Below are 56,361 nucleotides of genomic sequence, written 5' to 3' on the forward strand. Positions count from 1 at the left end.
GCCGGTTTGACCCGAGCGGGGGTTTTGTCTGACTGGCGCCGGTCGAAACCGGCGCTTGCCGTGCAGCGTTTTAGCCGAATCAGGCGACAGCGCGCAGACCGGCGTCGGCCAGCAGGGCGTCGGCACGATCCGTGGCTTCCCACGAGAATTCCGGCTCTTCGCGGCCGAAGTGGCCGTAAGCGGCGGTCTTCTCGTAGATCGGGCGCAGCAGGTCGAGCATCTGGATGATGCCCTTCGGACGCAGGTCGAAGTGCTTCTCGACCAGCTCGGCGATGCGCTGATCGCTGATCTTGCCCGTGCCGAAGGTGTTGACCATGACCGACGTCGGACGCGCCACACCGATGGCGTACGAGACCTGAATCACGCACTTCGAGGCCAGACCGGCGGCCACGATGTTCTTCGCGACGTAGCGGCCAGCATAAGCTGCCGAACGGTCGACCTTCGACGGATCCTTGCCCGAGAACGCGCCGCCACCGTGCGGTGCAGCACCGCCGTACGTGTCGACGATGATCTTGCGGCCCGTGAGGCCGGCGTCGCCTTGCGGGCCACCGATCACGAAACGGCCGGTCGGGTTCACCAGGAACTTGATGTCGCCCTTGATCAGGTCGGCCGGCAGCACCGGCTTGATGACTTCTTCGATGACGGCTTCGCGCAGCGCTTCCAGCGCGATGTCCGGCGCGTGTTGCGTCGAAAGCACCACGGTGTCGATGCTGTGCGGACGGCCGTTTTCGTACTTGATGGTGACCTGGGACTTGGCGTCCGGACGCAGCCAGGGCAGACGACCGTCACGGCGCACTTGCGACTGGCGCTCGACCAGACGGTGCGACAGGTAGATCGGCAGCGGCATGAGTTCCGGCGTTTCGTCGCAGGCGTAGCCGAACATCAGGCCCTGGTCGCCTGCACCCTGATCGAGGTTGTCGTCGTGTGCGCGGTCCACGCCCTGAGCGATGTCCGGCGACTGGCGGTCGTAGGCGACCAGCACGGCGCAGCCCTTGTAGTCGATGCCGTAGTCGGTGTTGTCGTAACCGATGCGACGGATCGTTTCGCGTGCGACTTGCTGATAGTCGACCGTAGCGGTCGTGGTGATTTCACCGGCGAGCACGACGAGACCCGTGTTGCAAAGCGTTTCCGCAGCAACGCGCGCGTACTTGTCTTGCGTCAGGATGGCATCGAGAACGGCATCCGAGATCTGGTCTGCGACCTTGTCCGGGTGACCTTCGGAGACGGATTCGGAGGTAAAGAGATAATCGTTCGCCACTTGTGGCTCCTCTAACGTATTTGGCGACTCACGTTGCCGTCATCGGAGGAGAAGCGGCGACGCTTTAGCGGAAAGTTGGTCGAATGGGCTGCCTATGTATGGTGGCTCATTCGAATCGCCCCGCAAGTTGTCAGTTAACTCGGCGATGTCGCTTATTATACGCCCCTGAAGAAATCCTGCTTGCGACATGGCTACCACTCCCAAGAAATCCCTCGGGTACTACCTCAGCGTGGGTCTGCTGCGCGGACTCAACCTGCTGCCCTATAGCTGGGTCGCGCGTTTCGGCGCGGGCATCGGGCACCTGTTGTACCTGATTCCGAGCTCCCGAAAGCGGGTTGTGCACACCAATCTTCGCCTGTGCTTTCCGCATTGGGACGACGCCACCCGCGAGCGCGTGGCCCGCGCATCGTTCGTCCACGCGATCCGCAGCTACGCGGAGCGCAGCGTTCAGTGGTTCGGCAGCGGCAAGAAGCTGGAGCGCCTCATCGAACTCGATTCGGCCGTCGATTTGCGCGCTCCGGACATGCCCCCCACGATCCTGCTCGGCTTCCACTTCGTGGGCATCGAGGCGGCGTCCGTGTTCATCAATTACTCGCTGCACCGGCCCTGCGCCTCGCTTTACACGCCAATGTCGAACCCGGCGTTCGACGCCATGGCCCGCGAGCAGCGCGGCCGTTTCGACGCCGAGATGATCCCGCGCGGCGACAGCGCCCGCGACGTGTTGCGCATGTTCCGCAAGAAGAAGCCGGTCATGCTGGCGGCGGATATGGACTACGGCGCGCGAAATTCCACGTTCGTGCCCTTTTTCGGGGTCGAGACTTGCACCCTGACATCGGTGTCGCGACTGGCAGAAGTCGGCCGGGCGCAGATTCTGCCGTTCATCGGCGAAGTGCTGCCTAACTTCAAGGGCTACCGTCTGAAGGTGTTCCCGATCTGGGAAAACTACCCCAGTGGCGACCCGGACGCCGACGCGCGCCGCATGAACGCCTTCCTCGAAGAGCAGATTCTCAAGATGCCGGAGCAGTACTACTGGGTCCACAAACGTTTCAAGACGCGCCCCGAGGGGCAGCCCGGCGTCTATTGACCGGCACCGGATGCGCGTCGACCTTCTCCACTACAATAGCGGCATGAAGCTCAAATTCACCAAGATGCAAGGCGCCGGGAACGACTTCGTCGTGATCGACGGCATCTCGCAGACCATCGATTTCACGCCCGAACAGTGGCGTGCGCTCGCCGACCGCCACTTTGGCGTCGGCGCGGACCAGTTGCTGCTCGTCGAACGCTCCGCCATGCCGGGCGTGGACTTCCGCTATCGCATCTTCAACGCCGACGGCGGCGAGGTCGAGCATTGCGGCAACGGCGCGCGCTGCTTCGTCAAGTTCGTGCGCGACACCGGCCTGACCGACAAGCAGACGGTGCGGGTCGAGGTGCAGCAGGGCGTGATTACGCTCACGATGCGTGAAGACGGTCAGGTCAGTGTGGATATGGGCGCACCGATTCTCACGCCATCCGACGTGCCGTTCGACGCTGCCGGTCTGGAAGGCCGTCGCGAGGGCGACGACACGCTCTGGCCGCTCGATGTCGCAGGCAAGACGACCTGGATTTCCGTGGTCTCGATGGGCAATCCGCACGCCGTGCAGGTGGTGGATAACGTCGACACCGCGCCGGTCGAGACGGACGGCCCGCTGGTCGAGCGTCACCCGCGCTTCCCGCGCCGGGTGAACGCCGGTTTCCTGCAAGTGGTGAGTCAGCACGAAGCGCGGCTGCGCGTGTACGAGCGCGGCGCGGGCGAAACGCTCGCCTGCGGCACGGGCGCGTGTGCGGCGGCGGTGGCGGGCATCCGTCGCGGTCTGCTCAAGGCACCGGTCGCCATCGAGACGCACGGCGGCACGCTCACTATCGACTGGGACGGCGCAAGCGGTCCGGTCATCATGACGGGACCGGCTGCCACGGTCTTCGAAGGTACGATCGAAGTCTGACGTCTTCGGCGTCAGGGCAGGCAGCATGGCATTGGTTTCAGACGGATTCTGATTTAGCGACCCAGGCGGCCGCCCGTCACCCTTGTGTTCGAAGCAGAGAAGGCACGGGACGACAGGCGGCAGTTGACGAACAGCAGACGGACATTCATGAACGACCGAGATATTGCGGAATACCTGATTGCGCATCCCGACTTCTTCGAGCGCCATGCCGAATTGCTGGCTGGCGTGCGGCTCACCAGCCCGCACGGCCAGCGGGCGGTGTCGTTGCAGGAGCGTCAGATCGAGATGCAGCGCGAGAAGACCAAGCAGATCGAGCGACGCCTCGCCGAACTGATGCGCTACGGCCACGAAAACGACGATATCTCGGGCAAGCTGCACCGTTGGACTCTTGGTCTGCTGGGCGAGCGCGACCCGCATGCGCTGCCCGAGGCGATTGCCCGCGGACTGCGCGACGTCTTCAATGTGCCGTTCGCGGCCGTACGTCTGTGGAACGTGGCCGCGCCGTATCAACCGGCCGAGTTCGCCCGCAGCGTCAGCGAAGAAGTGAAGATTTTCGCGACGAGCCTGGTCACGCCGTACTGCGGCGCGAACACTGGCTTCGAAGCAGTGACGTGGCTGAGTGCGCCGAGCGATCCCGCCTCGGTCGCCCTGCTCGCGCTGCGCGACCCGCAAGTGACTGACGGTCCGGTCTTCGGCCTGCTCGTGATGGGCTCGGAAGACGCGCGCCGCTTCCACGAAGGCATGGCGACCGATTTCCTCACGCAGATCGGCGAACTGGCCGGTGCTGCCCTCGGCAAGCTGCGCGCCGACGATTGAGATGCGCTCCGGATCTCCGGCTGGCAAGGGAAAGGCGACGAGCGGGGCGGCAGGGGTGACGCACGACACGTCGCCTCAGTCGTCGATTGACGCATCGCTTGAATCGCCTCCTGAACCACCGCTTGAGCCGGTCATCCGCACCTATCTGACGTCGTTGGCCAGCGAGCGCAAGCTCGCGGCGCTCACCCTGGAAAACTACACGCGCGACCTGCGTCAGTTGCAGCGTCTCGCGAACGGCCGTGCGCTCGAATCGCTGCAACACGGCGACATCCGCCGCTTCGTGATGAAGCTGCATAGCGAAGGGCTGGTCGGCCGCTCGATCGCCCGGAAGCTCTCCGCCTGGCGTGGCTACTTCGCTTGGCTCGCTCAGCGCACCGCGCTCGCCGCGAATCCCGTCGAAGGCGTGCGCGCACCCAAACAACCCAAACCATTGCCCAAAGCGCTGTCGCCCGATCAGGCGTCGGCGCTCGTCGAGTTCGCGACAGGCACGTCTGCCGAGGCCGTGCGCAACCGGGCGATGTTCGAACTGCTTTACTCGTCAGGCCTGCGTCTGTCGGAACTGACGGGGCTCGACCATCGTTACGTCGAGGCTGACGGCTACCGCTCCGCCAGTTGGCTGGATCTGGCCGAGCGCGAGGTCGTCGTGACGGGGAAGGGCAACAAGCGGCGCCGCGTGCCGGTGGGCGAGAAGGCGGCGCAGGCACTGGCGCAATGGCTGGAGATGCGCGCGCCACTGGCGACGGCCGAGCCGCACGCCCTGTTCCTGTCTGCGCGCGGCAAGCGCATCGGGGCGCGTGCGGTGCAGCAGGGGCTGGAGCGTCATGCGCTGGCTGCCGGACTGCCGACGCACGTGCATCCGCATATGTTGCGCCATTCGTTCGCGACGCACGTGCTGCAATCGTCCGGCGATCTTCGGGCCGTGCAGGAAATGCTTGGTCACAGCAATATTTCGACGACGCAGATCTACACGAAGCTCGATTTCCAGCACCTCGCCAAGGTCTACGATCAGGCGCATCCGCGCTCACGCAAGAAGCCCTGATTCTGGCCATCGCGCCGACGGTGATGTCGCGCCGGGCTGACAATTCGCTTTGCAGCGTGCGCGCCGAGTCGGTGTAGAATCGCGTCCTTCCCCAGCAAGTCCCGCACGTTGTGCGTTGTGCCGTCCGTGCGCCGGAGGCCTCCCGCGTGTGGCCGAGCCCGATCCCGATCCCGCCCGCCCGCCGTGCCGCGAGACTTGCCCGTCACCCGAATGCAACCGTTGGTCCGTCCCGCATGAATACCTTGACCCTCAAGCCCGGCAAAGAAAAGTCCTTGCTGCGCCGTCACCCCTGGATTTACGCCACCGCCGTGGCGCGTGTTGACGGCAACCCGGCATCTGGCGCCACGGTCGTGGTGCGGGCCGCCGACGGCCGTTTCCTCGCGCGCGCCGCGTTCAGCCCGGTGTCGGCCATCCGCGCCCGCGTGTGGACGTTCAACGAAAACGAGCCGGTCGATCACGCGTTCTTCAAGCGTCGCGTGTCGGCGGCGCTGGCGTACCGCGAAGAGATGGTGCGCGACACGGGCGCAACGCGTCTGCTCTTCGGCGAGGCCGACGGCCTGCCGGGCCTGATCGTCGACCGTTATCAGTCCGCACCGGGCCAGCCGGAAACCGACCAGCTCGTCTGCCAGTTCATGGCGGCGGGTGTCGAAGCCTGGAAGGACGCCATTACCAAGGCGCTCGTGGGGGCGACCGGCTGCCCGAACGTCTATGAGCGTTCCGACGCGGCGGTGCGCGAGCGTGAAGGCCTGCCGAGCATCACCGGCGTGCTCGCCGGGGCCGAGCCGCCCGAAGCCCCTGAGTTGCTCACGACGCATGAAAACGGCGTGAAGTATTACGTCGACGTGCGCAACGGACACAAGACCGGCTTCTACGTCGACCAGCGCGACAACCGTCGTCTCGTTCAGCAGCAGGCCAAAGACCGCGACGTGCTGAACTGCTTCTGCTACACCGGTGGCTTCTCGCTGGCGGCGCTGGCCGGCGGTGCGCAGAGCGTGCTGTCGATCGATTCGTCGGGTGAGGCGCTGGCGATTGGCGCGCGCAACGTCGAACTGAACGGTTTCGACGCCGCCCGCGCCGAGTGGCGCGATGCCGACGTCTTCAAGACCCTGCGCGCCCTGCGCGAAGAAGGCCGTACGTTCGACATGATCGTGCTCGACCCGCCGAAGTTCGCGCCGTCGGCCCATCACGTGGACCGCGCCGCGCGGGCTTACAAGGACATCAACATGGCGGGCTTCCGTCTGCTGCGTCCGGGCGGTCAGTTGCTCACCTACTCGTGCTCGGGCGCGATCGATGCCGATCTGTTCCAGAAGATCGTGGCCGGCGCGGCCGTCGATGCCGGTGTCGACGCACGTATTCTGCGCCGCCTGTCGGCTGGCATGGATCACCCGATGCTCACGCAATTCCCCGAAGGCGAATACCTGAAGGGACTTTGGTTGCAGCGTATGTGAGTGCTTGCTTTCTTGGGGCGGTCGGTCCGCCGGACATCAGCCCAGCGTGAGACCGACCACACCCAAGGCGATCAGCACGGCACCGCCCACGCGGCGGTGCATCTCGCCTTCTCCCAGCACCCGCACGCCGAGCAGCGCAGCGACCATCATCGACATTTCCCGCGCCGGGGCGACGTGCGAGACGGGCGCGTATTTGAGCGCCGTCAGGATCAGGAAATAGGACATCGGCGAAATCGTGGAAATGATCAGGATCTTGCGCCAGTTGGCCTGCCACAGCACGGCGATGCGGGCCGGGCGGGAGAATGCAGTCGGTGCGGACAACACGACCCGCAGTACGTTTTCCAGGTAGTAATAGACGAGCGGCGCGAGCATCAGGGTGCGGATGGCGTAAGCATCCGCCAGCGTATATGCCGCGATGAACCCACCCGTCAGCACGCCCCAGCCCGCACCCGCGTGCATGCTGCCGCGCCGGAACAGGCGTTCGCCACCGGCAATCACGAGCACACCACACACGACCAGCGCAATGCCCACCAGCGCCAGCCAGCCCGGGCGTTCGCCCAGCAGCACGATGGCGCCGATGGACGACAGCAACGGGCCGGTGCCGCGTGCGAGCGGGTAGACGACCGAGAGATCGCCCACGCGGTAGCCGCGCTGCAACACCAGCGTGTAGCCGTAATGCAACAGAGCGCTGACGGTGATGACACCCCAGCCGAGCGCCGACGGCCAGCTGGCTTGTCCCGCGAGGAAATACAACGCCAGCGGCGTGTAGATCACGACAGTCAGTAGGGCGTAGAGGAAGACCAGCTGCGGGCCACCGCCTTCGCGCGTATCAATGCGCTTGGCGACGAAATTCCAGGTGGCATGCAGAAACGCGGCGGTGACGACGAGGGCGAGGGCGGTGAGCGACATGACGAAGGGGGTTTTTTGTGTCAATTGTATGACGCATTGCCCATTCACTTCCCGTCACGTCGGCCGAATCGCATCCTATTCGTCGGCTAATATTCCCCCATTCCGGGCCTAAATGAGGCAACCGCAGGGGCATCAGCGGGGCCGTTCGGACCAATTTGCAACTCGGTTGCAGCGCCGACGGCGCTGTGCTTAAATCGATTCATGAGCCTTACTCAATTACAACCGTATCTGGAAGCTGCCCGCGCGAGCTTGCAGGAGCAATCGGGCCGCGTGACGTCGGGGCGTGTTCGCGTGCTGGCCTTGCTGCTCAAGGCAGGCCGCCCGCTCACTCATCAGGAAGTGCTGGCCGATCTGGCCACCGACGCCGATCCGCTCGACCGCGTGACTGCCTACCGCGTGCTCGACTGGCTGGTCGCACAGGGCTGGGCGATCAAGCAGGCGGGCGACGACCGTATCTTTCGTTTCGTCATGGCCGAGCACGTCGATCCCGAGCGTGCGAGCGCGCCGCGTCCGCATACGCAGCACGGTCATTTCCGCTGTGTACGCTGCCATCGAACTTTTTGTCTTGACGATTGGCCCCAGCATCCCCAATTGAGTGAGCGCGAACTCAAGCGCCTGCCCAAGGGTTTCGTGGGCGAACAGGTCGAGCTGCTGATTCATGGCACCTGCGCCCAATGCGCGGGCGCCACCAACTGACACGGCACACGCCGCCGCCGGCGCATTTCGATGCGCCGCATCACCACAGGACATTGCATTCATGACTCCCGTCACCATCCTGACCGGCTTTCTCGGCAGCGGTAAAACCACGCTGCTCAAGCGCATCCTGACCGAAGCGCACGGCATGAAGATCGCCGTCATCGAAAACGAATTCGGTGAAGAGAACATCGACAACGACATCCTCGTGCAGGACAACGCCGAGCAGATCGTGCAGATGAGCAACGGCTGCATCTGCTGCACGATCCGTGGCGATCTGGTGCAGGCGCTGTCCGATCTGAATAGCCAGCGCGACGCCGGTTCGATCCAGTTCGACCGCGTGGTCATCGAGACGACCGGCCTGGCGAACCCCGGCCCGGTGGCGCAGACCTTCTTCATCGACGACGAAGTGGCCGACACCTACCGTCTGGACGCCATCATCACGCTGGTCGATGCCAAGCACGGCCAGCAGCAGCTCGATCAGCACGAAGTGGTGCAGCGTCAGGTGGGGTTTGCCGACCGTCTGTTCATTACGAAGGCCGATCTGGTGACGCCGGACGCCCTCGACGACCTCAAGCACCGTCTCGCGCACATGAATCCGCGTGCGCCGCAGCAGGTAGTGGACTTCGGTCAGGCCGATCTGAAGGAGATCTTCGACATCCACGGCTTCAACCTGAACGACAAGCTCGACATCGATCCGGACTTCCTGGCCGCCGACGACCACGCGCACGACCACGACCACGGCCATGACCACGATCATTCGCACTGCGACCATGACCATGGGAAGTGCGACCACGAAGGTCACGACCACGGGCACGCTCACCACCATCACGCGCATCACGATGACGCCATCAAGTCGTTCGTCTTCCGCAGCGAAAAACAATTCGATCCGGCCAAGCTGGAGGATTTCCTCGGGAGCATCCTACAGGTGTACGGCGAACGCTTATTGCGTTATAAAGGCGTATTAAACATGCGCGGTATCGACCGCCGGGTCGTGTTCCAGGGCGTTCACCAGATGATGGGTAGCGACGTGGGCACGAAGTGGCAACCTGGCGAGACGCCGAACACCAAGATGGTGTTCATTGGCGCGGAACTGCCGAAAGACATCATCCTGCAAGGGCTGGAGCGCTGTCTGGTCTGAGCGGAATCGCCGAATTCGGTGACGGGAAAGCCCTAAATCGGGACTGTCGAACGATTCGGTTACAATACCTGCCCACTGGGACCGCCGCCAGCGAATCGACGCGGCATTTCCGGGGGGTAGGCAGGGGAGCACCGTCATGGCCACCGCCTCTCGCAAGACTGCCACCGCACGCCCCACGCGCCGGTCTGAACCGGCACTGGGCGCGGGCGCCAAGCGTGCTCCAGCAGGCAAATCGAAGACGGGCGACGAGGCCGCCGCCAAGAAGAAGGCGCCGCCCAAATCGCCCGGCAGGAAAGTAACCCAAGAAGCCGCCCGCGGCATTGCCGGTAAGCAAGACGTGCCACCCGCTACAGGGGCATCGCCGGATCATCCGAAAGAGACGCCACAGAAACCCATGAGCAAGCAACGACTTTTGACCGAGGCCGAAATTCTGAAGATGTCCGACAAGGACTACATGAATGCGGCTCAACTCGAATTCTTCAAGAATCGTCTGGAAGAGCTGCAAGCCGAAATTCTGCGTAACGCCGGGCAGACGACCGAGAACCTGCGGGAAACCGTGGTGGTTCCGGATCCGGCCGACCGCGCGACCATCGAAGAGGAACACGCGCTCGAGCTGCGTACTCGCGATCGCGAACGCAAGCTGCTGAAGAAGGTTCAGCAGTCGCTCGCCCGCATCGATTCCGGCGATTATGGCTGGTGCGAAGAAACCGGCGAGCCGATTGGCGTGCCGCGTCTGCTCGCCCGCCCGACGGCGACGCTGTCGCTCGAAGCGCAAGAGCGTCGCGAACTGCGTCAAAAGCTGTTCGGCGACTGATCGTCGGTCAACTGGCCCCGGCAACCGCGCGGTGGCGGTGCCCGGTGGCCTCAGCCGATCAAAGGCATGTCTTCGCGACATGCCTTTTTTCTTTCGCGGTCGTCATCCCTGCGCTGTCGTTCCTCATAACGCTCGCGGGTGACGTCACTTTATGGCAGAATTGCAACTCAGTTGCAATTCATGTCACTCATGGCTTCCATCGACTCTGCTTCTCGCCTGTGGCGTGTGCGTTCGCGCACGCGCGTTGGCCGTGGCCGCAGCGGATGGATCGTCTGGCTCATCACGGCACTGCTCTGTGTGCAGATGTGGGGCCTGCAACATGAAATTGCACACGCCCGCGAGTTGTCCGGCATCGGGCAACACACGTCGGGGCGCAGCGGCGCGCCTGCGGAAACGAACGCCGCCGAGGCCACCGCTGCGAATATGGCGGACGATGGCGACACCGCAGACGACGCCATCGCTGCCGACTGGTCCGTGCAATCGTCGCGCACGACACACGCCGGTTTCGGCACTCACCACCATCATTGCCATCTCTTCGAAGGGGCGACGCTCGCGGCAGCGATGGCTGTGGCGGTCCTCCAATGGGCAGGCGACGCCAGCACGGCGCACGCGCCGTTGCCGGTCAACGGACGAAGCCATGCGAGCGCCGTCGTCCTGCCGTTCGATTCCCGCGCTCCGCCGGTCACGGTCTGAATCCCCGCGCATTGCCTTGTGAATCGTCCCGTCGTCTGAGACGTAGGGTCGAGGCATTCGCATTGCCCTCGTGCACCTGACGAATTTGCGCCAGCACGCTCGCCGACGCGCATCAGCGCTGCTTGCGCCGCGCCGCCGGGCGGTTGCCGTGCGCCCATTCGTCCGGCTGCTGCGCCGACATACGGGGCCCCGGCCCCATCAGACCGAATACAAACACAAGACCGACATGGCCATCTCTACCCTTCGCGTCGCGCGTCAACGCGCGACGTCCTCGCTCGCCCCGACTTCAGACGTGGTATCCGTCGCACATCGCCGCACGTCGCCCAGACTCGCACCGCTGCCGCTGGCGGCGGCGCTCACCTTCAGCGCTTTCGCCATCACCAGCCTGTCCGTTCAGGCGGCGGAAGTGTCGACGCAAGCTCCGGCAGTCGCCGTAGCACCGGCCGCGCCGGAAGCTGCGCTGCCCGTTACGTTCGTCACGGGCAACCCGCTCGGACGCGCCGCCGCCGATCTCGCCGCCCCGCTCACGGAACTCGACGGTCGCGCGCTGGCGCTGCGTCGCGCCACCACGCTGGGCGAGACGCTGGACGGCCTGCCCGGCGTGTCGGCCACGTCGTACGGCCCGAACGTCAGCCGCCCGATCATTCGCGGACTCGACGGCGATCGCATTCGCGTGTTGCAAAACGGCACGGCCTCGCTCGACGCCTCATCGCTCTCCTACGACCACGCCGTGGCGCAGGACCCGCTCTCCATCGAGCGCGTGGAAATCGTGCGCGGCCCGGCAGCGCTGCTCTATGGCGGTAACGCCGTCGGTGGTGTGGTCAACACCATCGACAACCGCATTCCCCGCGAGGCGCTTAACGGTATTTCCGGTGCGACGGACTTCAACTACGGCGGTGCGAACCGCGAGCGCGCCGGTGCGGCGCAGCTCGAATTCGGCAACGGCCAGTTCGCGTTTCACGTCGATGGTTTTGCGCGCAAGAGCGCCGACCTGCGCATTCCCGGTTTCGCCCGTTCGGCGCAGCAACGCGCACGCGACGACGAAGACACGAAGCAACCGTCGGGCACCCTGCCCAATAGCGATGGCCAGACCAGCGGTGCGGCCGCAGGTGCTTCGTGGACGTGGGCCAACGGCTATGCCGGACTGTCGTACTCTGGTTACGACGCCGACTACGGCACCGTCGCCGAGGAGAACACGCGCATTCGTCTGCGTCAGCAACGTCTCGCGCTGGCGAGCGAAGTGCGTAATCTGAGCGGCCCGTTCACGGCGTTCAAGTTCGACTTCGGCTACACCGACTACGAACACAAGGAAATCGAGAGCGGCGTGACGGGCACGACGTTCAAGAACCACGGCTACGAGGGGCGCATCGAAGCGCGTCATGCGAAGATCGGGCCGCTCGAAGGCGCGGTCGGTGTGCAGTTCTCGCAGAACACGTTCTCTGCGCTCGGCGAAGAAGCGTTCGTGCCGAAGAGCGACACCACCAACGTGGCGCTGTTCGCGCTCGAGGAGTGGGCCGTCAATCAGGCCGTGAAGCTCTCGTTCGGCGCACGCATCGAGCATTCCAGCGTGAAGCCGAGTTCCGGAGGCAACGAGCGCTTCGAGAACCTGCCGTCGCGTAACTTCACGCCGGGGAGCGTTTCGGCAGGCGCGGTGTTCGCGCTGGCACCGGCATGGTCGTTGGCGGTGAACACCTCATACACCGAGCGCGCGCCGACGTTCTACGAGTTGTACGCAAACGGCCCGCACCTCGCGACCGGCGTGTACGAAATCGGCAATGCGCAGGCGAAGATGGAAAAGGCTTTCTCCACCGACCTGGCACTGCGTTACGAGAGCGGTCCCAACAAGGGCAGCGTGGGCGTGTTCTACAGCCGCTTCTCGAACTTCATCGCGCTGAACAATACGGGGCAGACGGTGGAGGGCGAAGAGAAGCCGCTGCCGGTGTATCAGTACGCAGGGGTGCCCGCCGACCTCTACGGCTTCGAAGCACAGGGCCGTGCGCGCGTGTGGCAGGGCTACGGCGATGTCGACGTCGAGCTGCGCGCCGACTACACCATCGGCCGCAATCGCAACACCGGCGAACCGCTGCCGCGTATCGCGCCGTTGCGTCTGACGGCGGCGGTGATCTACGGACTGGGGCACTGGGGCGCACGTCTGGAAATGGTGCACGCGAGCAATCAGGGGCGGGTCCCGTCCAACGATCTGACGACGAACGGTTACACCACGCTGGGCGCTGCGCTCACGTATCAGTTCAAGGCGGGTGGTGCGCAGTGGCTGGCCTATCTGAAGGGCGAGAACCTGACCAATCAGGAAGTGCGTCTCGCGAGTTCGGTGCTGCGCGACATTGCGCCGCAGGGCGGCCGTGCCGTTCGCGTGGGGTTGCGCACAACGTTCTAAGCGGCGTGGCGCGCTGAGCATCCCGCAAAATCGGGGCAATTTCCGAGAAATTGCTTCGTGGCTTCCAATTCGTGCGGTGCAATGCCGCGCGAATGTCACGATCCATGCCGCTTTGTGCGGCATCGGCCTGTCGTCGACGGCGCGTCTTGCACGATGCCGTCGACGCCTCTTGATATTCTTTCGATTGCCCTAAACTACACTCACGTCTCGCCCGGCAGGGCGCGTTGTCACCGATCCAACCGCTGTTCAACGGTGGTTCGGCGGTGATGGACGCGACGTCCGGGCCAATCGTTACGGGGCGCATGTCGCCCCCCGAAAAGGAACAGGCATGGAGCAATATCACGGCACCACCATCGTCTCCGTTCGGCGCGGCGATCAGGTCGCGCTTGGCGGTGACGGACAGGTCACGCTCGGCAACATCGTGATGAAGGGGACGGCGCGCAAGGTCCGCACCATCTATGACGGCAAGGTCATGGTCGGTTTTGCGGGCGCTACCGCAGACGCCTTCTCGCTGCTTGATCGCTTCGAGGCGAAGCTCCAGAAGCATCAGGGGCACCTCACGCGCTCGGCCGTCGAACTCGCGAAGGACTGGCGTACCGATCGTATGCTGCGCCGCCTCGAAGCGATGATGATCGTCGCCGACGCGGAAACCACGCTGGTCATCACCGGTAACGGCGACGTGCTCGATCCGGAAGGCGGCGTGGCGGCCATCGGCTCGGGTGGTTCGTACGCACAGGCGGCAGCACGCGCGCTGGTCGAGAATACCGATCTGACGCCGGCCGAGATCGTCAAGAAGGCGCTGACGATCGCGGGCGAAATGTGCATCTACACCAACGACAATCACATCATCGAATCGCTGCCGCCCAAGGCAGCGAAGTAACGACGGACGACGCACGTGCCGCAGCAGGTGGACTCCTGCGGCACGCTCTGCCGGCCGGTGGCTGATCGTCGTATCGACAGCCGTCCGGCCGGGCGTCGCCCTCTTTGCGAACCCCTAATCTGGCGAAAGTCATGACCCATATGACCCCCTCCGAGATCGTTTCCGAACTCGACAAACACATCATCGGCCAGCACAAGGCCAAGAAGGCTGTTGCGGTGGCGTTGCGCAACCGCTGGCGTCGTCAGCAGGTGGCCGATCCCCTGCGTCAGGAAATCACGCCGAAGAACATTCTGATGATCGGACCGACGGGCGTCGGCAAGACCGAAATTGCCCGCCGTCTGGCCAAACTCGCCGACGCGCCGTTCATCAAGGTCGAAGCCACCAAGTTCACGGAAGTCGGCTATGTAGGCCGCGACGTGGACAGCATCGTGCGCGACCTCGCGGAAATCGCGATCAAGCAAACACGCGAAGCCGAAATGAAGAAGGTGCGCACCAAGGCCGAAGATCGTGCCGAGGACCGCATTCTCGATCTGCTGTTGCCGACGGGCCGCGAATCGTCGCGCGATATCCGTTTTGGTTCGGCGTCGGTGGAAGCCGAGCCGGGCGGCGAAGATAACGCCACGCGTCAGACTTTCCGCAAGCGTCTGCGCGAAGGCGCGCTCGACGACAAGGAAATCGAACTCGAAGTCGAGATCCCGGTGCAGGGCATGGAAATCATGGGCCCGCCGGGCATGGAAGAAATGACCGAGCAGATCAAGGGCATGTTCGCGAATCTGGGCAACCAGAAGAAGAAGCGTCAGAAGCTCAAGATCAAGGACGCGCTCAAGATCCTGACCGACGAAGAAGCGTCGAAGATGCTCAACGACGAAGAGGTCAAGCAACTGGCGCTGCGCAACGTCGAGCAGAACGGCATTGTGTTCCTCGATGAGATCGACAAGATCGCCACGCGCAGCGAAGTGGGCGGCGGTGACGTCTCGCGTCAGGGCGTGCAGCGCGATCTGCTGCCGCTGGTCGAAGGCACGACGGTGAGCACGAAGTTCGGCATGATCAAGACGGACCACATTCTGTTCATTGCGAGCGGTGCGTTCCATCTGGCCAAGCCGAGCGATCTGATTCCGGAACTGCAAGGCCGCTTCCCGATTCGCGTCGAACTCGAGTCGCTGTCGGTCGAAGACTTCGAAGCGATTCTCACGCAAACGGACGCGAGCCTCGTGAAGCAGTATCAGGCGTTGCTGGCCACCGAAGACGTGACGCTCGAATTCGCACCGGACGGCATCAAGCGTCTCGCGGAGATTGCGTTCTCGGTCAACGAGAAGACGGAGAACATCGGCGCACGCCGTCTGTACACCGTCATCGAAAAACTGCTTGAAGACATTTCGTACAGCGCAGGCAAGCAGTCCAACGAAGTGGTCACGATCAACACCGAGTACGTGAACCGGTTCCTGGAAGAAGTGGCGCAGAACGAAGATCTGTCGCGTTACGTGCTGTAAGTGCTGGAATGGCGTAACGTCTGCTCGTTTGCGCGTTCGCAGCACCATGAAAAAAGGCCCCTTGGGGCCTTTTTTCTTTTCTGCGTCCGACTTACTGCTTGACCGGTCGCTTGAGCAACTTGCGTTGCAGCGTGCGTCGGTGCATGTTCAGCGCTCGGGCCGTGGCCGAGATGTTGCCGTTGTGCTCGGCGAGCACGCGCTGAATGTGTTCCCACTCCAGTCGCGCGACCGACAGCGGCGACGGGTTTTCGATGGCTTCGTCTGCCTGCGTTTCGCTCGCATCGCTACGCAGCGATGCAAGGATCGTATCGGCATTAGCTGGCTTGGCCAGATAGTTGTCTGCACCGTCCTTCACAGCCTGCACGGCGGTGGCGATGCTCGCGTAACCGGTGAGCACCAGCATGCGGGCTTTCGGTTGCAGCGCGCGCAGCGGCGCGATGAGCGGCAGGCCGGAGTCATGGCCGAGATGCAGGTCGACCGAAATGAGATCGAACTGACGCGTGCGGGCCGCGAGCAAGGCGGCGGCGCCGTCGGCGGCGATCTGCACGTCGTAGCCGCGACGCGTCAGGGCCCGGGCGAGCGTTTCGGCAAAGACGACGTCGTCGTCGATAAGAAGGAAGTGGGAGGCGTTCATGTCTGACTCCGCGAACCGAAGAAGAAAGTGGCCATCGGCAGGCGCAATTCGGCGCGCGTGCCTTGCGGCATGTTGGGGGTGAGGGTGATGTCGCCGCCGAGACGTTGTGCGCTGGCAAAGGCGAGATACAGCCCCATGCCGTGTCCGCCATGCGTGCTCATGACAGGAGAGTTACCCAGCCGGGTGCGCAGCTCGGCGGACATGCCCGGGCCTTCGTCGCAGACGGTGAAGCGCACGTCGTCCGGCGTGGCGGCCACGTCGAGCGTGACGGACGACGGACTGAAGTACGCCGCGTTATCGAGCAGGATCGTCAGGATTTGTCCGACCTGCACGGTGTCTTCGATGCGCGTGGTCAGCTCCGGCGGCACGTGCAACTGGAATTGCACCTGCGGATGACGTAAGCGCCACTGCGTGGTGAACGCAGGCAACCATTCCGCCATCGCCTGACGCACGGGTGCTGCCGCACGCATCTGCACATGACCTATCGCGCTCTTGCACAGCGCAATCTGTTGCTCCAGCGTCTGCAGATCGGGCTCGAAGGACTTCAGTGCGTCGTTGCCGAGACTTTCACTGCGTAGCTCGCCCACGACCACGGCCATCGTCGAGAGCGGTGTGCCGAGTTCGTGTGCGACGCTCGCAGCCTGCGCGCCGAGCGCGGCCATCCGTTCGTCGCGCAACAGACGCTGCTCGGCGCGGGCGAGTTGCGCGTCGCGGGCACGCAGGGCGCGCGACATGCGCGATACGAACCACGCAATCACCAGCACGCTGACCACGAAGTTCACCCACATCCCCGCAAGATGCAGACGCAGCAGATTTCCCGGATCGGCCAGATCGAGCGGCACGTACTGGAAATTCAGCGCGCCGTAGGCGACCAGCGAGAGCAGCGCGAGCTGCGACGCGTTGCGCCACGGCAGCACGGCAGCGGCAATGGCCAGGCCGGGCAGGAACAGCGAGACGAACGGATTGGTCGCGCCGCCGGAGAAGAACAGCAGCGCCGTGAGGGCGGCCAGATCAACCAGCAACTGGCTCATCAGATCGAGATCGGTGCGACGCTTGGCCCGTTCGACACCGCGCCGGGCACGTATCCACGTGAGCACGTTGAACAGCACTTCGAGCGCGACGATGGTGAGCATCGGCTCCAGCGGAAGCCGCACGCCTAACCAGAGTTGCGCGACGCCGATGGTCGCCAACTGGCCGACGATAGCCAGACAGCGCAGCCAGAAAAGCTGGACGACGTTCGTCCGCTCGATGGGAAAATGAGTCATACGACAAGTGTACCAAGTCCGGGTGACGCGCCATCTGGCGTTGCGAGGCGCTGCGACACTCTGCCGCATCGGTCTGAGGCCGAGTATTACGTGGGCGGCACACGCTTTTATCGGCGCACGACTACAATGGACCTTCACGTTTTGCGCGACATCTCGCCGCGCAATGTCTTCATCCGAAAGGCAGACATGGATTGGGACGGGGCGGCGTCGGACAATGTTCGTCGACGCCTGTCATTCGTCAGCCCGTCGACAACAAAAAAAGGAGTTTGCATGAAGCACAAGCTTTTAGTGGCGGCCGCATTCAGTCTTGGCATGGCATCGGCTTCGGTCTTCGCGCAGTCGGCGCAAGTTGACGTGTCCGGTGCATGGGCGCGCAGCACCGTCCCGGGTCAGACGTCGTCGGCCGTCTACATGACGCTCCAGGCGCATCAGGCGACCACGCTGCTCAGCGTGAGCACCCCCGCCGCCGCGAACGCGGAAGTGCATGAGATGAAGCTCGAAGGCACGGTGATGAAGATGCGCGCGCTGCCCAAGGGGCTGCCGCTGGAGGCCAACAAGCCGGTGGAACTCAAGCCGGGCAGCTATCACATCATGCTCACGGATCTGAAGGGGCCGCTCAAGAAGGACGACACTGTGCCGGTGACGTTGAAGTTCGAGACGGCCGATCACAAGACGTCCGAACAGTTGGTGAAGGCCACCGTGCGTGACCTGACGGCGGCGGCGCCGGCCGGTGGCGGCATGGCTGGCATGGCGCACGGCGCACATAGTCAGTAAGCGTCGAGTCGCTAAATAGAGGTGTCCGGATCGGCGGCGGTGGCGTCGACCGGCACGCCAGCGGCGACGAGCGCTGCGCGCAGGCACGCCGGACAGAGGCAAGCGCCCATGCCCAGCCGTGCCGACGCGGGCAGACGTGGCCAGTCGAGGCACCAGCATTGCACCTCGTCCGCGGCGCCGTCGCTTCCCGTCTTTCCGCTTCCCTGCGCCACCGCCCCACACGCCACGACTGCGCCGCACTGCGGGCAGCGCGACGGATCGACCGGCTCAATACATATGTCGACGGTCATCGGCTCCCCCGGTCGGCGCGATCCCAATCCCCTGCGTCGCCCAGCGATTTCCGTCCTGTGAGAGACGCGTCGCCACTCATGGCCGCCTGCCAGTTGTACAACTGCAACAGCACAGACGCTGTCATCGACCGGCCACACGCGCCCGGGTACGGCGCGCGAAGCGGGTGGCTAGCGGGGCAGAGAAGGAACACGGTAAAAATCGGCCACTGACGGGCGTCCTTTAATAAGTGAAAGGGGTGATACGCACGAACGGCACTGTGCCGCTGACGGGGCGAAAATCGCCGCTTTTGCGTTTGCGGACCGACCTGTGGGGAAGGGTAGCCATGGGCTTTTGCCGATGCAAGGGGCAGACCCTTCCGAAACCCGTCAAGCCCCCGCACGCCAAGGCTTCTTGGCTGTACAATTCGCCGTGTTTCCTGGTCCACCTGCTCCATTTGTGAGAAGAACCTTCCTGCCATGTCCGATCTGCAACTGAATTCCATCGACGACATCGCACCCGCTCTCAAGGCCGAAATTCTGGCTGAGGCGATGCCGTATATCCGCAAGTATCACGGGAAGACCGTGGTCATTAAATACGGCGGCAACGCCATGACCGAAGAGCGATTGAAGCGCGGTTTCGCGCGCGACGTCATTTTGCTCAAGCTCGTCGGCATCAATCCGGTGGTGGTGCACGGTGGTGGCCCGCAGATCGATCAGGCGCTCAAGAAGATCGGTAAGCAGGGCACGTTCATCCAGGGCATGCGCGTGACCGACGAAGAGACGATGGAAGTCGTCGAGTGGGTGCTTGGCGGCGAAGTCCAGCAGGATATCGTCATGCTGATCAACGAGTACGGCGGTCAGGCGGTGGGTCTCACGGGCAAGGACGGCGGTCTGATCAACGCGCGCAAGATGATGCTGCCGGATCGTGAGAACGCCGGTCAGTTCCTGGACATCGGCTACGTCGGTGAAGTGGACTCGATCAACCCGGCGGTCGTGCGCGCCCTTCAGGACGACGCCTTCATCCCGGTGATCTCGCCGATCGGTGTGGGCGAAGACGGTCAGGCGTACAACATCAACGCCGACCTCGTCGCGGGCAAGCTGGCGACGGTGCTGGGCGCCGAGAAGCTGGTTATGATGACCAACATCCCGGGCGTGATGGACAAGGACGGCAATCTGCTGACCGACCTGTCGGCCCGCGAGATCGACGAACTGTTCGCAGACGGCACGATCTCGGGCGGCATGCTGCCGAAGATCTCGTCGGCACTCGACGCGGCGAAGAGCGGCGTGAAGTCGGTGCACATCGTCGACGGCCGCATCGAACACTCGGTGCTGCTGGAGATTCTGACCGAGCAGCCGTTCGGCACGATGATCCGTTCGCACTGAGCCGGACGTCGTGACGACAATCTCGCAGGCGACACCGACATCGTGTGCTGGCCCGCGAGGTGCGATGGTAGCGTCAGACTGATTCAAGCGGCGGACCCTTCGGGGTCCGCTTTGCATTTGTGCGCGATGCGACGAGCGTGCAACTTCACTCTCAACCCAACAAGACACCATGTCGACACCAGCCTTCTTTTCCTGGAGTGGCGGCAAGGATTCCTGCCTTGCCTTGCATCACGCGATGTCGAGCGATACCCGCGGCGAACCGCATTACGATGTGCGGCGTCTGCTGGCGATGTTCGACGAGACGGGCGACAGCTCACGCTCACACGGTTTGCCGCGCGAGTTGATGCAGGCGCAGGCCGACGCGCTCGGCATCGCCCTCGACGTCGGTCTGGCGGGCTGGCGCGAGTATGAAGCGGCGTTCGTCGCGAGGTTGCAGGCGATGCGCGCGGAGGGCATCACGCACGGGCTGTTCGGCGACATCGATCTTCAGCCGCATCGCGACTGGGAGGAAAAAGTGTGCGCGGCGGCGGGGATGACGGCGGTGTTGCCGCTCTGGCAGCGCGAACGTCTTACGCTTGCGCACGAGTTCATCTCGCTGGGGTATCGCGCGGTGATCGTGTGTGTGGACGGGCGGCACCTCGGGCCGGAATTCGTCGGCCGCGAGTACGACGCATCGCTGCTGGCCGATTTGCCTGAAGGTGTCGACGCCTGCGGCGAGAACGGCGAGTTCCACACCTTCGCCTACGATGGCCCGCGCTTCGCGCAGCCGGTGCCATGGCGCATCGAGCGCATTGAGACGATTCATGGTCCCAAGGAGTACGGCGGCACGCCGTACCACCGAGCACATATCGTTGGCGCTTGAGGGTGTTTCGGTCCCGCCCGGAACGTCGATCATCCCGAGCGCCGACGCTCCCTCAGTCCGGTGCAGTCAGCTTCCGTAATTCGTCGAGCAGCTTGGCGGCGGGGCTCGGCAGAATGCCCTGACGACGTCGGAAGGCGGTGAGCGTGCGCGTGGCGCGCACGGTCTCAATCGGCAGTGTGTCCATCACGCGCGCCTGTGCTTCGACGTCGTACATCGGCTCGGGCATCCACGTCAGAAACCCGCATCGCGCGACCATGCTCTTGAGCACCGGCACGGAGCGCGTCTCCACAACGATGTTCGGCAACCCCAGCCCGTGCGCAGCGAACACGCTTTGCATGTGCGCGTACGGGGCGGTGCCGCGCGGCGGAATCGCCCAGCGCTCCTCAAGTGTGTCGGCTAGCGTGATGGTCTTTCGCTGGCGCAACGGGTGGTCGCACCGCGCGACCACGTAACTGTCGTCTTCCCAATGGCAATCGGGGACAGCGACGATGTCGTCGGTGTCCGGTGCGACGGTCGATAGCGCCAGATCGATCTCGTGACGCATGAGTCCCTGCGCCAGCCGATCCCAGACCCCCTCGATGATTTCCACGCGCAGATTCGGCCAGCGCGTGAGCACGCGGTCGACGGCGAGCGGCAGCACGTGACTCGCGATGGCGCCGACAGCACCCACCTTGATCGTGCCTTTGGCGAGGCCGCGCAACGCGTCGATCTCCTCGCGCGCATGCTCGGCTTCGCGCGCCAGCAGCATCGCGTGCGGCAGCAATGCTTGCCCGAACGCCGTCAGTTCCATCCCCTTGCTATGACGCTCGAACAACGGTGCGCCCAGATCCGTTTCCAGACGCTTGATCGTACGGCTGAGCGCGGGCTGGGTGAGATGCAGTTCCGTGGCGGCGCGCCCCAGGCTGCCGGTCGCGACGATGGTCGTGAAGGCGCGCAGTTGCTGAAGATTGAGGCTCATGGCGGACGACGGAACTCCCGGAGTTGAGATGAAACCGACCAAAGGATGACGCGAAAGACGACTGGCGCTAAGTCATGCAAAAGCGTAATGACTTCGGCACGCAAAAGCAATTCCGGTGCATATATCGTCTGCCTATACTCGCAAAATCGCTCATCCGATCACGCGCCCAATCACTCAAGTGAGCGCGCCGCGAGCCACCACCAGAACCATGCCGTCACGCCCGCGCGTCGACGGCAGCACGAGACAACCGAATCCATGAAAGACAGCCGAGAACTTCGCGCCGGTCAGCCCGCTGGCACCGCCGACACACTCACCGTGCGCGAGGTCGTCATCGATCTGATGCGCCGCCACGGCATGACCAAGGTCTTCGCCAATCCGGGGTCGACGGAACTGCCGCTGTTCCGCGACTTCCCGGAAGACTTCGAGTACGTGCTGGGGTTGCAGGAGGCGGTGGTCGTCGGCATGGCGGACGGTTACGCGCAGGCCACCGGCAACGCGGCGTTCATCAATCTGCATTCCGCCGCCGGTGTCGGCAACGCGATGGGCAACATCTTTACCGCGTACAAGAATCAGACGCCGCTCATCGTGACGGCGGGTCAGCAAGCCCGCTCGATCCTGCCGTTCGATCCGTTCCTCGCGTCCGTGCGGGCGACCGAATTGCCGCAGCCGTACGTCAAATTCAGTCTCGAACCGGCGCGCGCCGAAGACGTGCCGCTGGCGCTCGCCCGCGCTTATCACGTCGCCATGCAGGAGCCGAAAGGGCCGGTGTTCGTGTCGATTCCGGTAGACGACTGGGATCGTCCGGCCGAGGCGCAGCCGCCGCGTCAGGTGAGCACGCGGGTGCAGGCCGACCCGGTCGCGCTCGCGCAACTCGCGGCGGCGCTCGACGCATGCGAGCGTCCGGCGTTCGTCGTCGGCTCGTCGATCGATCGTGCGGGGGCCTTCGATGCCGTTGTCGCGCTCGCCGAGCGTCACAATGCGCGCGTGTTCACTGCGCCGATGTGCGCCCGCTGCGCGTTCCCGGAAGACCATCGTCTGTTCGCGGGTTTCCTGCCGCCGATGCGCGAGAAGATCGTCGGCCTGCTCGGCGGGCACGATCTGATTCTGGTGATCGGCGCACCCGCGTTCACCTATCACGTGGAAGGCGCTGGCCCACACGTGCCGGAAGGCGCGTCGCTGTTCCAACTGATCGAAGACCCGAGCGTTGCCGCGTGGATGCCGGTCGGCGCATCGGTCGTAGGCAACGTGCGGCTTGGCGTGGAAGCGCTGCTCGCGCGTGACGTCCCGCACGAGCGCACTGAGCCGCCTGCGCGCGCGGTGCCGCCCGTGGCCACCGCGAATTCGCCGGGTGAGCCGATGACGACGGCCTTCGCGCTGCAAACGCTCGCCGAAGTGCGCGCTGCACAGGACATCGTCGTAGAGGAAGCCCCGAGCGCGCGCTCTGTGATGCAGCAATACCTGCCGTTCACGCTGCCGGGCACGTTCTACACGATGAACAGTGGCGGTCTGGGCTACTCGATGCCTGCGGCGGTTGGTGTGGCGATGGCTAATCCGGGACGCCGCATCATCGGCCTGATTGGCGACGGCTCGGCGATGTACTCGATTCAGGCGTTGTGGAGCGCCGCGCAGGCGCGTCTGCCTATTACCTTCGTCATCCTGAACAATCGACGCTACGCCGCATTGCAGGATTTCGCCCCGTCGTTCGGCTTTGGTCCGAAGGATCCGGTGCAGGGCACCGACCTGCCCGATCTCGACTTCGTCCGCATGGCCGAAGGCATGGGTCTGCGCGCGCAGCGCGTCGAGCAAGGCGCCGAATTGCGCGACGTCTTGTCGCACGCCATTGCCAGTGGCGAGACGCGTCTCGTCGAACTCGTGGTGGCATGATGCACGGCGATAGCGTGCCTTCCCGCAACGGCATCGCGCGACCCACAATGAATTAAGGAGACGTCAAACCATGTCCATCCAACAAGATCCGCAAGTGCTCACGATGCTGATCGCTGGCAAGCGCGTTCGCGCCACCAACGGCGCAACGTTCGAGCGACGCAATCCGCTCGACGGTGGCGTCGCGTCTCGAGCCCCCGCCGCCACGGTCGAAGACGCCCGCGCTGCGGTGCGTGCCGCGTGGGACGCGTTCCCCGCATGGTCGAACACCGGCCCGGGCGAGCGTCGTGCGCTATTGATGAAGGCGGCCGACCAACTCGAAGCGAAGGTCGAACAGTTTCAGGCTGCGATGGCTGCGGAGACGGGGGCGTCCGGCCTGTGGGCCGGTTTCAACGTGCACCTCGCCGCGCAGGGCTTGCGTGAAGCCGCTGCGATGACGACCCAGATCGCGGGTGAGATCATTCCATCGGACGTGCCGGGTAGTCTCGCGATGGGCGTGCGTCAGGCCGCCGGCGTAGTGCTGGGCATCGCACCGTGGAACGCGCCGGTCATTCTCGGCGTGCGCGCACTGGCGCTGCCGCTCGCTTGCGGCAACACCGTCGTGTTCAAGGGTTCCGAATTGTGTCCGGCCACGCACGGTCTGATTGCCGACGCGCTGGACGAAGCCGGTTTGCCGCCGGGTGTCGTGAACTTCATCACCAACGCACCGAAAGACGCGGGCGCTATCGTCGAAGCGCTGATCGCAGAACCGGCCGTGCGTCGTGTGAACTTCACCGGCTCCACGCGCGTGGGGCGCATCATCGCGGGCCTTTGCGCCGAACATCTCAAACCGGCCGTACTGGAACTCGGCGGCAAAGCGCCGTGCCTCGTGCTGGACGACGCCGATCTCGATGACGCAGTGAACGGCGTAGCGTTCGGTGCGTTCGCCAACTCGGGCCAGATCTGCATGTCGACGGAGCGCATCGTCGTGGCCGAGTCGATTGCCGATGCGTTCGTCGACAAGCTTGCCGCCAAGGCGCGTTCGCTGCCGCTCGGCGATCCGCGCAAGGGGCCGGTCGTCCTCGGTTCGGTGATCGACATGGCCACGGTCGAGCGTTGCAATGCGCTGATCGACGACGCCCTCGCCAAGGGCGCGAAGCTGCTGTGCGGCGGCCACGCCGAGACCACGCTCATGCCCGCGACGCTGCTCGACCATGTCACGCCGGACATGGCGATCTACGCGCAAGAGTCGTTCGGTCCGGTCAAAGGCATCGTGCGCGTAAAGGACGACGAAGCCGCCATCGCCTGCGCCAACGACAACGCGTACGGCCTGTCGTCCGCCGTGTTCAGTCGCGACATTGCGCGCGCGATGGGCGTGGCCAAACGCATCGAGTCGGGCATCTGCCATATCAACGGACCCACCGTGCACGACGAAGCGCAGATGCCGTTCGGCGGCGTGAAGTCGAGCGGCTGGGGACGCTTCGGCGGCAAAGCAGGCGTTCACGAATTCACCGATCTGCGCTGGATGACGGTGCAGACCACCCCGCGTCATTACCCCTTCTGACGTTACGTAAGACCACCATACCGCCGCAGCCGGGAGACCGGAATAGACGGCCGGAGGAGACAACCGTGTCACAACCGTTTGAAACCGCCCCTGCGGGGGTGAGCGCTGCATCTGCTGCCTCCGGTCAGCCGCATGCCACCGATGCTTCGGCCGCACCTGCCGCCGCCCCGAACTTCGGTCGCGTGGTCGCGGCGAGTTGCTTCGGCACCGCTATCGAGTGGTACGACTTTTTCGTCTACGGCTTTCTCGCGCCCATCGTGTTCGACCGGCTGTTCTTCCCGCAGCTCGATTCGATGACGGGCATGATCGCGGTGTTCGCCACCTTCGCCGTCGGCTTCCTCGCGCGGCCCATCGGCGGCATCGTCTTCGGTCACTTCGGCGACCGCATCGGACGCAAGTCGATTCTGTTGTTCACGCTGATTCTGATGGGCGTGGCGACCACGCTCATCGGCCTGCTGCCGACCTACGCGATGGTCGGCATGTGGGCGCCCATCATGCTCGTGACGCTGCGCTTCATTCAGGGCTTCGCGCTCGGTGGCGAGTCCGTCGGCGGGTTGTTGATGACGGTGGAAGGCGCGCCTGCGCACTTGCGTGGCCTCTTCGGTGGGCTGATTCAGGCGGCCGGGCCGACATCGATTGTCGGCGCGTCGCTCGCCATCGTGCTCATCACCCGTTTGCCGGAAGAGGACTTGTTGTCATGGGGCTGGCGTTTGCCGTTCCTCGTGAGTCTGCTGCTGGTGGCGCTCGGCACCTACGTGCGCCTGAAGGTCGAGGAGTCGCCGACGTTCAAGGCGGCTGAGCAACATCGCGATATTGCGAAGGTGCCGGTGGCTGAGGTGCTCACGCATTACTGGCGTCCGACGCTCGTCACGTTCTTCATCTGTCTGGCCGAGACGAGCTTCTTCTATCTGGTCGCGATCTTCTCGCTCTCGTACGGCACGAAAACGCTCGGCCTACCGCGCAACGTGATGGCCGACGGTGTGCTGTACGCCAACATCCTCGCCATGCTCACGATTCCCGCGTTCGGCATGCTGTCGGACAAACTCGGACGCCGTCCGATGTTCCTGATGGGGCTCGCCGCGACGGCGCTCTTCATCTACCCGTTCTTCCTGATGATGGGCAGCAAAGAGACGGCACTTGTCGTGTGCGCCATCGTGATCGGCGCGGGTATCATCCACCCGATGATGTTCGGCCCGGAGGGCAGCTTCTTCTCGGAGTTGTTCGATACGCGGGTCCGCTTCTCTGGCGTGTCGCTCGGCAAGCAGATCGGGACGGTGCTCGGCGGCGGTCTTGCACCGATGATCGCGGCAAGTCTGCTGGCGTGGAGTCACGGCCAGATCTGGCCGGTGATCGTCTACTTCCTCGTGCTGGCGGCGATGGCGCTGATCTCGACGGTGCTCGTGCGTGAGACGCGACATCGGGTGATGTAACGCAGATCAGTCGTCGCTAACGTCGATAAGGTCGATGAAAACGAACAGCCCCGCTCGGATGACGACGCGGGGCTGTTGGTTTTTTACGGGAAGATTTGGATCAGAGATCGAGGACCAGTACAGGCGATTTGCTGCGCGAGCAGCACGGCAGGATCTGATCGTTGGCTGCGCGTTCGTCGTCGGTGAGGTAGACGTCGCGATGGTCGGGCGTGCCGTCGACGACACGCGTGAGGCACGTGCCGCACACGCCTTGCTCGCACGACATCTGCACTTCGACACCTTGTGCCGCCAGTGCGGCGACGATAGTCTCGCCGACCTTCACATCGATCACACGGCCGCTCGAATGCAGCTTGACCTGAAACGGCTTGTCACCTTCGCCATCGGTATTGGTCGATACCGGTGCGGCGAAGTACTCGCGATGCACGTTGCCTTCCGGCCATTGCGCCGCTTCAGCGCGGGTGAGCACGGCGTCGATGAAACCCGCCGGGCCGCACACGTACAGATGCTTGCCGCCGGAGGGCTGCGCGAGAATCGCATCGAGATCTGCGCGTGCGCCTTCGCTGTCGAAGTAGAACTGCGTCTTGTCGGCGATGCCAACGCTGCCGAAGCGATCGCGAAACGCCGTACGCGCAGGTTCGCGCGTGCAGTAGTGCACTTCGAACGACGCGCCACTCGCCGCCAGCGCTTCGGCCATGCAGAGGATCGGCGTCACACCGATGCCGCCCGCGAGCAGGATGCTGTGCTTCGCGCTATCCGCGAGCGGGAAGTGATTACGTGGCGCGCTGATCTCGATCTCGGTGCCGACCGTCAGCGCATGCATGCCCACGGAGCCGCCGCGCGACTGCGGATCGCGCAGCACGCCTACGCAGTAGCGATGCGTCTCGCCGGGCGCGTTGCACAGCGAGTACTGACGGATGAGGCCGTCGGCCACATGCACGTCGATGTGCGCCCCGGCGGTGAAGGCGGGCAGCGCGCTGCCGTCGACACTCACCAATTCGAATTCGCAGATGTCGGTCGCGACATCGCGCTTGTTCGCCAGCCGGACCTTCATGCTGCGTTCTCCACACCACCGGTCGCGGCACCGGCGCGCTCGGCATCGATCAGACGGTCGAGCACCTTGCGCGACTGTACGCCACCCGCGTCGATGTTCAGCTTGAGAATCTTCTTCTCGGGATACGCGGACAGATTGCGCTGCTGCGCTTCAAGCACTTCCTGGTCTTCGGCAAAGATGCCGCCCTGTCCGCGCTTGATTGCGGCCGTCAACTCGGCGTCTTCCGGCTTGAAGTTGCGCGCCATGCCCCAGAAGTACCAGATCGATTCGTCGGTTTCCGGCGTGATGAAGTCCACCACAATGCTGCCAGCCTTCTTGTCGGCAGGCGCGTCGTAGCCACCATGACCCGCATGCGCGACACCGACTTCGATCATCACGTGACTCGGCGGCGTGAAACGGCATACCTGCCAGCGGTCGCACGGCACCTGATCGTCCAGACCGTTGGCGCGCAGTGCGCTCGCCCAGAACGGCGGGGCCTTGATGTTTTCCATGTGGCGCGCCGTGATGACCATGTCACCTTCGACGGTCGTCTTCGGCGGTGCTTCTTCGATCTCTTCCTGCCCGATGCTCGTTGCGTGCACGTAGGTCTCGTGCGTCAGGTCCATCAGGTTATCGATCATCAGTCGATAGTCGCACTTGATGTGATACAGCCCACCGCCGTACGCCCACTGCTCGCTCACGGCCCATTCCAGATGCGGAATCTCATCGGGGTTCGCCAGGGCTTCGTCGCCCGGCCACACCCACACGAAGCCATAGCGCTCGACGCACGGGAACGAGCGCGTCTTCGGGAAGCCGCCAACGCGCTGACCGACCATCTTCGTGCACTTGCCGCCGCCATCCACCGTCAGACCGTGATAGCCGCACACGAGGTGGCCGTCCTTTACGAAGCCAAGCGACAGCGCTGCGCCGCGATGCGGGCAGAAGTCTTCGAGTGCGGCGACTTTGCCGTTGCCGTCGCGGAAGAACACCATCGCTTCGTTGCAAATCTTGCGACCCAGCGGCTTCTCGGCGAACTCATCGGCCGTGCATGCAACGTACCAGGTGTTTTTGAGGAACATGATCGTTTGTCTCCTTGGTGCGCCTTCGTGTGGAGAGGTTGGCGCACTCTCGTTTCGATTCGGATGGATGGGATGAGGCTGTTTAAGGTGAGCGCGTCAAAGCAACTGCGCGCCCATGCTGTGTTCCTGTGTGACGATGTGTTCGCGGCACATGAATTCGGCGCGGTCGGGCTGACGCGCGGCAATCGCCTCGACGATCGCGTGATGCTGACGGTGCGCGTACGCGATGATGTCCGCGTACTGGCGTCGATCCTCGTGACCGAACGCCACTGTGCGCGGGGCCACGAACGGCACCAGATTGCAGCGCGCGATAAACCCTTCGAGCAGTGGATTGCGTGCGCCGGTGACAAGCAGATCGTGAAAGCGCGAATTGAGCGACGCGTAGCCGATCTGCACTTCGGGCGTCATCTGATGGTCGGCGAGCAGCGCATCGCCTTCGGCCAGCAGTTCGCGCAGTTGCGTCAGCAAATCCGCACTCGCGCCTTTCTCGGCGAGCAGACGCGCGGCATAACCTTCGAGTGCGCCGCGCAGGTGCAACGCTTCGACGCTCTCGTCGCGGGTGTGCGCCCGCACCGCGTAGCCGCGTTGTCCGGCGCGCACCACCAGCCCTTCTTCCGCGAGCACCGGCAGCGCCTGACGCACCGGCATGCGCGAGACTCCCAATTGCTCGGCCAGCTTGGCTTCGGCCAGACGCTCGCCCGGCGCAAGTTCGCCCTTGAGGATCATTTCGCGCAGTTGGACCGTGGTCGGTGTGGGATGCAGCATGCGTCTCCTTTCGTTCGCTTACACGCGTGCCGGACAGACTGGGCCTGCCAGTACCGGCTTTTTTTCATTATGGGATCCCGTAATTCGTAAACGCATCAGTAAATACCCTTGTTTATGCAAATACGGGATCCCGGATAGACTCGGCCCTGCATAAATTCGGGCCGTTTCATTCTGCGGCCCGGGCATGACAAGACAAGAAACGGAGACTTTCAGCGTGGCAAAGATTATTGGAGGGATCGGGACGTCGCACGTGCCGACCATCGGTGTGGCGTACGACAAGGGCAAGCAGCAGGATCCCGCGTGGGCGCCGCTGTTCCAGGGCTACGAGCCTGTAGCGAAGTGGCTCGCCGAAAAGCAGGCGGACGTGCTCGTGTTCTTCTACAACGATCACGCCACGACGTTCTTCTTCGACATGTACCCGACGTTCGCGCTCGGCGTGGGCGAGTCGTTTCCCATTGCGGACGAAGGCGCGGGGTTGCGTCCGTTGCCGCCGATTCGCGGGGACGTGGCGTTGCAGGCGCACATCGCCGAGTCGCTCGTGAACGACGAGTTCGACATCACGGTGTTCCAGGACAAACCGATCGACCACGGCTGTGCGTCGCCGCTGCCGTTGCTCTGGCCGCACAAGCCGGACTGGCCCGGCACGGTCGTGCCCATTGCCATCAACGTGCTGCAATACCCGCTGCCGACGGGCCGTCGTTGCTATCGCCTCGGGCAGGCGGTGCGTCGCGCCATCGAGTCGTACCCGGAAGACCTGCGTGTGGTCGTCGTGGGGACGGGCGGTCTCTCGCATCAGATTCACGGCGAGCGTGCGGGCTACAACGACGAATCGTGGGATCGGGAATTCCTCGATCTGCTGGAGAACGCACCGGAGAAGCTGACCGAACTCAAGCACGTGGACTACGTCGAGCGTGGCGGCGCGGAGAGCGTCGAGCAAATCATGTGGCTGTCGATGCGTGGTGCGATGGGCCCGCGCATCAAGCGTCTGCACCTGAACTACTACCTCGCGACGACGACCGCCATGACCGTCGCGCTTTATGAGGATGACGCCGCATGAATCCGCAACTCGAAGGTATCGAAGCGATCACCGGCACTTACGCGTTCGATCTGCGCGTGAGCAACCGCACGCTCAAGCTCAACCGCTTCTTTTGGCACATGATTCGCGCCGAGAATCGCGAGACATACCTCAACGATCCCGTCGCCGCCATGACCGCTGCCGGTCTCACGGCCGAAGAGCAGGCGATGGTGCAGGCACAGGACTGGCTCGGCCTCGTGCGACACGGCGTGAACTTCTTCGTGCTGGAGAAGTTTGCGCGCGTGGTGCGCAAGACGAACCTCGAAGTCTATGCGCTCATGCGCGGCGAATCGCTCGAAGAGTTCATGGCCACGCGTCGCGTGCCGACCATGCGCTGACATGGCGATCGATACCGCCGTCAGTCTGACCAACGCGCCGCCGGCGCCCCGGCTCGCGTGTCACGAACGCGGCACGTGGAGCCGCGCGCCCCAGAGCAATGACGCCACGCTGCTGGTGCGCAAGCTGCGCGGGTTGCGCGCGATGGTCGCGGTGCTGGAGTGCGATTCCGTCGCGCGCGCGGCCCGCATGCTGCATCTCTCGCAATCGGCCGTCGCCCGCTCCATCTCGGACATCGAGGCGGAATTGGGCTTCCCGCTGTTTCATCGCAGCGGACGCGGGCTGATTCCGAACGCGGCCGGGCAACGGCTCGGTGTGCGCGCGACGCGTGCGCTCGCGGAGCTGGCGAACGGCTATCGCGAGGCCTTCGCGGCGACCGCCTCGCAAGCGGACGGCGGCGCGCGTGCCGCAAGCCGGTTCGCGGCCGTGGTCGCTCCGCAGCAACTCACGAGTTTTATCGCCGTCGCGGAACTGGGCAGCGGGCCGTTGGCAGCGACGCGTCTGCAATGCTCGCAGCCGACCATCCAGCGCAATCTCGATCAGCTCGAAGACCTCATCGGCATCAAGCTGTTCCGGCGCACGCCGCGCGGCACGCGTCTGACCGACGAGGCCGTTGCGCTGCTCGGCCCCGTCAAACGCGCGCTCGCCGAACTGGCGATTGCCGAAGACGAACTCGCGCCGTTCGGCGGGCGTCAGCAAGGCACGGTCATCGTGGCGGCGTTGCCGCTGTCAAGTGGCTTTCTGCTGCCGAAGGCTATCGACAGCCTGTTGCACAAGTCGCCGTATCTCACGGTGACGGTGGTCGACGGCACCTACGAAGCGCTGGTGCGTCAGTTGCGTCAGGCGGACGTCGACATGATCGTCGGCGCGCTGCGTGCGAACGACGTGCCGCCGGATATCCGTCAGGAAGCCCTTTTCGAAGATCACCTGTCGGTCGTCGCACGCGCGGACCATCCGTGCCTGATGTCCGGAAAGAGGCCCACCCTCTCCGAACTCGCCGAGTACGGTTGGGTCAGCCCGCTGCCGTGCACACCTGCGCGCGGCGTATTCGAGCGCGTGTTCCACGCCGAAGGCCTCGCGCTACCGCACACGCAGGTGCACGCGAGCAGTTCGCCGGTGGTGCGCGGGTTGCTCTCGTCGAGCGACCGTCTCGCGCTGCTCTCGCCGGTGCAGATCACCTCGGAGTTGCGCACGGGGGAGCTGGCCGTGGTGCCGGTGCCGTTGCAACACGCGCGCCGTTCCATCGGTGTGGCGACGCGCCGCGACGGTTTGCTTTCACCGGCCGCAGAGCAGCTGCTCGACGAATTGCGCGCGCTTGCGCCGACGATGCAGCATCCGACGTAAATTCGTTGCACGTCGCTCGCCGATGGCCCGGCGAGCGCGGCGAAAATCGCCGGATTCGCCATGACTTGCATGTCTCGCCTCACTCGCTCGCGTACGATTTTTCGACGGCGCGACGCCTCCTGACGACTGCCCGCCGTGCCTTGTGCGGCGGGCGTTTCACTCGCGGAACGCCGCTCGTCCCGCAGCGCGAAATTCCCCTCATAAAAAACGTCTCGCAACGTAGGGGAAAGCTCGGGGATATACGAAAAACGCAACGCTCGACGCGAGAAGGTCGTTCGACGCGCTCATTTCGTCTGCCTAAGCTGTTCCGGATACATAGAAAAGGCGCGCCAACCCCCGGCGCGGCTTCATGAAAAACGGATCGGTGCTACGACGCCGACGAGGAGACGACACCATGATGAAGCGCCATCTCTGGCTCGCTGTGGCACTTGCGAGCGTTTGCCAATTCACCACTGTTTCGGTCGCGCGTGCCGAGGACATCAAGGTCGGCGTGCTGGGTCTGTTCTCGGGCTCCGCATCGTGGTGGGGCACCGAATACCGTCGCGGTCTCAACCTGTGGATGGAGCAGAACAAGAGCAAAGTCGGCGACGACACGATCGTGCTGCTGGAGCGCGACGAAGGTGGCGTGAACCCGCAGCGCACGCGCCAGCTTGCTCAGGAACTCGTGGTGCGCGATCAGGTGCAGTACCTGTTCGGCGGCTCGTTCACGCCGAACGTGCTGGCCATGGCCGATGTCGTGAACCAGACCAAGACGCCGCTCGTCATCGGTAACTCGGGCACGTCGAGCGTCACGCTCAAGTCGCCGTACTTCGTGCGCACCGGCTTCACGCAGTGGACCGTGAGTGTGCCGCTCGTCGAGTACGCCGCGAAGAAAGGTGTGAAGAACGCGGCCATCGTGGTGGCCGACTTCGCCACCGGCTACGACGCCATCGACGCCTACAGCGAGACGTTCAAGAAAGCGGGCGGTAAGGTTGCCGTCGAAGTGAAGGTACCGCTGGGCACGACGGACTTCTCCAGCTACCTGCAGCGCGTGCGTGACGCCAAGCCGGACGCCGTCTTCATGTTCATGCCGGTCGGCCCGATGTCGGCGGGCTTCGTGAAGGCGTTCAAGGAGCGCGAACTCGACAAGGCAGGCATTCAGCTCTTCGCCACTACCGAGACGATGGAGTCGGACCTGCCCGCGATTGGCGACAGCGCACTGGGCACGATCACCGCACTGCACTACTCGCCGTTCCTCACGACGCCGGAAAACACCGCGTTCGTGAAGGCCTACAAGGCGAAGTACGGCCCGGGTGCACTGCCGTCGATTGCTTCGGTTTCGGCCTACGACTCGATGACGCTGATCGCACAGATGATCAAGGCGACCAAGGGCAAGAAGGACGCCGACAAGGCCATCGCCGCCGTGAAGGGTTACTCGTGGGTGAGCCCACGCGGTCCGGTGTCGATCGATCCGAAGACGCGTGAAATCGTGCAGAACGTGTACATCCGTCGCGTGGAAACCATCGACGGCAAGCTCGGAAACAAGCCGATCGACACGTACAAGTCGGTGGTCGAACCGTGGCACATCAGCCACTCGGAAGTGGCCGCGAAGTAACGCAGGCGACGCCCCCCAAAAGTTCGCTCTGTTCGTTAGGTTTCGGTAATTCCTCATGACGCAATCGCTTGCCACTTTCCTGTCGTTGTCGATTGACGGTGTGGCCTACGGGATGCTGCTGTTTCTCATCTCCGTGGGCCTCACGGTCACGCTCGGCGTGATGCGCGTGGTCAATCTCGCGCACTCCGCCTTTGCCATGATCGGCGGTTATTTCACCTTGTGGGCCATGCAGCGTGCCGGCCTCGATTTCTTCGTCGCATTGCTCGTCGGCGTGATCGGCACGATGGTGCTGGGCGCGATCCTTGAGCGCACGCTGTATCGCTGGGTCTACACGGCCAACGGTCTGGGGCAGTTGCTCATGACGATCGGCCTCGCGTTCATCATCTGCGCGATTGCCAAGCATATTGCAGGCACGGAGTTGCAGACGATTCCGGTGCCGCAGGGCCTGCGCGGCACGTGGGACTTCGGGGCGTTCTCGGTGTCCGTGTATCGCATCTTCGCGCTGGTGTGCAGCGCGGTCGTGGCCTTTGGCATCTGGCTGGGGCTTGAGCGCACGTCGTTCGGTGCGAAGCTGCGCGCCGCCGTCGACAACCCGCGCATGGCGCGCTGCGTCGGCATTGATGTCCCGCTCGTGTTCTCGATCACGTTCGCCATCGGCTGTGGTCTGTCGGGATTGGGCGGTGCGCTTTCGAGCCAGATCCTGCCGCTGGAGCCGTACTACGGCCTGAAGTATCTGGTGCTGGTGCTGATCGTGGTCGCTGCAGGCGGTCTGGGCAGCTTGCGCGGTTCGCTCTACGCCGGTTTGTTGCTCGGTCTGATCGACACGCTCGGCCGCTACTACGTGCCCGCGCTCGGCGCTTTCATGATCTATCTGGCCGTGCTGGCCATTCTGCTGATCCGCCCGCAAGGGCTGGTCGGTCGTGCGTAAGCGGAGGGTGACAATGTCTCATACGAAACCCTCGCAAGCGCTGAACGGTGCGGTGCAAGTGGCACCGGCCCTGCGTCGCAAGCGGCTCGGCATGCTCGACGCGCTGCTGCTGCTTGCCGCCGTCGCCACGTACTTCTTCGCCGATCTGTATCTGGCGCTCGCCACGAGCGTGCTGATCATGATCATCTTCGCGCTCTCGCTCGACCTCGTGCAGGGCTACTGCGGCATCGAGACGCTGGGACACGCGGCGTTCTTCGGAAGCGGCGCCTATGCGGCCGGTCTGTTCGCGCTGCATGTCTCGCCGAATCCGTTGCTGGGTCTGGTCGCCGGGGCGGTGGTGGCGGCTGTCGTCGGGCTGATCACCGGAATCGTCGTGCTGCGTGTGAGCGGGTTGACACAGATCATGCTCACGCTCGCTTGCGCCACGCTGCTGTACGAAGCGGGCAACATCGCCAAGTCGATCACGATGGGCGACGACGGTCTGACCGGCTACAGCATCGCGCCGGTGCTCGGCATGTTCGAGTTCGACATCTACGGCCACACGGCGTATCTGTACGCGCTCGCGGTGCTGCTCGTCGTCTATCTGTTCACGCAGTTTCTGGTGAACTCGCCGTTCGGCTTGACGGTGCAGGGCATTCGCGAGAACGCCATGCGCATGTCGCTGCTGGGCGTGCGCGTCGGTCTGCGTCGCCTGATGCTGTACACGATTGCCGCTGCTGTAGCAGGTGTTGCTGGCGCGTTGTCCGCGCAGGTCAACAACATCGTCGCGCTCGATACGCTGTCGTTCACGCTTTCGGCCAACGTCCTTGTGATGCTCGCCCTCGGCGGCACCGGACGCCTCTACGGCGCAGTGCTCGGCGCGGTTGTCTTCATGGTGCTGTCCGACCGGATTGCCGCCATTGATCCGACGAACTGGCTCGCGGCTCTCGGCGTGTTGCTGATCGTCGTGGTGCGCTTCGCGCCGGACGGTCTCATCGGTCTGGTGGATCGGTTCGCGGCGCGTCTGCGTCGTTCGGCATCGGTACCCGCCACCGCACCCGCGCCAACGGAGACCACCAAGGCAACGACCACGGACAAGGAGGTGACGCCGTGAGCGCTGCACTCGAAATTCAGGGACTGTCGAAGCGCTTCGGCCAACTCGACGTCACCCGCAACGTCACGCTGTCGCTGCCGGTCGGCGCGCGTCATGCGCTGATCGGACCGAACGGCGCGGGCAAGAGCACGTTGATGAACCTGCTCACGGGCGTGCTCAAGCCAAATGCGGGCGTGGTACGCGTGGGCGGCACCGACGTCACGTCGATGCCGTCGCACAAGCGCGTGAAGCTCGGGCTCGCACGCACGTTCCAGCTCAACACGCTGTTCGACACGCTCACCGTCGCCGAAAACGTGGGCCTCGCGCTCACGTCGCGACGCGGGCTCGACGGTCGCATCGGCCGCCCGCTGGCGAGTCGCCCGGCGGTGGTCGAGGAAGCAGCTGAGCGTCTGCGCGACCTCGGCATGATCGACCTGGCTGGCAAGCGCATCAACGAACTCGCGTACGGCCAGCGCCGTCAGGTCGAGATCGCGCTCGGTCTCGCGCTCGATCCGAAGGTGCTCTTGCTCGACGAACCGGTCGCGGGCGTGCCGTCGGGGCAGGGCCGCAAGTTGTTCGAACTGCTGGAGCGTTTGCCCGAAGACGTTGCGGTGATGGTCATCGAACACGACATGGATCTGGTCTTCCGCTTTGCGCGCCGCATCACGGTGCTGGTCGAAGGCGCGGTGCTGATGGAAGGCGAGAAGGACGAAGTGCGCAGCGATCCGCGCGTGCGCGATATCTATCTGGGGCGGCGCCATCATGACTGACATTCTGCTCGAAGCCGGTGGGCTCAGTGCCGGGTATGGCGAGACCATCGTGCTCGAAGACCTGAGCCTGCGTGTGGCGGCTGGCGAAGCCGTCGCGATTCTCGGACGTAACGGTGTCGGCAAGAGCACGCTGCTGCTGAGCTTGCTCGGCCTCACCACGCGTCACGGCGGCGTGCTGCGTTATCGCGACGACGACGTTACGTCGTGGCCCGCCTACAAGCGTGCCCGCGCCGGACTGGCGCTGGTGCCGCAGGAGCGCGAAATCTTCAAGTCGCTCTCCGTCGAGGAGAACCTTCAGGTCTCAGCGATGGGCGAGGTGGCCGGTGCTGCGCACGACAAAGGCACGTGGACGCTGGAGCGCGTCTACGACCTGTTCCCGCGGCTGAAGGAGCGCCGTCGCAATCTGGGCAATCAACTCTCGGGCGGCGAGCAGCAGATGCTCGCCATCGGCCGTGCACTGATCGGCAATCCCCGCGTGATTCTGTTCGACGAGCCGTTCGAAGGGCTCGCGCCCGTCATCGTCGATCAATTGGTCGACGCGTTCTGGAAGTTGCGCGCAGACGGCGGCATGGGCGTGGTGCTCGTTGAGCAGCATGCAGAACTGGGACTGGAACTTACCGACCGCGCGCTGGTGCTCGACCGGGGCCGTCAGGTCTGGGCGGGACGCAGCAGCGATCTGGCCGCGTCGCCGGAATTGCTCGGCACGCTGGTCGGACTGGAAAGCGCCTGAGCGAGCGTCGCCGGGCCGCGCAACACGTATCAGAGTCAAACATATGAGCACAACACAGCACAGCAGCAATCCGGGATTGGCTGGCCTCGTCGTCAGCGCCCACTCGGCAGATTTCGTCTGGCGCGCAGCGGGCACGATTGCCACGCACGTCGCGCAGGGCTATCGCATGAAGATCGTCTGCCTGTCGTTCGGCGAGCGCGGCGAGTCGGCCAAGCTCTGGCGCCGCGGCGCCGAGATGACGGAAGCAAAGGTCAAGACCGCGCGCCGTGAAGAGGCGCAACGCGCGGCGGACATTCTCGGGGCAGAGATCGAGTTTCTCGACATCGGCGACTACCCGATGCGCGTGTCCGACGAGACGTTGTTCCGGCTCGTCGACATCTATCGCGAAGTACAGCCCGCCTTCGTGCTGAGCCATTCGGAGAAGGATCCGTACAACTTCGATCACCCGCTGGCGATGCACGTCACGCAGGAAGCGCGCGTGATTGCACAGGCCGAAGGCCACAAGCCGGGCGAGAAGATCATCGGTGCGCCGGCCGTCCTCGCGTTCGAGCCGCATCAGACCGAACAGTGCGAGTGGATCCCGAACACCTTCGTCGACATTACGCCGGTGTGGGACAAGAAGCGCGCCGCCATCGAATGCATGGCCGGTCAGGAACACCTCTGGGACTACTACACACGCGTAGCGTTGCAACGCGGTGTGCAGGCCAAACGCAACATCGGTATCACCGCCTCGCGCGACATCAAGTATGCGGAAGGGCTGATGCGCCTCACGCCGGTCGTTACGGAGCAACTGTCATGATTCGCGGCGTCGTCGTTCGTCAGATTCCCCGTGTCGATGCCGCTACGCTCGACACTCTGCGCAGCGCAGGCAGTGCCACGGTGCATGAGGCGCAAAGCCGTCTCGGTCTGATGGCGACCTATCTGCGGCCCATCTACGCCGGTGCGGCGGTGGCGGGTAGCGCCGTCACCGTGCTTGCGCCGCCGTCCGACAACTGGATGCTGCACGTCGCGGTAGAGCAGGCACAGCCGGGCGACATCGTCGTGGTCGGCGTGACGTCGCCATGCGACGACGGGTACTTCGGCGATCTGCTCGCCACGTCGATGAAAGCGCGCGGCGTTGCCGGGCTGATCATCGACGCCGGTTGCCGCGACATCGGCACGCTCACGGAGATGCAGTTCCCGGTGTGGTCGAAGGCCATCTCGTCGCAAGGCACGGTCAAGGAAACGCTCGGTTCGGTCAACGTGCCGGTCGTGTGCGCCAATCAGATCGTCAACCCGGGCGACGTGATCGTGGCCGACGACGACGGCGTCGTCGTGGTGCCGTTTGCCACGGCACAGGCCGTCGCAAAAGCGGCCGCCGCACGCGGTGCGGACGAGGCCTACAAGCGCGGTGTACTCGCAGGCGGCACGCTCGGCCTCGATTACTACAAGATGCGCGAACGTCTTGCCGCGAAGGGCCTGCGCTACGTCGACTCGCTCGACGAGTTGCAAGGCGAGTGAGGGGCGCGACTTGGGCGAGTTAAAGCATTCTCAGACGCGCATTCGCGCCGCCGTCATGCGGGGAGGTACCTCGAAGGGGCTGTATTTCCTGGCGGACGACCTGCCGAAGGACGCCGCCACGCGCGACGCCGTGCTGCTCGCCGCGATGGGCTCACCGGATGCGCGTCAGATCGACGGCATGGGCGGCGCGAACCCACTCACGAGCAAGGTCGCCATCGTCTCGCGTGCCACGCGTGCGGACGCCGACGTCGACTATCTCTTTGCACAGGTGGTGGTCGACGAAGCGCGTGTCGACTACGGACAGAACTGCGGCAACCTCCTCGCGGGGGTCGGGCCGTTTGCGATTGAGCGCGGACTCGTCGCGGCAACCGGCGACATGACCGACGTCGGCATTCACATGGTCAACACGGGACAGGTGGCGGTCGCCACTGTGCAAACCCCGGGCGGCATGGCGAAGTACGACGGCGATGTGGCCATCGACGGAGTGCCGGGCACGGCAGCCCCCATTCCGCTGATGTTCCGTGATACCGCCGGGTCGTCGTGCGGCGCGCTGTTTCCGACGGGCCAGCGTCAGGACGTCGTCGAAGGCGTCACCGTTACGTGTATCGATAACGGCATGCCGCTCGTGCTGATGCGCGCAGCGGACCTGGGTTGCACGGGCGCCGAGTCCTGGCAGCAACTCGAAACGGATGCGCAGTTCCAGCCGATGCGTGAGCGAATCGAAGCGATTCGTCTCGCCGTCGGACCGCGCATGAATCTGGGCGACGTGCGTTCGCGCACGGTACCGAAGATGTGTCTCGTCGCGGCACCCCAAGCCGGTGGAGTGCTCGCGACACGTTGCTTCATTCCGCATCGCTGCCACTCGTCCATCGGTGTGCTGGCGGCCGTCAGCGTAGCGACGGCGGCCGCGCTGCCGGGCACCGTCTGTCACGAAATGGCCGTGGTGCCTCAGGGCGATGCGCCGCTCGTTTCCATCGAGCATCCGACGGGCGAATTCACCGTGCGTCTGACACTCGGTCTCGATGCCGAAGGGCAGACCGACGTCACGGGCGCAGGCCTGTTGCGAACCGCGCGCTGGCTGTTTGACGGCGACGTTTGCATTCCTTCGCGCGTGTGGGCACAGGGGGAGGCGTCATGAGTCAGGAACGTTTGCCGTTGCTGCTGCTGCCCGGCCTGCTCTGCGATCAGGTGGCGTGGGCCGCCACCGCTGCGTTGCTGCCGGAATTCGATTGTCGCGTGCCCGCGTGGGGCGCGCTCGACACCATCGGCGCGATGGCCGACCACGTGCTGGCCACTACGCCGGAGCCGCGTTTCGCGCTGGCCGGACATTCGATGGGCGGACGCATCGCGCTCGAAGTCGTGCGCCGCGCGCCTCAGCGAGTGAGTCATCTCGCATTGCTCGACACGGGTTATCAGGCGTTGCCGGACGGTGAAGCCGCTGAGAAGGAGCGCAGCGCCCGCGCTGCGTTGCTCGCCCGTTCGCGCGAGGAAGGCATGCGCGCGATGGGGCAGGTCTGGGCGACGGGCATGGTGCATCCCGACCAGATCGGCACGCCGCTGTTCGACGCCATTCTCGACATGATCGAGCGCAGCAACCCCGATCAGTTTGCGGCACAGATCCATGCGCTGCTGGGCCGTCCGGATGCCACTGGGCAACTGAGCGACGTGCGTTGCCCGACGCTCGTGCTGTGCGGACGACAGGACACGTGGAGTCCGCTCGCGCGTCACGAAGTCATGGCCGGGCTGATCCCGGGCGCGGTGCTGAGCGTGGTGGAGCACAGCGGTCACATGAGTCCGATGGAACGCCCTGAAGCAGTGGCCACCGCCATGCGCGCGTGGTTGTCGTTGCCGTCGACCGAAGGGGGGAAGTCATGACGCAGAACACGCAAACCACACCCCCCCCCGACGCCGTGGATCAGCAAACGCTCGACGCTCTGCTCGCCAAGCAAGCGTGTCATGACCTCGTGATGCGCTTCGTCATGTGCAACGACCGTCGCGATCCGCAAGGGCTGGCGGCGCTTTTCTCGGAGAAGGGGGTGCTGGTGCGCCCCAACGGCGAGACGCTCGTCGGCCCAGTGGCAATTGCGGCAGCGTACGCCGAGCGTCCGGCAGATCGGTTGACGCGGCATCTCGTCGGCAACGTGCTGATCGAGGTGACGTCTGCAACGGGCGCGATCGGCAGCAGCACCGTGCTGCTCTGGAGCGGGTCGGCGCAGGACGTGCCGGGACCGTTCGGACGTCCGGCGCAGGGCCGTCAGGTGATGGGCGAATTCGAGGACACGTTCGTGCGCACGGCGCAGGGATGGCGCATCGCCCGGCGCGAAGCGCGTTTCACTTTCGTACGCGAGGCTTAGCGCGCGACGTGAGGCAAAAACAGCACCTCACGTCGCGCCATAAAACAACGGGGACCGAGGCCGGAGCGCAGTACAGGAGGCGGCAGCGGTGACCCGACAGAGCAAGCAATGCAGTACCGGAGGCGGCCGCAGTGCCGTCCCAACAAAGGCCGGGCCAATGATCCTGTCTGCGGTTCGGAGGTTGAGGTTTGGAGTAGCTGTGTATTTAAAAAACAAGGGGACAGAAGTGAAAGTGAAACACGCATTGGCCGCTGGCCTGCTGCTGGGTGCAGGCCTGGCGCACGCGCAAAGCAACGTGACGCTGTACGGGATCGTCGATACCGGCATCGCTTATTACAACAATGCTGCCAATGGCGGCAGCTTCATCGGCGAACCAACCCTCACGGGCAAGGTGCCGTCGCGCTTCGGTTTCAAGGGTGTCGAAGACCTGGGCGGTGGTCTCAAGGCCGTCTTCACGTTGGAAAACGGTTTTCAGCCGGGCACCGGCGGCCTGAACTACGGCGGACGTCTGTTCGGTCGTCAGGCCAACGTGGGTCTGTCGAGTTCGTGGGGCACCGTGCTCATCGGCCGTCAGAACAACATGACGTTCTACGTGACGGGCAATGCGGACGTGATCGGGCCGTCGATCTTCTCGCTCGCCAGTATCGACCCGTACATCGCCAACGCACGTAGCGACAGCGCCATCGGGTACATGGGCAAGTTCTCCGGCGTGACCGTTGGTGCGACGTACAGCTTCGGGCGCGATGCTTCGTCCGCCGGTGGACCGTCGGCCACGAACTGCGCGGGTAACGTCGCTGGCAACTATCAGGCCTGTAAGCAATTCACGGGCTTGCTCGGTTACGACTACGAGAACTTCGGCATTTCGGCGTCGTACGACCAGATGCGCGGCAACACCGGCGCGGCCGCACCGCTGACCAGCTCGAACTACACCGATTCGCACTCGGTCATCAACGCGTACTACAAGTGGTCGACGGGGCGCGTGGGTGGTGGCTGGATTCACCGTAACGTGAGCGCCGACGCCGCATCGCTGCGCTCGGACATCTACTTCATCGGCTTCACCTATCTGCCGACGATCACCTGGGCGTTCGATGCACAGGCCATTCGTTACCAGTTGAAGAGCCGCGCTAACGCCACGATGCTCATTGGCCGCGCCACGTACTCGCACTCGAAGCGTACGTCGCTGTATGGCATGGCGGGCTGGGTGGCGAACAGCCAGAACGGTGCCGTGGCGATTGCGGCTGGCGGTTCGGTGGTCACCGGTGGCAACCAGTTCGGTACGATGCTGGGCATTCAGCACACGTTCTGACGGCTGGGCAAGCTTCAAGCGCGGCACCGCGTAGCGAGCACGTGTGGGGCGTCCGGGGGGGCGAATCGCACGTGACGCGGTGCTGCGTCACTCCCTGTTGCGCGGCGTCGTCGTGGTGGCGTGCCGCGCATAACGAGCGAGTGATCCGGCAGACGTCGTGCGGCATGACCGTGTGCAGCCGAACATTCCCCGAGCGGCACCATTGCGCATGATTTTCCTGCCCGGCCCGGGCTATGATGCCAAGCAGGCATTGGCGAGCGAGAAGCGAATCCCGGGCCGAGATTTTTTCCTCATGAATTCCGCCATATGACGCAACCGATGGCACCCTCCGCGACGCTGGCCGAAGGCCTTTGTGCGAGCGCACGCCGTATTGCCGTTCCATCCATTCTGCTCGGCACGTTCCTCGGTAATCTCGATGCGTCGATCGCCAACGTGGCATTGCCGACCATCGCGCGCGATCTGGCTGCCGATCCCGCCTCGACGGTGTGGGTCGTCAACGCTTACCAACTGATTTTTGCGATGGCGGTGCTGCCGCTGGCGGCGCTGGGCGAAAAGCTCGGTTATCGGCGTGTGTTCCTGTTCGGTGTGGCCGGGTTCACGCTGGCGTCGCTCGGCTGTGCGCTCGCCCCCTCGCTCTCGTGGCTTGTCGCGGCGCGCGTGGTGCAGGGGCTCTGCGGTGCGTGCATGTCGACCATCGTCCCCGCGTTGCTGCGCATGGTGTTTCCGCCGCATATGGGCGGACGCGCGATCTCGCTGCTGGCACTGACTGTCGCGCTGTCGACGGCGGCCGGACCGAGCGTGGCTGCGGTCATTCTCACCCTGGGCGACTGGCGCTGGCTGTTCGCCATCAATCTGCCCATCGGGCTGGCCGCGCTGGCAGCGTCGCACCGGTTTCTGCCACGCACGCCGGGGGCCGAGCGGCGCATCGACGTGCCTGGCGCGTTGCTCAATGCCGCGACGCTCGCGCTCATCATCATCGGACTCGGCCATGTCGGCGAGGCGGGGCACCACGGTGTCGCCGCGTTGCAAATCGTGCTTGGACTCATCGTGGCGGTGGTGCTCGTGCGGCATCAGCGCAGTCGTCAGACGCCCTTGCTGCCACTCGATCTGATGCGGGTGCCGGTGCTGGCGTTGTCGTCGCTGACGTCCGTCGCCTGTTATATGGCGCAGACGCTGGCGTACGTCGGCATGCCGTTTCTGTTGCAGCACACGTTCGCGCGCAGTGAAGCGGCGACGGGCATGCTGATTACGCCGTGGCCGCTGGTGATCGTGTTCATCGCGCCGCTCGCAGGGCGGTTGTCGGATCGCTGCGACAGCGCGCGCATGAGTGCGCTGGGACTGGGCGTGTTCGCGGTTGGGCTGGCATCGCTGGCGTGGTTGCCTGCGGATGCGAGCGACTGGGGCATCGCCTGGCGGATGGTGATATGCGGGGTGGGCTTCGGCTTTTTCCAAACGCCGAACAACCGCATCATCATGATGGGCGCGCCGCGCGAGCGCAGTGGCGCGGCAAGCGGTCTGATGACGATTGCCCGGACCGTCGGCATGACGCTCGGGGCGGCCGTGGTGGCGTTGCTGTTCGATCTCTATGGCGATCACGGGGCGCGCGCGGCGATGGTGAGCGCGACGATACTGGCGGCGCTGGGCGGTGGCGTCAGCCTGCTGCGGGTACGGGCGAAGGCGCGCGCGGGCTGACGGTGTGGCAGCTAGAGAGATAAGGCAGGCTGAGCCGATTTGTCAAAGTGGGCGTCGCGCGCTAGCATCTTGCCTTGCTGAGACCCCCGTCGCGTTCGCGATGATGGTCATATTCACGTATCTCCTCGCAAAAATCCGCTATCTCCGTGTCTTCTTCTCACGTTCTGAGCCGGCGACGCCGGGCGCACCTCGCCCGTAGCGAGCACGGCACGCGCGGTCCAGTCTGGTTGTTCGATCTGGACAACACGCTGCATCGCGCGTCTCACGCGATCTTTCCGCGCATCAACCGCGCGATGACCGCCTATATCGTCGAGAAGCTGGGCCTGCCGCACGACGAAGCGAATCTCTTGCGCTCGACGTACACCGAGCGCTACGGCGCGGTGCTGCTCGGGTTGATCCGGCATCACGCCATCGACCCGCACGAATTTCTCGCGCAAGTCCACGAACTGCCGCCGCTGGCCGAGGTGCTGCGCGCTGAGCGCGGCATCGCCCGTCTGATGGCGGGTCTGCCGGGGCGCAAGATTTTGCTGACCAACGCGCCGGCGCATTACGCCATGCCGATCGTCGAAGCTTTGGGAATCGGCCGTCATTTCGAGCGGTTCGTGAGCATCGAAGACATGGCGGACCGGCGCGGCTGGCGCGCCAAACCCGACCCGACGATGCTGCGCCGTCTGCTCGTGCGTGAAGGGCTGACACCCTCGAACACATGGCTTGTCGAGGACACGCGTTCGCACCTGAAGCACCTGCGGCATTTCGGAATCAAGACGGTCTGGATCACAGGACATCTGCCGGTGAGAAACAGTCTTGGCAAGGTTATGGCGCGAAGTGGCCGCCCACACTTCGTAGATATCAAAGTACAATCTCTGCGCGAGTTAAGGGCGTACCTGGCGACCGGGGCAGGTGCCAGGCAGGTGAGGGGCAAGTGACGGGCCGGTGAGGGCTCAGTCAGGTTCCCCCGTCAGCCCCTGACCGCGCGACGATTACATAATCCCAACTGATAACGACCAGACGATGCAGCAGGAAAACTCTTCGAACGGCGCCGGTTTCGGCACCGCCGACGCGCTGGAGGCCATGCCCGCGCCCGCGCCGGTGAAGACCACCCGTCCCAAACCGGGCGAGCGCCGCGTGCAGGTGTTGCAGACCCTCGCGGCGATGCTTGAGACGCCCAAGGGCGAGAAGATCACCACGGCCGCCCTCGCGGCGCGGCTCGATGTCTCCGAAGCGGCGCTCTATCGCCACTTCGCGAGCAAGGCCCAGATGTTCGAAGGCCTGATCGAATTCATCGAACAGACCATCTTCGGCCTGATCAACCAGATTTCCGCACAGGATCAGGACGGCGTGACGCAAGCGCGCGCCATCGTGCTGATGCTGCTCGGTTTCGCCGAGAAGAACCCCGGCATGACGCGCGTGCTGACCGGCGAAGCACTGGTCGGCGAACACGAGCGTCTGCAGGAGCGCATGAACCAGTTGCTCGACCGCATCGAAGCGTCGCTGCGTCAGGTGCTGCGTCTGGCTGCAGCGCAAGGCACGCTGCCCGAGACGTTCGACGCGAACTCGCGCGCCAACCTGCTCGTCTCGTACGTGCTGGGTCGCTGGCACCGTTTCGCCAAGAGTGGCTTCAAGCGCTCGCCGGCCGAAGGCGCCGAGCCGCAGGTGGCGGCGCTGCTGCGCTAACTGGCATTTGGCCGAGCGGCGGAAGCGCTTCTGCGCCGAGTGCGCAGATTACGTTATACTTTTGCAACGCGTGGCAGGGCTGACGACACATCGTCCGGCCTTGTCGCGATGACTGGCGCGCCGATTTGGTGACTCGCTTGCGGGCGCGCGAATGACTCTGACGGAGGATCTTCCGGATCTTCGGCTTGGGACATTCAATAAAAATGCGGCTAAAGAGGTCGTTCGCGCACCCCGCCGTTTTTCCGTCGACCCCTTTTCCCGCACAGAACGCTTCAGGACATCGTCCGTCGATGCATATTGACGATGACGCTGACCCCGGCATGTTTCGGACAGGGATTTATGGAATCTTCAATCGGAATCGTCACGCCGCAGCGGATGCATTTCGCTGAGCCGCTGGCACTGCAAAACGGCAGCACCCTCGCGGGCTACGACCTGATGGTCGAGACCTATGGCGAGCTCAATGCCGATCGCAGCAACGCCGTGCTGGTGTGTCACGCGCTCAACGCGTCGCATCACGTGGCGGGCATCGCTGCCGACAACCCCAAGGACATCGGCTGGTGGGACAACATGGTCGGTCCGGGCAAGCCGCTCGATACCAACCGTTTCTTCGTCATCGGTGTGAACAATCTCGGCTCGTGCTTCGGCTCGACCGGACCGATGAGCCTCGATGAAGCCACCGGCACCCCGTACGGCGCGCGCTTCCCTGTCGTGACGGTCGAAGACTGGGTCAATGCGCAGGCCCGGGTGGCCGACGCCTTCGGCATCCGCAAGTTCGCCGCCGTAATGGGCGGCAGTCTGGGCGGCATGCAGGCGCTGGCGTGGAGCATCATGTACCCCGATCGCGTGGGGCACTGTCTGGTGATTGCATCCACGCCCAAGCTCTCGGCGCAGAACATCGCCTTTAACGAGGTCGCACGCTCGGCCATCCTCTCCGATCCCGATTTCCACGGCGGCGACTATTACGCGCACGGTGTGGTGCCGCGTCGCGGCTTGCGCGTCGCGCGCATGATCGGGCACATCACCTATTTGTCCGACGAGGACATGGCGACTAAATTCGGCCGCGCGCTACGACGCGCCGAAGCACTGGTCGATGAGGTGAAGGGCGGTAGCGGGAACGGCAATGGCAACGGAAGCGGCAAGGACGAGGGCTACCGCTTCAGTTTCGACGTGGAGTTCGAAGTGGAGTCGTACCTGCGCTATCAGGGCGACAAGTTCGCCGAGTACTTCGACGCCAACACCTACCTGCTGATTACGCGCGCGCTCGATTACTTCGACCCGGCGCGCACGGTCGGTGGCGATCTGGCGAAGGCGTTGTCGCATACGTCCGCCAAGTATCTGATCGTGTCGTTCGCGACCGACTGGCGTTTCGCCCCGGCGCGCTCGCGCGAGATCGTCAAGGCGCTGCTCGACACGCGTCGCACGGTGAGCTACGCCGAGATCGACGCCCCGCACGGTCACGATGCCTTCCTGCTCACAGATTCGCGCTATCACAATCTGGTGCGCGCTTACTACGAACGTATCGCTCAGGAGGTCGGCGTATGAGCCAGTCCACCGCCCCGGCCAATAACGTGACCAACAGTGCGCAGGCCGCGCAACTGGCGGCGTCGCGTCATCGCATTTCGGTCTCGCTCGCGGATCGCCCCGACTTTCGTGTCATCGCGCGATGGATCGAGCCGTCCTCCCAAGTGCTCGATCTCGGTTGCAGCGACGGGTCGTTACTGCGTCTGCTGACCGACGAACTCGACGTGAGCGGCTACGGTGTCGAGATCGACGACGCGGGCGTACTCGCGTCCGCGCAGCGCGGCATCAACGTCATTCAGCAGAACATGGAAGACGGTCTGAAGCTGTTCGAAGATCAGAGCTTCGATACCGTCATCCTCTCGCAGACATTGCAGACCATTCACCGCACGGCCGACATTCTGCGCGAGACGGTGCGCGTGGGACGCGAAGCGATCGTGTCGTTCCCGAACTTCGGCTACTGGCCGCATCGGCTGTCGGTGTTGCAGGGACGCATGCCGGTGTCGAAGAGTCTGCCGTTCCAGTGGCACAACACACCGAACGTGCGGGTGCTGACGATCAAGGACTTCGAAGCGCTGGCGCCGGACGTCGGTGTGAAGATTCTGGATCGCGCGGTCCTGCACAATGGGCGACTGGTCTCGGTGGGGGCGAATTGGCGTGGTAGTCTTGCGGTCTATCGCGTCAAGCGTTCCTGAACCGACGGCAGCTTGCGGGGCAGCGTAGCGCCGGACCCCGCGTAGCAATAGACTTCGGGGGCCGGGCGCCGTGCATCGCAGGCGGCTGGCCCCAATTGTCCTTTCCATGACCGATTCGCTGCGGCCCGACGACGGGCGCGTCTTCCACCCCACGCGGATGCTCATCTGCGTGATTCTCGGTTTCACCTCCGGCTTGCCGCTCTTCATCCTGCTTAATCTGGTGCAGGCATGGTTGCGCAGCGAGCACGTGGATCTCAAGTCGATCGGTCTGTTCGCGCTGATCCAGTTTCCTTACACGTGGAAGTTTCTGTGGGCACCGCTCATGGACCGCTTCGCGCCCAATTTTCTGGGATGGAAGCCGGGGCGGCGTCGCGGGTGGATGTTCGTCACGCAACTGTTGGTGGCGGGTGCGGTCGCGATCATGGGGACGTATTCGCCGCAGCGCGATCTGATGACGATTGCCGCGCTGGCGGCTGCGCTGGCGTTCTTCAGCGCGAGTCTGGATATTTGTCTGGATGCCTATCGACGCGAGTTGCTGTCCGATCGCGAGCAGGGGCTGGGCACGGCGATGCACGTGAATGCGTACAAAGTGGCGGGTCTGGTACCGGGATCGCTGGCGCTGATCATGGCGGATCATCTGCCGTGGTCACAGGTGTTCTTCGCGACGGCGGCGTTCATGCTGCCGGGCATCGTGATGACGCTCGTGGTGAAGGAGCCGGAGATTCGCGGCACGCCGCCGAAGACCTTGCGCGAGGCGGTCGTGGAGCCGTTCCACGAGTTCGTGACGCGCGGCGGCTGGTCGCAGGCGTTGCTCGTGCTGGCGTTCATCTTTCTGTACAAGCTGGGCGATTCGATGGCGACGTCGCTGGCCACGTCGTTCTATCTGGATCTGGGCTTCACGAAGACGCAGATCGGCGTGGTGGCGAAGGCGACGAGTTTGTGGGCGAGCGTGGCGGGCGGCATCATCGGCGGGATCTGGCTGATCAAGCTGGGCATCAACCGTGGGCTGTGGGTGTTCGGGGTGTTGCAACTGGTGTCGGTGCTGGGCTTCGCGTGGCTGGCCGAGGCCGGTGCGGTGGTGGCGGGACTGGGCGCGGTGATCGCGTTCGAGGCGTTCACCGCGGGGCTGGGCACGGCGGCGTTCACCGCGTACATCGCACGCACGACGGACCCGCGTTACACGGCGACGCAGTTCGCGCTGTTCACGAGTCTGGCGTCGGTGCCGCGCACGTTTGCGAACGCGGGGACGGGCTACATTGTGGACGGCGTCGGTTGGCTGACGTTCTTCCTCATCTGCACGGCGCTCGCCATTCCGGGCATGCTGCTACTGCCGAAGGTCGCGCCGTGGGGCGCCGACGACGACAGCGCAAAGCCACGCGTGTGAGGCGCCGCTCAGGCACCCCGAAACTTCACCTTCTGGCGTTCAACGACCTGCGTCGCGAAGTCCGCATCTTCGGGAATCGGTTCCCAGAAGAAATCCCGCTGGAAGATCGGCAGGAAGTTGAACTTGCGTGACCGGAAGATGCCCCGATTGCGCTTGAACTCACTGTAGCGATCCCCCTTGAACGTCCGGTTCACCGACGTGAACGGCAGCAGTCGCTCGGCGATGTCGGGGAAGTCCAGGTTCGGGTTCGTCTCGCCGAAGCGCGCCATCGCATCGAACTGGTCGGCACAAATGATCTGGATGGCCGTCTCCGGCATGCCGTAGCGCTGGGCCCACATCACGTGCCAGCCATCGCGCGTCTCGTTGATGAAGTTCGCGAGTTGCCCGCTGAGGATGAAAGCATCCGACTCGATGTGAACGATCTTGTCCGCCCCGAGGGTGCGGGCAATCGTGAGCGAGTGCAGGAAACTACGCCACCAGCCAGGGTACAGGCTCATGCTCTGCCGTCCCATGTTGTTGTCGAAACGCGCGATGCAGTATCGGCTGTCGCTCGCACTGAGGTCGGCATGCGCCGGTAGCGTCGGAATGATGTCGGCCGCCGGAAGATGCGGCGAACCGTCGTCGATCATCACGATCTTGTCGGCGTGGATCGGGCCGTCGCGATAGAAATCCAACCAGCGCTGGTAACGTGATTGCCAGGCCTCGGCGTCGCGGATATAGCTGGTACAGAAGAGAAGAGCCTTCATGGGGGATACACTTCACCGTCCGATGACCGGGCGGCTGATGACTACAGTTTGCAATGGGGATTTTTGCCAGAGCGGACACGCGCGGTGCCGCCCCGGATGCCGTCTTAGAGCGCGTGATCGTAGTCTACGATCAGCGGGGCATGGTCGCTGAATTTGATGTCGCGGAAGACGGAAGTCGTCTTCGCCTTGCCCGCGATGCCCGGTGTAGCGATCTGGTAGTCGATGCGCCAACCGACGTTCTTCGCATACGCCTGTCCGCGATTGCTCCACCACGTGTACTGCTCCGGACGCTGATCCAGCGTGCGGAAGACATCCACGTAGCCGTGCTCGTCGAATAACTGCGTGAGCCACGCGCGCTCTTCGGGCAGGAAGCCCGAGTTCTTCAGGTTACCCTTCCAGTTCTTGATGTCGATTTCTTTGTGCGCGATGTTCACGTCGCCGCACAGCACGACTTCGCGTCCCTCGGCCTTGAGCGCCAGCAGGTGCGGCATGAAGTCGGCCATGAAGCGGAACTTGGCCGCCTGACGCTCCTCGCCGCTCGATCCTGACGGGATGTACACCGAGATCACCGACAGATTGCCGTAACGCACCTCGACATAACGACCCTCGGCGTCGAACTCAGTGTTGTTCCAGCCGATGACAATGTCGTCGGGCTCGCGTCGCACGTACACACCGGCGCCGCTGTAACCCTTCTTCTGCGCATAGTGGAAGTAGCCTTGATAGTCGTGCGGCTTGAGGAAGTCCGGCGTCATGTCCGGTAACTGGGCCTTGATTTCCTGAACGCAGAGGATGTCAGCGTCCTGATTGCCGAACCACTCGAAAAAGCCCTTCTTGGAGGCGGATCGCACGCCGTTCAAATTCGCGGTAATGATGCGCATGAGTCTCGATGTGTCGCGCCGCTCTCGCGCCCGTGGAACGCGATGCAACGGCAAAAGGGGGAAATTTGTCAGCGGCAAGGATACCGCAATCGCCGATTCCCGTCGGACGACGGCCACGCGTGCACTGTGGGTGCGCCCGACTTCCTGCTGTCTGCCAAACACCAATCACTTGCGTCGTGCGCCGCCTGCGATAGCCGCCTTCGCTTCGCCGTCGCCACCCGGTCCGAGGATGTCGCGCGCCAACGCGAGCCAGCGTCGTGCCGCATGCGACAGATACGAGTCGCGTCGCCACGCCATCGCCAGATCCCACGGAATCTCCGGATCTCGCACGTCCGTCATCACGAAACGCTTCGGATCCAGCCGCGCGCAGAAAGGCTCCGGTAGCAGCGCAATACCCACGCCGTTGTCCACCATCGACGCGATGAAGTCCCATTGACTTGAGCGCCCCGCAATCTTCGGCGTGAAGCCCGCGCGCTGACACGCGGCGATCACCAGTTCTGACAACGCAAACCCTTCGCCATAGAAGACGAAGGGCTCGTCACGCAGCTCGCCGAGGCCGACGGAGGCGCGTCCCTCCCAGCGCGACTCCCGGGGTGCGATCAGACGCAACTGGTAATGACAGACGGGTAGCACGTCCAGCACGGTCGGGTCGACGGGCAGCAGCACCGCGCCCAGTTCGATCTCGCCCGCCAGCAACGCCTGCTCGATGGCCCGCGAGCCGGTCTCGAACAGCTTCATCTCGATATCCGGGTAGTGCTGATGGAACGCGCCGATAACCGGGATGAACAGGTCGCCGCCCAGCGGCGGGATGCCGATCGACAACTCGCCGCGCGACACCGTCTCGAGATCCGCCAGCTCCTGCTGCAGACGGGCATGGGCAGCGAGTACGTCCTGACCGCGCTCGAAGACAACGCGTCCCGCATCGGTCAACTGAAGTCGACGGCCCATGCCGCGCTCCTCGCGCAACATAAGCGGTGTGCCCAGTTCGTCTTCCAGCGCCTTGACCATTTTGCTGACCGTCGGCTGGGTGACGAACAACGCTTCGGCCGCCGCCGTGAAGCTCTGCTGTCGCACAACCTCCACAAATCCTCGCAACGCACGCAGTTCCATTTTGGTTCTCTCGTTTGCACCCTAGTGGTGCGTATTGGCGGAAAGCCCCGTCCCGTAAGGCTCTCCTATGCACTATTAGGGTTAATACTTAAATTATTCCAATTTGGAATTGTTCTGATACGACTAATTCATTATATTTATGTTGCGCTGCTTCCTATACTGCTTCTCATATCCAGGAAAACCCTTAGGAAGCCAGCCATGACCAAGATGATCGCCAGCCGTCTGTACAGCCGTAGCAAGCGCGTCGTTGGCGTGCTTTGGCAAATCGCGCTCCTGACGGGCATCTATCTGGCGGCCGATGCTGCGTCGCGTCATTTTCATCTGCCCCTGCCGGGTGGCGTGCTGGGCCTGCTCGTCGTCGTCGCGCTGCTCATGAGCGGTGTGCTGAAGACGGAGAAGATCAAGCGTGGCGCCGACTGGTTTCTGGCCGAGATGATCCTTTTCTTCGTGCCGCTGGTCGCCGCCGTCATGCAATACACCGATCTGCTGCGTCAGGAAGGCCTGCAACTGCTGGCTGTGATCGGCGTCGGTACCACGCTCGTGATGGTCTCGACCGCGCTGGCCGTTGACTTCGCCTGCCGCGCCGAGCGTCGTCTGAAGCTGGCATTCGCCCGCATTCCGGCCCGCCGTGCGCATGCGCACGATGGTCGTTGATGAATTACGCAATCAACGCCATTCGCGCCGTCATTCAAGCTAATCGCACTCGCAGGGAATTGTCATGAATCATACGGCGCTCCTGCTGCTCGTTCTCACCGTCTTCTTTTATTACGTGTCGAAGCGTCTTTATGCGCGCTTTGGGAAGGTGTGGCTCGGCCCGGCGATTCTCGCGCCGATCCTGGTCATCGGCGTGATGATCGGCGGCGATATTTCGTATACGACGTACATCGCCGATTCCCGCTGGCTCGTGTGGCTGCTGGGACCGACGACCATCGCCTTTGCGGTGCCGATTTACGAGCATCGCGACATCATCCGTCGCCACGCCTTTGCGCTGACGTTCGGCGTGCTGGTCGCGATGGTCGTGGCCGTCGGTAGTTCGTATGTCCTCGCGCGGCTGTTCGAGTTGCCGCCGGAGATGGCGCGCAGCCTGCTTGCACGTTCGATTTCGACGCCGTTCGCACTCGTCGTGTCGGATCAGGTCGGCGGTTCGCGCGATCTGGTCGGCCTCTTCGTCATCATCACCGGCCTGATCGGCATGTTGCTGGGCGAGGCGCTGCTGTCGTGGCTGCCGCTGCGTACCCGTATGGCGCGCGGCGCCCCGTTCGGCGCGGGCGCTCACGGCTTCGGCACGGCCAAGGCGCGCCAGATCGGTGGCGAAGAAGGTGTCGTCGCCAGTCTCGTCATGATGATCAACGGCGTGCTCATGGTCCTCGCCGCCCCGCTGATCGCCCATCTTCCCGTCTGATAAAAATAACCCTTCGGGCGTCGCCCCTGACGTAACTTCGCGCATCAGTTTTGCTACAATGCCGGGGTCTTGAGGAGCGTTGCGACAGCCGAAGTGCTGCCAGGCTCAAGATCCTTCCTATTGGCCCCGCCGGCCGCCGGATTACCCCCGGATCGTTGGCGCGTGGGCCCCAAGAACGGCGCTCACGTCCCAACTATCTAGACTTTAGAGAAAGGAGGCGTGATGAACGCCGTAGTCGATTCGAAATTCTCCGATTTCCACGTTGCCGATATCAATCTGGCGGCATGGGGCCGTAAAGAGCTGACCATTGCCGAGAGCGAAATGCCCGGTCTGGTCGCTACGCGTGCCGAATTCAAGGCCAGCCAGCCGCTCAAGGGCGCGCGCATTGCTGGCTCGCTGCACATGACCATCCAGACGGGCGTGCTCATCGAGACGCTGACCGCGCTGGGCGCCGAAGTCCGCTGGGCTTCGTGTAACATCTTCTCGACGCAGGACCATGCCGCCGCCGCCATCGCGGCCGCTGGCATTCCGGTGTTTGCGTTCAAGGGCGAGTCGCTCGACGAGTACTGGGAATACAGCCACCGCATCTTCGAATGGCCTAACGGCGAGTTCGCCAACATGATTCTCGACGATGGCGGCGACGCCACCCTGCTGCTGATTCTGGGCAGCAAGGCCGAGAAGGATCTGTCGGTCGTGGCCAACCCGACCAACGAAGAAGAAGTCGCGCTGTACGCCGCCATCAAGCGTCACATCGAAATCGATCCGCAGTGGTACAGCAAGCGCCTGTCGCAGATCAAGGGCGTGACCGAAGAGACGACCACCGGTGTGCACCGTCTGTACCAGATGGAAAAGGACGGCACGCTGCCGTTCCCGGCCATCAACGTGAACGACTCGGTCACCAAGTCGAAGTTCGACAACCTGTACGGCTGCCGTGAGTCGCTGGTCGACGGTATCAAGCGCGCTACCGACGTGATGATCGCGGGCAAGATCGCCCTCGTGGCCGGTTACGGCGACGTGGGCAAGGGCTGCGCGCAAAGCCTGCGCGGTCTGGGCGCGACAGTGTGGGTCACGGAAATCGATCCGATCTGCGCACTGCAAGCCGCCATGGAAGGCTACCGTGTCGTGACGATGGAATACGCAGCCGACAAGGCCGACATCTTCGTGACGGCGACGGGCAACTTCCACGTGATCGATCATGACCACATGGCCGCCATGAAGCATCAGGCCATCGTCTGCAACATCGGTCACTTCGACTCGGAAATCAACGTGGCGTCGACCCGCAAGTACGAGTGGGAAAACATCAAGCCGCAAGTCGATCACATCATCTTCCCGGACGGCAAGCGCATCATCCTGCTGGCTGAAGGTCGCCTCGTGAACCTCGGTTGCGCCACGGGCCACCCGTCGTTCGTGATGAGCAACTCGTTCACGAACCAGACGCTCGCCCAGATCGAACTGTTCGTGCACGGTGCCAAGTACAAGAACAGCGTGTACGTGCTGCCGAAGCATCTGGACGAGAAGGTCGCGCGCCTGCACCTGGGCCGTATCGGTGCCGAACTGACCGTGCTGAGCGACGATCAGGCGAAGTACATCAGCGTCGACAAGAACGGTCCGTTCAAGCCGTCGCACTACCGTTATTGATCGATTGACGTTGCCGCGCGGGTCGTCGGCGCGTTGCATGGAGGAATGCGACGTACCGACCAGGCGCGGTAACGCGTGGTGAAGCCACGGCGGTGCGATGGCGTCAGTTGCCGTTGTGCCCGCCGGGGCTTGCTGGACTCGAATTTCCCACCGCCGGTGCGGGCAAGAATGCCGTGCACCGGCAAGTTTTACGGAGCTTGCCATGCGTCTGCTGCTGATTTGGCTTATCAATGCCATCGCGCTTCTCGTTTTGCCGTACATCGTGTCGGGCGTTCAGCTCAAGGGCATCGGCACGGCGCTGATCGTCGCGGTCGTGCTTGGCCTGATCAACGCGTTCCTGCGCCCGCTGCTCGTCGTGCTCACGCTGCCGGTCACGGTGGTGACGCTGGGCCTGTTCATCTTTGTCATCAACGCACTGTTGTTCTGGCTCGCGTCGCATGTGGTCAAGGGCTTCGAAGTCTCCGGCTTCTGGGCGGCGCTATTCGGCTCGCTGCTGTACAGCCTGATTTCGTGGATTCTCTCGGCGTTGGTGTTCGGCGATCGCGTCTCCAACGTGTAAGTGTCGATAGCCTTTCGTCGACGGTTCTTTGCAGGAAATTCGTAGTCATGTCGCAAGCTCTCCGTGCCGATCAGGCTCTCGTCTCCCGAGGGTTGGCGGCGTCGCGCACTGTCGCTCAACGTCTGATCGATGCCGGACGCGTGTATTACACCGGCACCGAGACGGCGCTCAAGAAAGCCAGCCAACCGGTGGCGAGCGACGAGGAACTGGAAGTGCGTGCGGCGGCTGACGGATTGCCGGACGAGGACCGTTACGTGTCGCGCGGTGGCCTAAAGTTGGCTGGCGCACTGACCACGACGGGACTCGACGTGACGGGCCGCGTGGTGCTCGACGTTGGCCTGTCGACCGGTGGCTTCGCGGATTGCCTGTTGCAGGCGGGGGCGGCGCAGATCGTCGGCGTCGACGTGGGGCACGGGCAACTGCATCCGCGTTTGATGGGTGAGCCACGGCTCGCGTCGCTCGAAGGGATCAATGCGCGGCATCTGTCGCGCGAAATGCTCGATGAGCGTTTGACGGAAGTCGTATCGGATGGCGGACTGAATGCTATCCCCGAGGCAGGTTTCGATCTGATCGTGGGTGACGTGTCGTTCATCTCGCTCACGCTGGTGTTGCCCGCTGTGGCGCCGTT

Annotated in this window: 55 protein-coding genes and 1 riboswitch (1 of these 56 only partly in view); of the genes, 43 read left to right on the forward strand and 12 right to left on the reverse strand. The window is 64.0% G+C overall.

Annotation, left to right across the window (positions count from 1 at the left end; genetic code table 11):
* Positions 1-79 precede the first annotated feature (79 nt).
* Positions 80-1,258: a methionine adenosyltransferase gene (gene metK, locus PAN31117_RS00005; RefSeq protein WP_150575112.1), complete on the reverse strand. Its 1,179-nt coding sequence runs from the start codon at positions 1,256-1,258 to the stop codon at positions 80-82.
* A gap of 187 nt (positions 1,259-1,445) precedes the next feature.
* Between metK and PAN31117_RS00010 the strand changes: the two genes are divergently transcribed.
* From PAN31117_RS00010 to PAN31117_RS00030, 5 genes are all read left to right on the forward strand, one after another.
* On the forward strand, positions 1,446-2,342 hold the full coding sequence (locus PAN31117_RS00010) for a lipid A biosynthesis lauroyl acyltransferase (RefSeq protein WP_150736405.1): 897 nt from the start codon (positions 1,446-1,448) through the stop codon (positions 2,340-2,342).
* 43 nt (positions 2,343-2,385) lie between these two features.
* A complete protein-coding gene (dapF, locus tag PAN31117_RS00015; RefSeq protein ID WP_150736406.1) occupies positions 2,386-3,237 on the forward strand; it encodes a diaminopimelate epimerase in 852 nt (283 codons plus the stop codon).
* A gap of 147 nt (positions 3,238-3,384) precedes the next feature.
* The gene (locus PAN31117_RS00020; RefSeq protein WP_150736407.1) at positions 3,385-4,053 is read left to right on the forward strand and encodes a DUF484 family protein; all 669 of its coding nucleotides are present in this window, start codon (positions 3,385-3,387) and stop codon (positions 4,051-4,053) included.
* Between the two features lies 1 nt (position 4,054).
* Positions 4,055-5,092 (forward strand): tyrosine recombinase XerC, encoded by a 1,038-nt coding sequence (gene xerC, locus PAN31117_RS00025; RefSeq protein WP_150736408.1) that lies wholly within the window; start codon positions 4,055-4,057, stop codon positions 5,090-5,092.
* Positions 5,093-5,325: 233 nt separating this feature from the next.
* Positions 5,326-6,540, forward strand: a complete 1,215-nt coding sequence (locus tag PAN31117_RS00030) for a class I SAM-dependent rRNA methyltransferase (protein WP_150736409.1) — start codon at positions 5,326-5,328, stop codon at positions 6,538-6,540.
* A gap of 36 nt (positions 6,541-6,576) precedes the next feature.
* Here the strand turns inward: PAN31117_RS00030 and PAN31117_RS00035 are convergent, their stop codons facing one another.
* A complete protein-coding gene (locus PAN31117_RS00035) occupies positions 6,577-7,449 on the reverse strand; it encodes a DMT family transporter (protein ID WP_150736410.1) in 873 nt (290 codons plus the stop codon).
* A gap of 201 nt (positions 7,450-7,650) precedes the next feature.
* Here PAN31117_RS00035 and PAN31117_RS00040 point away from each other — a divergent pair, with 201 nt between their 5' ends.
* From PAN31117_RS00040 to hslU, 7 genes are all read left to right on the forward strand, one after another.
* The gene (locus PAN31117_RS00040; RefSeq protein ID WP_046290399.1) at positions 7,651-8,145 is read left to right on the forward strand and encodes a Fur family transcriptional regulator; all 495 of its coding nucleotides are present in this window, start codon (positions 7,651-7,653) and stop codon (positions 8,143-8,145) included.
* 61 nt (positions 8,146-8,206) lie between these two features.
* Positions 8,207-9,283 carry a CobW family GTP-binding protein gene (locus tag PAN31117_RS00045; protein ID WP_150736411.1) on the forward strand — a complete coding sequence of 359 codons (1,077 nt, stop codon included), beginning with the start codon at positions 8,207-8,209 and terminating at the stop codon, positions 9,281-9,283.
* Positions 9,284-9,677: 394 nt separating this feature from the next.
* The gene (dksA, locus tag PAN31117_RS00050; protein ID WP_039401961.1) at positions 9,678-10,097 is read left to right on the forward strand and encodes an RNA polymerase-binding protein DksA; all 420 of its coding nucleotides are present in this window, start codon (positions 9,678-9,680) and stop codon (positions 10,095-10,097) included.
* A 189-nt stretch (positions 10,098-10,286) separates the two neighbouring features.
* Complete coding sequence (locus PAN31117_RS00055; protein ID WP_150736412.1) at positions 10,287-10,790, forward strand: hypothetical protein; 504 nt, start codon at positions 10,287-10,289, stop codon at positions 10,788-10,790.
* A 226-nt stretch (positions 10,791-11,016) separates the two neighbouring features.
* On the forward strand, positions 11,017-13,185 hold the full coding sequence (locus tag PAN31117_RS00060) for a TonB-dependent receptor (protein ID WP_246188852.1): 2,169 nt from the start codon (positions 11,017-11,019) through the stop codon (positions 13,183-13,185).
* 328 nt (positions 13,186-13,513) lie between these two features.
* Entirely contained in the window at positions 13,514-14,065 is a 552-nt protein-coding gene (gene hslV / locus PAN31117_RS00065) for an ATP-dependent protease subunit HslV (protein ID WP_039394773.1), read from the forward strand.
* A gap of 131 nt (positions 14,066-14,196) precedes the next feature.
* Positions 14,197-15,555 carry an ATP-dependent protease ATPase subunit HslU gene (hslU, locus tag PAN31117_RS00070; protein ID WP_150736413.1) on the forward strand — a complete coding sequence of 453 codons (1,359 nt, stop codon included), beginning with the start codon at positions 14,197-14,199 and terminating at the stop codon, positions 15,553-15,555.
* A 91-nt stretch (positions 15,556-15,646) separates the two neighbouring features.
* Here hslU and PAN31117_RS00075 read toward each other — a convergent pair whose 3' ends face one another.
* Positions 15,647-16,189 (reverse strand): response regulator transcription factor, encoded by a 543-nt coding sequence (locus PAN31117_RS00075; RefSeq protein WP_150558025.1) that lies wholly within the window; start codon positions 16,187-16,189, stop codon positions 15,647-15,649.
* Positions 16,186-17,454 (reverse strand): ATP-binding protein, encoded by a 1,269-nt coding sequence (locus PAN31117_RS00080; protein WP_150663919.1) that lies wholly within the window; start codon positions 17,452-17,454, stop codon positions 16,186-16,188. The genes PAN31117_RS00075 and PAN31117_RS00080 overlap by 4 nt, the downstream gene beginning before the upstream one ends.
* Before the next feature lie 270 nt (positions 17,455-17,724).
* Between PAN31117_RS00080 and PAN31117_RS00085 the strand changes: the two genes are divergently transcribed.
* On the forward strand, positions 17,725-18,228 hold the full coding sequence (locus tag PAN31117_RS00085) for a copper chaperone PCu(A)C (RefSeq protein WP_150736414.1): 504 nt from the start codon (positions 17,725-17,727) through the stop codon (positions 18,226-18,228).
* Between the two features lie 11 nt (positions 18,229-18,239).
* Here PAN31117_RS00085 and PAN31117_RS00090 read toward each other — a convergent pair whose 3' ends face one another.
* Positions 18,240-18,518 carry a cysteine-rich CWC family protein gene (locus PAN31117_RS00090; RefSeq protein ID WP_150736415.1) on the reverse strand — a complete coding sequence of 93 codons (279 nt, stop codon included), beginning with the start codon at positions 18,516-18,518 and terminating at the stop codon, positions 18,240-18,242.
* A 456-nt stretch (positions 18,519-18,974) separates the two neighbouring features.
* On the opposite strand from PAN31117_RS00090, the gene argB reads away from it, so the two are divergent.
* Together argB and PAN31117_RS00100 are read left to right on the forward strand one after the other, a co-directional pair.
* Positions 18,975-19,880, forward strand: coding sequence for an acetylglutamate kinase (gene argB, locus PAN31117_RS00095; RefSeq protein ID WP_150736416.1), 906 nt, complete (start codon positions 18,975-18,977; stop codon positions 19,878-19,880).
* A gap of 169 nt (positions 19,881-20,049) precedes the next feature.
* On the forward strand, positions 20,050-20,742 hold the full coding sequence (locus PAN31117_RS00100) for a Dph6-related ATP pyrophosphatase (RefSeq protein WP_150736417.1): 693 nt from the start codon (positions 20,050-20,052) through the stop codon (positions 20,740-20,742).
* 52 nt (positions 20,743-20,794) lie between these two features.
* Here PAN31117_RS00100 and PAN31117_RS00105 read toward each other — a convergent pair whose 3' ends face one another.
* Positions 20,795-21,700 (reverse strand): LysR family transcriptional regulator, encoded by a 906-nt coding sequence (locus PAN31117_RS00105; protein ID WP_150736418.1) that lies wholly within the window; start codon positions 21,698-21,700, stop codon positions 20,795-20,797.
* A gap of 255 nt (positions 21,701-21,955) precedes the next feature.
* On the opposite strand from PAN31117_RS00105, the gene mdlC reads away from it, so the two are divergent.
* From mdlC to PAN31117_RS00120, 3 genes are all read left to right on the forward strand, one after another.
* Positions 21,956-23,584: a benzoylformate decarboxylase gene (gene mdlC, locus PAN31117_RS00110; RefSeq protein WP_150736419.1), complete on the forward strand. Its 1,629-nt coding sequence runs from the start codon at positions 21,956-21,958 to the stop codon at positions 23,582-23,584.
* Positions 23,585-23,654: 70 nt separating this feature from the next.
* Positions 23,655-25,124 (forward strand): aldehyde dehydrogenase, encoded by a 1,470-nt coding sequence (locus PAN31117_RS00115; RefSeq protein WP_150736420.1) that lies wholly within the window; start codon positions 23,655-23,657, stop codon positions 25,122-25,124.
* Positions 25,125-25,189: 65 nt separating this feature from the next.
* The gene (locus PAN31117_RS00120) at positions 25,190-26,554 is read left to right on the forward strand and encodes an MFS transporter (protein ID WP_150736421.1); all 1,365 of its coding nucleotides are present in this window, start codon (positions 25,190-25,192) and stop codon (positions 26,552-26,554) included.
* Between the two features lie 100 nt (positions 26,555-26,654).
* Here PAN31117_RS00120 and PAN31117_RS00125 read toward each other — a convergent pair whose 3' ends face one another.
* The 3 genes from PAN31117_RS00125 to PAN31117_RS00135 all read right to left on the reverse strand — a co-directional run bounded on the left by PAN31117_RS00125 (position 26,655) and on the right by PAN31117_RS00135 (position 29,428).
* The gene (locus PAN31117_RS00125; RefSeq protein WP_150736422.1) at positions 26,655-27,605 is read right to left on the reverse strand and encodes a PDR/VanB family oxidoreductase; all 951 of its coding nucleotides are present in this window, start codon (positions 27,603-27,605) and stop codon (positions 26,655-26,657) included.
* Positions 27,602-28,663 (reverse strand): aromatic ring-hydroxylating dioxygenase subunit alpha, encoded by a 1,062-nt coding sequence (locus tag PAN31117_RS00130; RefSeq protein WP_150736423.1) that lies wholly within the window; start codon positions 28,661-28,663, stop codon positions 27,602-27,604. Before PAN31117_RS00130 ends, PAN31117_RS00125 begins: the two co-directional genes overlap by 4 nt.
* A 96-nt stretch (positions 28,664-28,759) precedes the next feature.
* Positions 28,760-29,428: a GntR family transcriptional regulator gene (locus tag PAN31117_RS00135; RefSeq protein ID WP_150736424.1), complete on the reverse strand. Its 669-nt coding sequence runs from the start codon at positions 29,426-29,428 to the stop codon at positions 28,760-28,762.
* Between the two features lie 214 nt (positions 29,429-29,642).
* Between PAN31117_RS00135 and PAN31117_RS00140 the strand changes: the two genes are divergently transcribed.
* The 20 genes from PAN31117_RS00140 to PAN31117_RS00235 all read left to right on the forward strand — a co-directional run bounded on the left by PAN31117_RS00140 (position 29,643) and on the right by PAN31117_RS00235 (position 49,400).
* The gene (locus tag PAN31117_RS00140; protein ID WP_150736425.1) at positions 29,643-30,485 is read left to right on the forward strand and encodes a gallate dioxygenase; all 843 of its coding nucleotides are present in this window, start codon (positions 29,643-29,645) and stop codon (positions 30,483-30,485) included.
* The gene (locus tag PAN31117_RS00145; protein ID WP_150736426.1) at positions 30,482-30,841 is read left to right on the forward strand and encodes a protocatechuate 3,4-dioxygenase; all 360 of its coding nucleotides are present in this window, start codon (positions 30,482-30,484) and stop codon (positions 30,839-30,841) included. Before PAN31117_RS00140 ends, PAN31117_RS00145 begins: the two co-directional genes overlap by 4 nt.
* A 1-nt stretch (position 30,842) precedes the next feature.
* The gene (locus tag PAN31117_RS00150) at positions 30,843-32,183 is read left to right on the forward strand and encodes a LysR family transcriptional regulator (protein WP_150736427.1); all 1,341 of its coding nucleotides are present in this window, start codon (positions 30,843-30,845) and stop codon (positions 32,181-32,183) included.
* A 394-nt stretch (positions 32,184-32,577) separates the two neighbouring features.
* Positions 32,578-33,777, forward strand: a complete 1,200-nt coding sequence (locus PAN31117_RS00155; protein ID WP_150736428.1) for an ABC transporter substrate-binding protein — start codon at positions 32,578-32,580, stop codon at positions 33,775-33,777.
* Positions 33,778-33,832: 55 nt separating this feature from the next.
* Positions 33,833-34,705, forward strand: a complete 873-nt coding sequence (locus tag PAN31117_RS00160; RefSeq protein ID WP_150736429.1) for a branched-chain amino acid ABC transporter permease — start codon at positions 33,833-33,835, stop codon at positions 34,703-34,705.
* Positions 34,706-34,718: 13 nt separating this feature from the next.
* Complete coding sequence (locus PAN31117_RS00165) at positions 34,719-35,798, forward strand: branched-chain amino acid ABC transporter permease (protein ID WP_150736430.1); 1,080 nt, start codon at positions 34,719-34,721, stop codon at positions 35,796-35,798.
* Complete coding sequence (locus PAN31117_RS00170) at positions 35,795-36,547, forward strand: ABC transporter ATP-binding protein (RefSeq protein WP_150736431.1); 753 nt, start codon at positions 35,795-35,797, stop codon at positions 36,545-36,547. Before PAN31117_RS00165 ends, PAN31117_RS00170 begins: the two co-directional genes overlap by 4 nt.
* Complete coding sequence (locus PAN31117_RS00175; RefSeq protein ID WP_150736432.1) at positions 36,540-37,277, forward strand: ABC transporter ATP-binding protein; 738 nt, start codon at positions 36,540-36,542, stop codon at positions 37,275-37,277. The genes PAN31117_RS00170 and PAN31117_RS00175 overlap by 8 nt, the downstream gene beginning before the upstream one ends.
* A gap of 43 nt (positions 37,278-37,320) precedes the next feature.
* Positions 37,321-38,076: a PIG-L deacetylase family protein gene (locus PAN31117_RS00180; RefSeq protein WP_150736433.1), complete on the forward strand. Its 756-nt coding sequence runs from the start codon at positions 37,321-37,323 to the stop codon at positions 38,074-38,076.
* The gene (locus PAN31117_RS00185) at positions 38,073-38,777 is read left to right on the forward strand and encodes a 4-carboxy-4-hydroxy-2-oxoadipate aldolase/oxaloacetate decarboxylase (RefSeq protein ID WP_174990734.1); all 705 of its coding nucleotides are present in this window, start codon (positions 38,073-38,075) and stop codon (positions 38,775-38,777) included. The genes PAN31117_RS00180 and PAN31117_RS00185 overlap by 4 nt, the downstream gene beginning before the upstream one ends.
* A 10-nt stretch (positions 38,778-38,787) precedes the next feature.
* Positions 38,788-39,915, forward strand: a complete 1,128-nt coding sequence (locus tag PAN31117_RS00190) for a 4-oxalomesaconate tautomerase (protein WP_281349083.1) — start codon at positions 38,788-38,790, stop codon at positions 39,913-39,915.
* Positions 39,912-40,652 (forward strand): alpha/beta fold hydrolase, encoded by a 741-nt coding sequence (locus tag PAN31117_RS00195; RefSeq protein WP_150736435.1) that lies wholly within the window; start codon positions 39,912-39,914, stop codon positions 40,650-40,652. Before PAN31117_RS00190 ends, PAN31117_RS00195 begins: the two co-directional genes overlap by 4 nt.
* On the forward strand, positions 40,649-41,131 hold the full coding sequence (locus tag PAN31117_RS00200; protein WP_150736436.1) for a nuclear transport factor 2 family protein: 483 nt from the start codon (positions 40,649-40,651) through the stop codon (positions 41,129-41,131). Before PAN31117_RS00195 ends, PAN31117_RS00200 begins: the two co-directional genes overlap by 4 nt.
* A 232-nt stretch (positions 41,132-41,363) precedes the next feature.
* The gene (locus PAN31117_RS00205) at positions 41,364-42,437 is read left to right on the forward strand and encodes a porin (RefSeq protein ID WP_246188881.1); all 1,074 of its coding nucleotides are present in this window, start codon (positions 41,364-41,366) and stop codon (positions 42,435-42,437) included.
* Positions 42,438-42,743: 306 nt separating this feature from the next.
* Entirely contained in the window at positions 42,744-44,129 is a 1,386-nt protein-coding gene (locus PAN31117_RS00210; RefSeq protein ID WP_246188853.1) for an MFS transporter, read from the forward strand.
* A 146-nt stretch (positions 44,130-44,275) separates the two neighbouring features.
* On the forward strand, positions 44,276-45,055 hold the full coding sequence (locus PAN31117_RS00215; RefSeq protein WP_150736438.1) for an HAD-IA family hydrolase: 780 nt from the start codon (positions 44,276-44,278) through the stop codon (positions 45,053-45,055).
* Positions 45,056-45,140: 85 nt separating this feature from the next.
* Positions 45,141-45,803: a nucleoid occlusion factor SlmA gene (slmA, locus tag PAN31117_RS00220; RefSeq protein WP_039394856.1), complete on the forward strand. Its 663-nt coding sequence runs from the start codon at positions 45,141-45,143 to the stop codon at positions 45,801-45,803.
* Between the two features lie 339 nt (positions 45,804-46,142).
* On the forward strand, positions 46,143-47,345 hold the full coding sequence (gene metX / locus PAN31117_RS00225; RefSeq protein WP_150736439.1) for a homoserine O-acetyltransferase MetX: 1,203 nt from the start codon (positions 46,143-46,145) through the stop codon (positions 47,343-47,345).
* Positions 47,342-48,016 carry a methionine biosynthesis protein MetW gene (gene metW / locus PAN31117_RS00230; RefSeq protein WP_246188854.1) on the forward strand — a complete coding sequence of 225 codons (675 nt, stop codon included), beginning with the start codon at positions 47,342-47,344 and terminating at the stop codon, positions 48,014-48,016. Before metX ends, metW begins: the two co-directional genes overlap by 4 nt.
* A gap of 106 nt (positions 48,017-48,122) precedes the next feature.
* Positions 48,123-49,400: an AmpG family muropeptide MFS transporter gene (locus tag PAN31117_RS00235; RefSeq protein ID WP_150736440.1), complete on the forward strand. Its 1,278-nt coding sequence runs from the start codon at positions 48,123-48,125 to the stop codon at positions 49,398-49,400.
* An 8-nt stretch (positions 49,401-49,408) separates the two neighbouring features.
* On the opposite strand, the gene PAN31117_RS00240 is transcribed toward PAN31117_RS00235, so the two are convergent.
* The 3 genes from PAN31117_RS00240 to PAN31117_RS00250 form a co-directional block, all read right to left on the reverse strand.
* A complete protein-coding gene (locus PAN31117_RS00240; RefSeq protein WP_150736441.1) occupies positions 49,409-50,146 on the reverse strand; it encodes a hypothetical protein in 738 nt (245 codons plus the stop codon).
* Positions 50,147-50,250: 104 nt separating this feature from the next.
* The gene (locus tag PAN31117_RS00245; protein WP_150736442.1) at positions 50,251-51,024 is read right to left on the reverse strand and encodes an exodeoxyribonuclease III; all 774 of its coding nucleotides are present in this window, start codon (positions 51,022-51,024) and stop codon (positions 50,251-50,253) included.
* Between the two features lie 165 nt (positions 51,025-51,189).
* A complete protein-coding gene (locus tag PAN31117_RS00250; protein WP_150736443.1) occupies positions 51,190-52,134 on the reverse strand; it encodes a LysR family transcriptional regulator in 945 nt (314 codons plus the stop codon).
* Between the two features lie 198 nt (positions 52,135-52,332).
* Here PAN31117_RS00250 and PAN31117_RS00255 point away from each other — a divergent pair, with 198 nt between their 5' ends.
* The 5 genes from PAN31117_RS00255 to PAN31117_RS00275 all read left to right on the forward strand — a co-directional run.
* Positions 52,333-52,788: a CidA/LrgA family protein gene (locus PAN31117_RS00255; protein WP_150736444.1), complete on the forward strand. Its 456-nt coding sequence runs from the start codon at positions 52,333-52,335 to the stop codon at positions 52,786-52,788.
* A 64-nt stretch (positions 52,789-52,852) separates the two neighbouring features.
* Positions 52,853-53,536 carry an LrgB family protein gene (locus tag PAN31117_RS00260; RefSeq protein WP_052252431.1) on the forward strand — a complete coding sequence of 228 codons (684 nt, stop codon included), beginning with the start codon at positions 52,853-52,855 and terminating at the stop codon, positions 53,534-53,536.
* A 65-nt stretch (positions 53,537-53,601) separates the two neighbouring features.
* Positions 53,602-53,727: riboswitch (S-adenosyl-L-homocysteine riboswitch) on the forward strand.
* 31 nt (positions 53,728-53,758) lie between these two features.
* Positions 53,759-55,174 carry an adenosylhomocysteinase gene (ahcY, locus tag PAN31117_RS00265; protein ID WP_150575151.1) on the forward strand — a complete coding sequence of 472 codons (1,416 nt, stop codon included), beginning with the start codon at positions 53,759-53,761 and terminating at the stop codon, positions 55,172-55,174.
* Positions 55,175-55,376: 202 nt separating this feature from the next.
* A complete protein-coding gene (locus PAN31117_RS00270; protein WP_039394882.1) occupies positions 55,377-55,733 on the forward strand; it encodes a phage holin family protein in 357 nt (118 codons plus the stop codon).
* Between the two features lie 47 nt (positions 55,734-55,780).
* Positions 55,781-56,361 carry the 5' portion of a TlyA family RNA methyltransferase gene (locus PAN31117_RS00275; protein ID WP_150736445.1) on the forward strand. It continues 235 nt past the right edge of the window, so only the first 581 of its 816 coding nucleotides appear in the window; the start codon lies at positions 55,781-55,783; its stop codon lies off the right edge, out of view.

The sequence above is a fragment of the Pandoraea anapnoica genome (assembly GCF_902459765.1).
Lineage (GTDB): Bacteria > Pseudomonadota > Gammaproteobacteria > Burkholderiales > Burkholderiaceae > Pandoraea > Pandoraea anapnoica.

Excerpts from the sequence above, each read along its gene's own strand:
- metW (WP_246188854.1), top strand. The coding sequence starts at position 47,342 with ATGAGCCAGTCCACCGCCCCGGCCAATAACGTGACCAACAGTGCGCAG.
- PAN31117_RS00040 (WP_046290399.1), top strand. The coding sequence starts at position 7,651 with ATGAGCCTTACTCAATTACAACCGTATCTGGAAGCTGCCCGCGCGAGC.
- PAN31117_RS00135 (WP_150736424.1), bottom strand. The coding sequence starts at position 29,428 with ATGCTGCATCCCACACCGACCACGGTCCAACTGCGCGAAATGATCCTC.
- PAN31117_RS00180 (WP_150736433.1), top strand. The coding sequence starts at position 37,321 with ATGAGCACAACACAGCACAGCAGCAATCCGGGATTGGCTGGCCTCGTC.
- PAN31117_RS00085 (WP_150736414.1), top strand. The coding sequence starts at position 17,725 with ATGAAGCACAAGCTTTTAGTGGCGGCCGCATTCAGTCTTGGCATGGCA.
- ahcY (WP_150575151.1), top strand. The coding sequence starts at position 53,759 with ATGAACGCCGTAGTCGATTCGAAATTCTCCGATTTCCACGTTGCCGAT.
- mdlC (WP_150736419.1), top strand. The coding sequence starts at position 21,956 with ATGAAAGACAGCCGAGAACTTCGCGCCGGTCAGCCCGCTGGCACCGCC.
- PAN31117_RS00080 (WP_150663919.1), bottom strand. The coding sequence starts at position 17,454 with ATGACTCATTTTCCCATCGAGCGGACGAACGTCGTCCAGCTTTTCTGG.
- PAN31117_RS00055 (WP_150736412.1), top strand. The coding sequence starts at position 10,287 with ATGGCTTCCATCGACTCTGCTTCTCGCCTGTGGCGTGTGCGTTCGCGC.
- PAN31117_RS00105 (WP_150736418.1), bottom strand. The coding sequence starts at position 21,700 with ATGAGCCTCAATCTTCAGCAACTGCGCGCCTTCACGACCATCGTCGCG.
- PAN31117_RS00210 (WP_246188853.1), top strand. The coding sequence starts at position 42,744 with ATGACGCAACCGATGGCACCCTCCGCGACGCTGGCCGAAGGCCTTTGT.
- PAN31117_RS00165 (WP_150736430.1), top strand. The coding sequence starts at position 34,719 with ATGTCTCATACGAAACCCTCGCAAGCGCTGAACGGTGCGGTGCAAGTG.
- PAN31117_RS00270 (WP_039394882.1), top strand. The coding sequence starts at position 55,377 with ATGCGTCTGCTGCTGATTTGGCTTATCAATGCCATCGCGCTTCTCGTT.
- PAN31117_RS00260 (WP_052252431.1), top strand. The coding sequence starts at position 52,853 with ATGAATCATACGGCGCTCCTGCTGCTCGTTCTCACCGTCTTCTTTTAT.
- PAN31117_RS00020 (WP_150736407.1), top strand. The coding sequence starts at position 3,385 with ATGAACGACCGAGATATTGCGGAATACCTGATTGCGCATCCCGACTTC.
- PAN31117_RS00010 (WP_150736405.1), top strand. The coding sequence starts at position 1,446 with ATGGCTACCACTCCCAAGAAATCCCTCGGGTACTACCTCAGCGTGGGT.
- PAN31117_RS00115 (WP_150736420.1), top strand. The coding sequence starts at position 23,655 with ATGTCCATCCAACAAGATCCGCAAGTGCTCACGATGCTGATCGCTGGC.
- PAN31117_RS00035 (WP_150736410.1), bottom strand. The coding sequence starts at position 7,449 with ATGTCGCTCACCGCCCTCGCCCTCGTCGTCACCGCCGCGTTTCTGCAT.
- PAN31117_RS00045 (WP_150736411.1), top strand. The coding sequence starts at position 8,207 with ATGACTCCCGTCACCATCCTGACCGGCTTTCTCGGCAGCGGTAAAACC.
- PAN31117_RS00195 (WP_150736435.1), top strand. The coding sequence starts at position 39,912 with ATGAGTCAGGAACGTTTGCCGTTGCTGCTGCTGCCCGGCCTGCTCTGC.
- metX (WP_150736439.1), top strand. The coding sequence starts at position 46,143 with ATGGAATCTTCAATCGGAATCGTCACGCCGCAGCGGATGCATTTCGCT.
- hslV (WP_039394773.1), top strand. The coding sequence starts at position 13,514 with ATGGAGCAATATCACGGCACCACCATCGTCTCCGTTCGGCGCGGCGAT.
- PAN31117_RS00255 (WP_150736444.1), top strand. The coding sequence starts at position 52,333 with ATGACCAAGATGATCGCCAGCCGTCTGTACAGCCGTAGCAAGCGCGTC.
- PAN31117_RS00150 (WP_150736427.1), top strand. The coding sequence starts at position 30,843 with ATGGCGATCGATACCGCCGTCAGTCTGACCAACGCGCCGCCGGCGCCC.
- PAN31117_RS00145 (WP_150736426.1), top strand. The coding sequence starts at position 30,482 with ATGAATCCGCAACTCGAAGGTATCGAAGCGATCACCGGCACTTACGCG.
- PAN31117_RS00250 (WP_150736443.1), bottom strand. The coding sequence starts at position 52,134 with ATGGAACTGCGTGCGTTGCGAGGATTTGTGGAGGTTGTGCGACAGCAG.
- PAN31117_RS00090 (WP_150736415.1), bottom strand. The coding sequence starts at position 18,518 with ATGACCGTCGACATATGTATTGAGCCGGTCGATCCGTCGCGCTGCCCG.
- PAN31117_RS00130 (WP_150736423.1), bottom strand. The coding sequence starts at position 28,663 with ATGTTCCTCAAAAACACCTGGTACGTTGCATGCACGGCCGATGAGTTC.
- dksA (WP_039401961.1), top strand. The coding sequence starts at position 9,678 with ATGAGCAAGCAACGACTTTTGACCGAGGCCGAAATTCTGAAGATGTCC.
- PAN31117_RS00030 (WP_150736409.1), top strand. The coding sequence starts at position 5,326 with ATGAATACCTTGACCCTCAAGCCCGGCAAAGAAAAGTCCTTGCTGCGC.
- PAN31117_RS00240 (WP_150736441.1), bottom strand. The coding sequence starts at position 50,146 with ATGAAGGCTCTTCTCTTCTGTACCAGCTATATCCGCGACGCCGAGGCC.
- slmA (WP_039394856.1), top strand. The coding sequence starts at position 45,141 with ATGCAGCAGGAAAACTCTTCGAACGGCGCCGGTTTCGGCACCGCCGAC.
- PAN31117_RS00075 (WP_150558025.1), bottom strand. The coding sequence starts at position 16,189 with ATGAACGCCTCCCACTTCCTTCTTATCGACGACGACGTCGTCTTTGCC.
- PAN31117_RS00200 (WP_150736436.1), top strand. The coding sequence starts at position 40,649 with ATGACGCAGAACACGCAAACCACACCCCCCCCCGACGCCGTGGATCAG.
- PAN31117_RS00155 (WP_150736428.1), top strand. The coding sequence starts at position 32,578 with ATGATGAAGCGCCATCTCTGGCTCGCTGTGGCACTTGCGAGCGTTTGC.
- PAN31117_RS00175 (WP_150736432.1), top strand. The coding sequence starts at position 36,540 with ATGACTGACATTCTGCTCGAAGCCGGTGGGCTCAGTGCCGGGTATGGC.
- hslU (WP_150736413.1), top strand. The coding sequence starts at position 14,197 with ATGACCCATATGACCCCCTCCGAGATCGTTTCCGAACTCGACAAACAC.
- PAN31117_RS00125 (WP_150736422.1), bottom strand. The coding sequence starts at position 27,605 with ATGAAGGTCCGGCTGGCGAACAAGCGCGATGTCGCGACCGACATCTGC.
- PAN31117_RS00245 (WP_150736442.1), bottom strand. The coding sequence starts at position 51,024 with ATGCGCATCATTACCGCGAATTTGAACGGCGTGCGATCCGCCTCCAAG.
- dapF (WP_150736406.1), top strand. The coding sequence starts at position 2,386 with ATGAAGCTCAAATTCACCAAGATGCAAGGCGCCGGGAACGACTTCGTC.
- PAN31117_RS00185 (WP_174990734.1), top strand. The coding sequence starts at position 38,073 with ATGATTCGCGGCGTCGTCGTTCGTCAGATTCCCCGTGTCGATGCCGCT.
- PAN31117_RS00160 (WP_150736429.1), top strand. The coding sequence starts at position 33,833 with ATGACGCAATCGCTTGCCACTTTCCTGTCGTTGTCGATTGACGGTGTG.
- PAN31117_RS00100 (WP_150736417.1), top strand. The coding sequence starts at position 20,050 with ATGTCGACACCAGCCTTCTTTTCCTGGAGTGGCGGCAAGGATTCCTGC.
- argB (WP_150736416.1), top strand. The coding sequence starts at position 18,975 with ATGTCCGATCTGCAACTGAATTCCATCGACGACATCGCACCCGCTCTC.
- PAN31117_RS00060 (WP_246188852.1), top strand. The coding sequence starts at position 11,017 with ATGGCCATCTCTACCCTTCGCGTCGCGCGTCAACGCGCGACGTCCTCG.
- PAN31117_RS00235 (WP_150736440.1), top strand. The coding sequence starts at position 48,123 with ATGACCGATTCGCTGCGGCCCGACGACGGGCGCGTCTTCCACCCCACG.
- xerC (WP_150736408.1), top strand. The coding sequence starts at position 4,055 with ATGCGCTCCGGATCTCCGGCTGGCAAGGGAAAGGCGACGAGCGGGGCG.